Origin of the sequence: Dapis hubbardiae BLCC-M172 (assembly GCF_050016015.1) — a bacterium.
Lineage (GTDB): Bacteria > Cyanobacteriota > Cyanobacteriia > Cyanobacteriales > Microcoleaceae > Trichodesmium.
On record NZ_JBNHEQ010000224.1, the window covers coordinates 21,088 to 67,159 of the forward strand.

The 46,072-nt window shown below is 37.4% G+C and carries 30 protein-coding genes; 16 read left to right on the forward strand and 14 right to left on the reverse strand.

What is annotated here, in order from left to right; all coding sequences use genetic code 11:
- Window positions 1-381: 381 nt before the first annotated feature.
- Window positions 382-1,008 (reverse strand): FeoA family protein, encoded by a 627-nt coding sequence (locus ACP6PK_RS20640; protein WP_426562211.1) that lies wholly within the window; start codon window positions 1,006-1,008, stop codon window positions 382-384.
- Window positions 1,009-1,727: 719 nt separating this feature from the next.
- Here ACP6PK_RS20640 and ACP6PK_RS20645 point away from each other — a divergent pair.
- Both ACP6PK_RS20645 and ACP6PK_RS20650 read left to right on the forward strand, forming a co-directional pair.
- On the forward strand, window positions 1,728-3,653 hold the full coding sequence (locus tag ACP6PK_RS20645) for a heavy metal translocating P-type ATPase (RefSeq protein ID WP_426562213.1): 1,926 nt from the start codon (window positions 1,728-1,730) through the stop codon (window positions 3,651-3,653).
- Between the two features lie 737 nt (window positions 3,654-4,390).
- Window positions 4,391-6,046, forward strand: a complete 1,656-nt coding sequence (locus tag ACP6PK_RS20650; protein WP_426562215.1) for an iron uptake porin — start codon at window positions 4,391-4,393, stop codon at window positions 6,044-6,046.
- A gap of 405 nt (window positions 6,047-6,451) precedes the next feature.
- Here the strand turns inward: ACP6PK_RS20650 and ACP6PK_RS20655 are convergent, their stop codons facing one another.
- The 6 genes from ACP6PK_RS20655 to ACP6PK_RS20680 all read right to left on the reverse strand — a co-directional run bounded on the left by ACP6PK_RS20655 (window position 6,452) and on the right by ACP6PK_RS20680 (window position 10,908).
- The gene (locus tag ACP6PK_RS20655) at window positions 6,452-6,631 is read right to left on the reverse strand and encodes a hypothetical protein (RefSeq protein ID WP_094671955.1); all 180 of its coding nucleotides are present in this window, start codon (window positions 6,629-6,631) and stop codon (window positions 6,452-6,454) included.
- Between the two features lie 684 nt (window positions 6,632-7,315).
- A complete protein-coding gene (locus tag ACP6PK_RS20660) occupies window positions 7,316-7,447 on the reverse strand; it encodes a hypothetical protein (protein WP_426562217.1) in 132 nt (43 codons plus the stop codon).
- Window positions 7,448-7,543: 96 nt separating this feature from the next.
- The gene (locus ACP6PK_RS20665; RefSeq protein WP_426562219.1) at window positions 7,544-8,857 is read right to left on the reverse strand and encodes a diguanylate cyclase domain-containing protein; all 1,314 of its coding nucleotides are present in this window, start codon (window positions 8,855-8,857) and stop codon (window positions 7,544-7,546) included.
- Between the two features lie 3 nt (window positions 8,858-8,860).
- Window positions 8,861-9,253 (reverse strand): response regulator, encoded by a 393-nt coding sequence (locus ACP6PK_RS20670; RefSeq protein ID WP_094673200.1) that lies wholly within the window; start codon window positions 9,251-9,253, stop codon window positions 8,861-8,863.
- A gap of 35 nt (window positions 9,254-9,288) precedes the next feature.
- Window positions 9,289-10,545, reverse strand: coding sequence for a sensor histidine kinase (locus ACP6PK_RS20675; RefSeq protein WP_426562222.1), 1,257 nt, complete (start codon window positions 10,543-10,545; stop codon window positions 9,289-9,291).
- A gap of 102 nt (window positions 10,546-10,647) precedes the next feature.
- The gene (locus ACP6PK_RS20680) at window positions 10,648-10,908 is read right to left on the reverse strand and encodes a hypothetical protein (RefSeq protein ID WP_426562224.1); all 261 of its coding nucleotides are present in this window, start codon (window positions 10,906-10,908) and stop codon (window positions 10,648-10,650) included.
- Window positions 10,909-11,852: 944 nt separating this feature from the next.
- On the opposite strand from ACP6PK_RS20680, the gene ACP6PK_RS20685 reads away from it, so the two are divergent.
- Window positions 11,853-13,064 (forward strand): hypothetical protein, encoded by a 1,212-nt coding sequence (locus ACP6PK_RS20685; RefSeq protein ID WP_426562226.1) that lies wholly within the window; start codon window positions 11,853-11,855, stop codon window positions 13,062-13,064.
- A gap of 528 nt (window positions 13,065-13,592) precedes the next feature.
- Here the strand turns inward: ACP6PK_RS20685 and ppc are convergent.
- The gene (gene ppc / locus ACP6PK_RS20690) at window positions 13,593-16,676 is read right to left on the reverse strand and encodes a phosphoenolpyruvate carboxylase (protein ID WP_426562228.1); all 3,084 of its coding nucleotides are present in this window, start codon (window positions 16,674-16,676) and stop codon (window positions 13,593-13,595) included.
- 1,190 nt (window positions 16,677-17,866) lie between these two features.
- Window positions 17,867-18,097 (reverse strand): hypothetical protein, encoded by a 231-nt coding sequence (locus ACP6PK_RS20695; RefSeq protein ID WP_094672357.1) that lies wholly within the window; start codon window positions 18,095-18,097, stop codon window positions 17,867-17,869.
- A gap of 406 nt (window positions 18,098-18,503) precedes the next feature.
- On the opposite strand from ACP6PK_RS20695, the gene ACP6PK_RS20700 reads away from it, so the two are divergent.
- From ACP6PK_RS20700 to ACP6PK_RS20735, 8 genes are all read left to right on the forward strand, one after another.
- Complete coding sequence (locus ACP6PK_RS20700) at window positions 18,504-19,631, forward strand: RNA-guided endonuclease TnpB family protein (protein WP_426562230.1); 1,128 nt, start codon at window positions 18,504-18,506, stop codon at window positions 19,629-19,631.
- A gap of 201 nt (window positions 19,632-19,832) precedes the next feature.
- Window positions 19,833-23,048, forward strand: coding sequence for a DUF1574 family protein (locus ACP6PK_RS20705; RefSeq protein WP_426562232.1), 3,216 nt, complete (start codon window positions 19,833-19,835; stop codon window positions 23,046-23,048).
- 30 nt (window positions 23,049-23,078) lie between these two features.
- Window positions 23,079-23,252, forward strand: a complete 174-nt coding sequence (locus tag ACP6PK_RS20710) for a hypothetical protein (RefSeq protein ID WP_426562234.1) — start codon at window positions 23,079-23,081, stop codon at window positions 23,250-23,252.
- A gap of 943 nt (window positions 23,253-24,195) precedes the next feature.
- Window positions 24,196-27,006 carry a zinc-dependent metalloprotease gene (locus ACP6PK_RS20715; protein WP_426562236.1) on the forward strand — a complete coding sequence of 937 codons (2,811 nt, stop codon included), beginning with the start codon at window positions 24,196-24,198 and terminating at the stop codon, window positions 27,004-27,006.
- 454 nt (window positions 27,007-27,460) lie between these two features.
- Window positions 27,461-29,062: an amidohydrolase family protein gene (locus ACP6PK_RS20720; protein WP_426562238.1), complete on the forward strand. Its 1,602-nt coding sequence runs from the start codon at window positions 27,461-27,463 to the stop codon at window positions 29,060-29,062.
- A 33-nt stretch (window positions 29,063-29,095) separates the two neighbouring features.
- The gene (locus tag ACP6PK_RS20725; protein WP_426562240.1) at window positions 29,096-30,082 is read left to right on the forward strand and encodes a CobW family GTP-binding protein; all 987 of its coding nucleotides are present in this window, start codon (window positions 29,096-29,098) and stop codon (window positions 30,080-30,082) included.
- Between the two features lie 677 nt (window positions 30,083-30,759).
- Window positions 30,760-31,893 (forward strand): agmatine deiminase family protein, encoded by a 1,134-nt coding sequence (locus tag ACP6PK_RS20730; protein WP_426562242.1) that lies wholly within the window; start codon window positions 30,760-30,762, stop codon window positions 31,891-31,893.
- Complete coding sequence (locus tag ACP6PK_RS20735) at window positions 31,856-32,326, forward strand: hypothetical protein (protein WP_426562244.1); 471 nt, start codon at window positions 31,856-31,858, stop codon at window positions 32,324-32,326. Before ACP6PK_RS20730 ends, ACP6PK_RS20735 begins: the two co-directional genes overlap by 38 nt.
- Window positions 32,327-33,109: 783 nt before the next feature.
- Here ACP6PK_RS20735 and ACP6PK_RS20740 read toward each other — a convergent pair.
- Together ACP6PK_RS20740 and ACP6PK_RS20745 are read right to left on the reverse strand one after the other, a co-directional pair.
- Window positions 33,110-34,552 carry a polysaccharide deacetylase family protein gene (locus ACP6PK_RS20740; RefSeq protein ID WP_426562246.1) on the reverse strand — a complete coding sequence of 481 codons (1,443 nt, stop codon included), beginning with the start codon at window positions 34,550-34,552 and terminating at the stop codon, window positions 33,110-33,112.
- Between the two features lie 318 nt (window positions 34,553-34,870).
- Entirely contained in the window at window positions 34,871-35,245 is a 375-nt protein-coding gene (locus ACP6PK_RS20745; RefSeq protein ID WP_426562248.1) for a DUF29 family protein, read from the reverse strand.
- Window positions 35,246-35,439: 194 nt separating this feature from the next.
- Between ACP6PK_RS20745 and ACP6PK_RS20750 the strand changes: the two genes are divergently transcribed.
- Window positions 35,440-38,271 carry a phospholipid carrier-dependent glycosyltransferase gene (locus ACP6PK_RS20750; RefSeq protein WP_426562250.1) on the forward strand — a complete coding sequence of 944 codons (2,832 nt, stop codon included), beginning with the start codon at window positions 35,440-35,442 and terminating at the stop codon, window positions 38,269-38,271.
- Between the two features lie 666 nt (window positions 38,272-38,937).
- Window positions 38,938-39,165 carry a photosystem II protein, Psb35-related gene (locus tag ACP6PK_RS20755; RefSeq protein ID WP_094673644.1) on the forward strand — a complete coding sequence of 76 codons (228 nt, stop codon included), beginning with the start codon at window positions 38,938-38,940 and terminating at the stop codon, window positions 39,163-39,165.
- A gap of 383 nt (window positions 39,166-39,548) precedes the next feature.
- Here ACP6PK_RS20755 and ACP6PK_RS20760 read toward each other — a convergent pair whose 3' ends face one another.
- Window positions 39,549-40,271 (reverse strand): pentapeptide repeat-containing protein, encoded by a 723-nt coding sequence (locus tag ACP6PK_RS20760; RefSeq protein WP_426562252.1) that lies wholly within the window; start codon window positions 40,269-40,271, stop codon window positions 39,549-39,551.
- Between the two features lie 125 nt (window positions 40,272-40,396).
- Here ACP6PK_RS20760 and ACP6PK_RS20765 point away from each other — a divergent pair, with 125 nt between their 5' ends.
- Complete coding sequence (locus ACP6PK_RS20765; protein ID WP_426562254.1) at window positions 40,397-41,332, forward strand: cobalamin-binding protein; 936 nt, start codon at window positions 40,397-40,399, stop codon at window positions 41,330-41,332.
- 474 nt (window positions 41,333-41,806) lie between these two features.
- On the opposite strand, the gene ACP6PK_RS20770 is transcribed toward ACP6PK_RS20765, so the two are convergent.
- Together ACP6PK_RS20770 and ACP6PK_RS20775 are read right to left on the reverse strand one after the other, a co-directional pair.
- Window positions 41,807-41,929, reverse strand: a complete 123-nt coding sequence (locus ACP6PK_RS20770; protein WP_426562256.1) for a hypothetical protein — start codon at window positions 41,927-41,929, stop codon at window positions 41,807-41,809.
- 14 nt (window positions 41,930-41,943) lie between these two features.
- The gene (locus tag ACP6PK_RS20775) at window positions 41,944-42,318 is read right to left on the reverse strand and encodes a hypothetical protein (RefSeq protein ID WP_426562258.1); all 375 of its coding nucleotides are present in this window, start codon (window positions 42,316-42,318) and stop codon (window positions 41,944-41,946) included.
- A 666-nt stretch (window positions 42,319-42,984) separates the two neighbouring features.
- Here ACP6PK_RS20775 and ACP6PK_RS20780 point away from each other — a divergent pair.
- Window positions 42,985-44,031, forward strand: coding sequence for a glycoside hydrolase family 24 protein (locus ACP6PK_RS20780; RefSeq protein WP_426562260.1), 1,047 nt, complete (start codon window positions 42,985-42,987; stop codon window positions 44,029-44,031).
- A gap of 641 nt (window positions 44,032-44,672) precedes the next feature.
- Window positions 44,673-45,584 (forward strand): GUN4 domain-containing protein, encoded by a 912-nt coding sequence (locus tag ACP6PK_RS20785; protein ID WP_426562262.1) that lies wholly within the window; start codon window positions 44,673-44,675, stop codon window positions 45,582-45,584.
- Window positions 45,585-46,072: the final 488 nt, after the last annotated feature.

Below are 46,072 nucleotides of genomic sequence, written 5' to 3' on the forward strand. Positions count from 1 at the left end.
GTGCATCTGCGGAGCCAGTCCGGGAACTATTTCATCTATTGGACAATAGTTACAGTAGTTTGCGCACGTTATCAAGTGCATCTGCGGAGCAACTCCGAGAACTATATTGCTACTTTCAGACAACAAAGCCCTATCAAATCTTATTTTTGACTTTTAATTTTTAACTTCCGCGTAGTAGGGGGCGAATGCCATTCGCCCCTACAAGGTGGAATCCCACAATTTACAAGACCTAAGCAAATTCTTAGACAATACCCTATCGGTAGGGGGCGAATGCCATTCGCCCCTACAAGATAGCGGTGGAGGGATGCTGAGGAAACCTAACCATATCCAATCGACCAAGAGATGGCGCTTGGTGCGTAAGTCCTGAATTTAGCTACCCATCTAAACAAGCTCAACTATTAAAGCATCTGACTCTTCTTTGCGTAAGCTCAGATGAAAATCTCTGACTAAAATTTCTACTGGGTCTCCGAAAGGTGCTACCCGAATCACCTTAAATTTTATATCAGGAGTCATCCCCATCGACAACAGTTTTTTCTTATAGCCTCGTTTGACTTCGTTGTAACCCACAACTCGGCCTTCAGTTCCCTCTGGCATTTCTCGCAACAATATTGTCTTTGTTTGATTTTTTATGTTTTCTCCTTTAGTTAAAGACTGGTTACTCACTAAAATTTTGTTAGCCATTCCCGCACCCACACCGATCCGGTTATCTTCTATGGCGACTAAAACTGAACCACTAGGTTGGGCGCTGATAATTTGCAATTGAACTCCTGGAGTTAGCCCCATCCCTAAGAGGCGATTAATTCCTCCTTTTCCCTGAAAACCAACTAACCAAACCTTTTGTCCAACTGTTGTTTCTGATAAAGGATAGGAGCTATTATCATTAACTGTTGGCCTAACTTCATCCATATTAATTAGACCGTTACTCGACTCATTGAAAAAGTCAAATTTCCAATCTATGCGATTAGGAGAGATAATTTTTTCATCAGTGTCATTCACTTTCCAATCCATCTCAACCTCCTTAAATACTAAAAATTTTCAATAATTTTAATAATGACAACTTGATTCGATACTTCAAAAACCATTTAAAAAAGCTAGTGCCACTGTACCTCATCAACCACCGAATGCACTGTAAGTCAGCAATTGATTAGGGGAAATTGTGGCCATTAATTTAATATGAACCTTTATTAATTAAAAAGAATTCTTTATAATTAATTAATTAATGACTTATTTTTTCATTAATCGTTGTTATTATATTATCAAAATTCATTGAAGATTTTCGCTGATTAGGTTAAAAAATGATTAAGAAATGGGTCTGAGAATATTAACCTATCCCGCGAATAAAATGGGATTAATCCTACTTTGGTTTGTCACAACCTATTTAGGATTGCTAAGTAGTCGGCGCTAATAAACTTCACTATGTAATGGAATGTTAAAGCACCTAAAACCCTTGAGATTGCTATCCGTTCCGGAATTCTCCGCAAACCTTCCAATGGGTTCCAGTCGCAATGACATACTTTTCATTAATTGATAATTGACAATTACCTCTCCCTAAAAGGGAGAGGATTGACGCTAATCAGGAAAAAATTTATTTTTTTTCCCTTTAAAAGGGGAGGCTTTTAACCTCAATTATTTAATTAATAATTATTAATTATTAATTACCCGGTAAATTCTTTCACATACCTACTTATATGTTGAAAAAAATCTAATCAAAACCATCTTGAATTCCTATGAATCAGAAAAACTTTTCTCTATCTCAATACTTACAAATTGCTCAATATTATCCAGAAGCATTTGCTGCGGGAACCTGTGCTGTACTAATTTTTTTTAGTTGCTTTTGTTTACAAATTAATTGGGTTGGTTTAGCACTATTAATTCTAGCAACAGCTTATGTAATTGGGGGTTATGAAAGTGCTAAAGAAGGTATAACAACTCTCTGGTCAGAAAAAGAATTAGATGTTGATTTATTGATGATTGTTGCTGCTTTGGGAGCTGCTGCTTTAGGCTTATGGCAACAAGAATATCACTTAATAATTGATGGGGGAGTGCTAATTTTAATTTTTGCTATTAGTGGCGCTCTCGAAACTTTTGCTATGGAACGAACTGAACGTAATATTCAAAAATTAATGGCTATTACTCCTGATACTGCCAGATTAATAGTCGATAATCAAGAAACAGAAATTCCGGTTAATCAATTAAAAGTGGGAGATTTTGTCTTAGTTAAACCTGGAGAACTTATCCCGACTGATAGTATTATTATTGAAGGCAGTAGTACCATTAATCAAGCTCCAATTACAGGAGAATCTATACCCGTTGATAAGACTGTAGGAGATGAAGTTTTTGCAGGGACATTAAATGGTAATGGTGTTTTAAGACTACAAGTAAATAAATTTCCAGAAAGTAGTTTAATTCAGCGTGTAATTCGTTTAGTTGAACAAGCAAAAACTGAAACTCCACCATCTCAGAGATTTGTGGAAAAATTTGAGAAAATTTACGCCAAAGTTATAGTTATCTCAGGTTTATTGCTCGGAATTTTACCACCATTTTTATTAAATTGGAGTTGGGAAACGACAATTTATCGAGCCTTAATATTTTTAGTAGTTGCTTCTCCTTGTGCTTTAATGGCATCAATTATGCCTACTTTACTATCTGGCATTGCTAATGGAGCTAGACAAGGAATTTTATTTAAAAATGGTGCTCAATTAGAAATGATGGGAGAAGTCAAAGCGATCGCCTTTGACAAAACAGGAACTCTCACTACTGGTAAACTACAAGTTGTTGATATTATCCCTAAAAAAGGTAAGTCAGAAAATGAAGTTTTACAGTTAGCTGCTGCCCTAGAATCTTGTTCTGAACATCCTATTGGAAAAGCTATTACTCAAGCAGCAATTATAAAAAATATTCAGTGGCAACAAGCAACTAATATCAAAGCAAAAACTGGGGAAGGAATTACAGGTATTGTTGATAATGAAATTATTAAAGTGGGCAAAGAAAATTTGATTAAGTCAGAAGTAAATAACTTTAGTTCCTACTTTTTAGATGAAAGTAATCGCCTCCAAAAAGAGGGGAAAACAATTATTTTTCTCGCACAATCACAAGAAATTATTGGCTTAATATCTGTTGCTGATACTGTCCGTTTAGAAGCTGGTCAAATGATAAATCAACTCAAGTCTATGAATATTAAATCTATAGCTATGCTGACAGGAGATAATCAAAAAACTGCTCATAGTGTTGCTCAAAATCTCGGTATAAATATGGTTTATTCTGAATTATTACCCGAAGATAAATTAACAGTAATTAAGCGCCTGCAACAACAAAATAGAAATGTAGCAATGGTAGGAGATGGTATTAATGATGCTCCCGCTTTATCCCTAGCTACAGTTGGTATTGCTATGGGTAATGCAGGTAGTGATGTTACCTTAGAATCAGCAGATATTGTGTTAATGGCAGATCGGTTAGAAAAATTAGTAGAAGCTATCAATTTAGGTCGTCGCGCTAATCGTATTATTAAGCAAAATATTACTTTTGCTATTAGCTTTATTTTCCTATTATTAGTCGCTAACTTTACTGGAAATATCAATATGCCTCTTGGGGTACTCGGTCATGAAGGGTCTACAGTTTTAGTAACATTAAGTGGTTTACGTTTACTAAAATGATAATTATATAACTAGGGCTTCCTGAAAAAGTCTTATGGGTGAGGGTAGGAGTCAGGAGTCAGGAGTCAGGAGTCAGAATGAATAGGAAATTTAGAGCTGGTAAGAGGAAGAATTATCCCTTGATTTTTCAGCCAATAGTCAACCCAAAATCCTAACTTTTAAGCTCGCTAGAACGAAAACCTTGTACTTTTTCAAGACCTAAAAATGCTGAAACATTTATCTATAGTAGGGGTGGCTTCCGCGTTAAATTAATTAGGCTTAATATTAAATTTAGATTAACCCGCCCCACCCTGCACCTAAATGACCTAATCCACTATTTTAGCTGTGTCAGTTAAATAGTTATTGCTCTGCTGATTAACTATAAAAGCATTTACAGATAAAGGTGTTAGACTTTTTAGGTCTGCAAAAAGTACCCAGTTTTCAGCTCTTTATGCACGGTTCCCGAAAAATCAAAAAGTTAGCATTTTAGGCGCATAGTTGAGCAAAAAAAATTACTCCTGTACGGACGCCCTTATGCAACGTCCCTACCCCCGCTCCCCTACTCTGCTGTAAATTCCGAGGCCATTAATTTTTTAAACTTGACAATTCCAAATTAAGAGTTAATAATAAACAAACTCAATCAGTAAATATCTTCTGACGAGCCTTGTAAAGCAGTCAGCTAGGATTTTATTTGCTTTTTATCCTTTACTTAAGTAGGGATACCACGAACAATTAATTAATAGGTGTGAGAAAACTTAATGAAAATTTTTTTAAATAAAGTTAGAAAATATACCCCTAGTATTCTCAGTGCCACATTATTTATAGCCAATCCTGCCCAGGCTAACCCCCCAATACAAATCGCCCAGGCATTTCGTCCCCTACCAATGGATGACCCCTCATTAGCAATGCCCAGTGTATCTGAGCTAGAAGCAGAAGAAACAATAGATCAAGTAACTTCTGTTTCCCAATTATCAGACGTGCAGCCTACAGACTGGGCATTCCAAGCATTACAATCATTAGTCGAACGTTATGGTTGTATCGCAGGTTATCCCGACGGCACCTACAAAGGCAACCGCGCCATGACTCGCTTTGAATTTGCTGCCGGATTAAATGCTTGCTTAGACAGAATTACAGAATTAATTGCAGCAGCAACTACTAACCTCGTTACCAGGGAAGACTTAGCTGTATTGCAACGCTTACAAGAAGAATTTGCTGCCGAACTAGCAGCATTGCGCGGTCGTGTAGATTCATTAGAAGCACGCACCGCCGAACTAGAAAGCAACCAATTTTCCACTACCACCAAACTCAATGGAGAAGTTCTGTTTTGGTTAAATGATACCTTTGGAGAAAGAGCATCAGGCCGTGGAGAATCTTCTGGCAATGACAAAACCGAGACCTCTCTTTCTTATCGTGTTAGGCTAGAGTTTGAGACTAGCTTTACTGGAGAAGATTTGCTCTTCACTCGTCTACAAGCTAATAATCTTAATGAGTTGAGCGAACCAGAACTCACTAATACCTTAATGACTCTTGCCTCTATTGATGAAGGTGATGGTAGTGATGATTTTGGTATTGATTTGATGTTCTATCAGTTTCCCATTGGCGAACGCGCCCAAGCTCTCATCGGTCCTATTGGAGTTGACCTAGATGACGTTTCTGTAGTTTTAACACCCTTTGCAGATGAAGGGGATGGCACTATCTCTCGATTTGGACGACGCGACCCTACCATGTTCCGAGGTCCAGCTAATGCAGGTGTTGGTTTTAGCTACGCATTTAATGACAAGTTTCAAGTAAATGTAGCTTACTTAGCAGACGATCCGGCGAATCCTCAAGAAGGTGCGGGTGCATTCAATGGTGCTTATAGTGCATTAGGTCAACTTGTGATTGAACCATCAGATAGCTTGGCATTTACTCTAGGTTATGTGCGTAAGTATTGGGGTGACGATGGGGTTGATATTACTAATGGTACTGGTAGTTTTAAAGCTCAAGACCCGTTTGATGGAATAGCTACGACTGCTGATAACGTTGGTTTCCAAGCTCATTGGAGAGTGAATGAAAAGATTGAAGTGGGAGGTTGGTTTGGTTCCACCTGGGCGCGACCTGAAACTGGCAATGATAATGATGATGATGATGTGACTATTATTAATGGAATGTTGTATTTTGCCTTCCCAGACTTATTTAGAGAAGGAAATATGGGTGGTCTAATGGTTGGGGTGCCTCCTATTGTGACTGATGGGGGTGATGATGATGCCTTGAAGGATGATGATACATCTATACATATAGAGGCAATTTATCGTTTTCAAGTTAATGACTTTATTTCTCTGACTCCTGGTTTATTTGTGATTACTAATCCGAATCACGATGATGTTAATGATACTATTTGGGTTAGTACATTCCGGACTCAGTTTAGGTTTTAACTAAAATCGGCGATCGCTAAGATAATTAGGAGCGATCGCCAATTATTGTGATATTATGGTCATCTCAAAAAAAGGACAGGACTTACGCAAATTATTAAATAATACGCTATCTGTAGCGGCGAATGGCTATCTGTAGGTGCGTTTTGCTGCGCGACATATAAAGCAGACCTTTGCGTTAGCACATGGCCATTTCCGTTCCGGAATGCTCCGCAAACGCCCCTACTAGACATGGCGGTTATGCGTAATATCATGTCCGGATGATTAGGTATAAATAAAATATTTCGCGATCGAGAGGATATATTTTAATTTTTCCCCTACTCCCCTACTCCCCTACTCCCCTACTATCTTAAATTATAAGCGTTCAATCGGACATGGTATAAGTCCTGAAGGATTAATTAACATATTTTAATCTTGAGTTGTCCAATGTGCGGTTAAATTTCCATTTTCATCTTTTAACCAAATCATATGTAAACAACTCTTGGACTGTTTTTTAGATGAATTAGCTGGATTTTCTGCTCTTTTTGCTACTGACTCGGAATTAATGGGATGATTTTCAGTAGTTCTTATATTTTTGTTAAATAGCATGATTCTATATCCTTTTACTATAGAGACTAGGAGCTGAGGGAAAATTAATTAGTATTTCTTTCGACTCCCTATATTTTTATATTGACACTCTCCTTCAGTTATGTATGTGATTTGTGCATCTTTTTTCGGTGTTTAAACGGAGATTAAGTAGTGAGTTAAATTTCTATGTTTTAGTGATTTAAGTCATTAAACCAGTTGGAGCAATAATATTTAGTATAGCAATCCTAAATAGGTTGTGATATAGAATCCGGGTAATTAGTTATCGTATCGCTCTAGGAGTCAGAAGTCTAGGGGCGTTTCATGTCGCGCAGCGAAACGGCCGTTAGCTTCGCATAACTATCGTTAACGCCCGTACAGGAGTCAGGAGAAAGAAAAGATTTGAATAGCATGAGTTTTTCAATTCCTATTCATGCTTAACATCTGTATTATAGCAGGGAACAGGGAACAGGGAACAGTTGGAAAAGTGTTTCCGTGGTCTTTGATTCATCATCAGTCTATGTCCTAATCGCCCTGGCTGTTGCTATAAGAGAAAGTAATTTTGCGATTACTGTATAACCGGATTTTATATGACATATCAAAAAGTAAATAAAAAAACTTTCTCTTTCTTCTCCTCCTAACATCAAATCCGGTTAATTGCAGATAGAATCTGTTTATACGATATATGTTTATAATTCTATAATTACTTCAATCTCCCCATCTCTCCATCTCCCCATCTCCGAATCTCCCCATCTCTCCATCTCCCAATCTCCCCATCTCCCCATCTCCCCATCTCCGAATCTCCCCATCTCCCAATCTCCCAATCTCCCAATCTCCCAATCTCCCCATCTCCCAATCTCCCTCCTGACTCCTGACTCCTGACTCCTGACTCCTCCCTAATTATTTATAATTGTTCATCGAGACATGATATTAGCCTCAACAATAATTGTTACGCCCAGCTCTCTTGACTTGGTACAAGGCCGTATCAGCACTCTGAAGTAATGTGCTACTATCTAAACCATCGTGAGGATACAAGGCAATTCCAATGCTCGTTGTGACATTAAAGTGATGACCTTCCAAGATAAATTCTGGCTGCATAGCTTTCATCAATCTATCAGCAATCTCGATCACGTCTTCTCGAAAGTGAATTTGTGGTAAAATAATGCCAAATTCATCTCCTCCCCAACGGGCAATCAAATCAACTTCTCTCAAACAAACGGCAAGACGCTGAGAAACTGTCTGTAACAATAAGTCTCCTACTGAGTGACCGAATGTATCATTAACCTGCTTAAACCGATCTAAATCTAGAAACATTACCCCCATAATTTCTGAACGTTTAGCAGCATGGGCGATCGCTTCAGAAAGTTTCCGATCGAATAAAGCTCTATTTGGCAGGTTAGTTAGAGAATCATGCAATGCTTGATACTCAATTGTTGCTTGCTTTTGCTTTTCTCTAGTCACATCTCGAAAAGTCAAGACCTGACCAACAATTTTCCCTGATAATTTTTGATGCTGGGAATAATATTCAATAACTCTACCATTTTTTAATATTAATAAATCCCGTAGTTTCATATTCTTTTGCATCAGTAATGCTTGAAAGCTGTCCGCATCTGCTTTGATCAAAGCTGCTAAAATCAAATCAATTAGCTTGTGGCTATCACTTATTGCAGTTGAGGCATCTAGCTCCCAAATTTCAGCACACTTTTGATTAAAAATGACCTCTTTTCCGCAACTATCTAGGACAAGGATGCCATTCGCTGTTGCTTCCAGGGTCGATAATAGCAGTGATAAAGAGCTTTCTAACCTAGCATTCATTTCCTTAAGCAGAGCATTTTGTTCAGCAAGTTTTTGTTCTTGAGCAAAGCTTCGTAAAGCTTCAGTAACCGTGAGTATTAGATCATCTTTATCCCAAGGTTTACTGATGTAGCGGTATAAAGCACCAGCATTAACAACATTCCCTACCGAATGAGCATCAGCTTGACCAGTCAGCATAATTTTTAACATTTTGGGATAAAGCTTGTGAAGTTCAATCAACAAAGTATCCCCATCCATCTCCTCCATATTATGATCGGAAATTACCACAGGAATTGGTAAGCTTTCTGCTGTCAATTCTGCACAAAGAGAAAGAGCTTCTGCACCACTTTTAGCTAACTCAATATCATATTCTTTGCCAAAATTGCGCTTGAGTTGCCTCCCTAAAATCTGGAGAATTTCCAACTCATCATCAACACAAATAATGACTCCTTTCATATTCTACTTATTTAAAGCTTGACTAATAATTTGCTGTAATTCGTCCTCTGACCAGGGTTTATAGAGGCAAGCATAAAGATTTGCTTTTTTTTTTGCCCGCTCAATAGCCTCCTCGTCAGCTTGCCCAGTTAGCATCACGGTGACAATTTCTGGAAACCGTTGATGAACTTGAGTTAAAAATACATCGCCTTTGGTATTAGGCATTAGCCAATCAGAAACAATGGCCAAAATTTTCACGCCTTCCTCTTCCAACTCATCAATCACATCCCACGCTTCTTCAGCACTTTGGGCCATCTCATAAATATATTTGTTGCCAAACCCACGTTGGAGTTGTTCTTTAAGAGCTTTGAGAATAGGCATTTCATCATCAACACAAATAATTGCTATTTCAGACATACTTCACCTTTCTAGATACTTTATAATTAGAAAGTTTAAGAGTTACCAAGGGGCAACCCTATATAAAATACAGTATCTCCGGGTTGGCTGTCCACTTTTATATATCCCTGATGTTTGTCAATAATTTTCTGGCAAATATGGAGTCCCAAACCACTCCCTTCACCTGCTGACTTGGTGGTAAAAAAGGGGTCAAAGATTTTGGGCAGTACATCCGGGGGAATTCCTAATCCGGTATCTTTGATAATCACCTGAACGCCATTTTCCTGTTGATGGGTGCTAATAGTCAGTGTCCCTCCTGATTCCATAGCATGAATTGCGTTATGAATTAGATTTGTCCAGACCTGAATTAGTTCGTCTGGATATACCCAGATTTTAGGAATATCCTGATAATCTCGAATCACATTAATACTCCGTTTCAGTTGATTGTGATAAATTTCTAGTACAGTTTCTAGCCCATTAACAACGTTTATCAATTCCTTTTGGCCATTGGGTTGAAAACGAGCATAGCTTTTGAGGGCAAAAATTGTCTTAGAGGAGCGTTCAACGGCGCGGAGAATAATCTGATTATTAGAAAAGGAGGAAGCCAAATTGTAGGCGAACTCGATCGCCCATTCTCCATATTCACCTTTAAGCAAGGGCAACCACAAATTAGATATTTCGGGAACCCCTATGTCTGCTAAGAGATTCCCAATATATCTAGCATTTTCAATGTCATGCTCTTTAAGTTGGGTAATAATTCTACGCTTGAGGGCGCGAGCTTCGGAAGAGTCAATTGAAGGTTGGCTTTCGAGTGCTTGAGTGATGAGGAGAAAAAGGCTATCTTTTTCTTTAGGACTAAGACGTTGATGTAAATGGGGGAGTTCATTCAGGAATTCTTTTAAAGCCTTATCAGTATTATTTGCTGAGGCTTGAATTGCCCCAAGAGGGTTATTAATTTCATGGGCAACCCCTGCAATTAGTTGTCCTAAAGCAGCCATTTTTTCCCGTTGAATTAATTGGTCTTGTGCTTGTTCAAGATCGATTAAGGCAGTTTTTAACTGTTGATTTTTATTCAACAATCTTTGACTATATTTATAGGATAAAATACCAATTACAAAGGCTGCCATAGTTAAAGCAAAGCTTGTGCCTACATCGGCAAATTGTCTTGCCTGCTTATGTTTGTTTGCATACCTTTTTTCTAGTATGTTAATTTCAGCGTATAGCTCATCGAAAATTTCATCAATTTGAAAAGCATTAATTTGTTTAACCTCGGCAATTTTTTTCTGAGCAATTAGTTCCCAAGAATGGTTCATTATATTGTCATAAATGATATATAAATCCCAGAGTTTCTTGAGATTATCCTGTTCTTTAAGTTGCCTAATTTCTGCAATAATAATGTCAGTGCTTTCTCTATTTTATGCAAGTTCTTCTGTTAAATTTTCGTCAATTTCACCTTTGGAAATTCCCTCCCATTCTAGAGAATTAAGTCTGCTGACTTGTTCCTTTAATTTAGTCAAGAGTAGTCTAGCATTGCCACTCTCTTCTGTCAGATTATTCAGTTGATAAATTACAGTTGCACTGGCGATCGCTAGTATCATTGCCCAGCCAAATATAAATCCTGCTGAGTATTTGGACTTAAGCAGGGGTAAAGAGGAAATCTGTGGTAAATTGAGCATACTTTAAAGTTTTGTCAAATTATCTATACATACTAATCCTATTTCAGTTTTAACATTTCGATAGTGGCTAAGAGTTATAATTCAGGTAAGCTAACCATTATATTTACTAAGTTAGGAGTAATAATTTTAAAAATTTTCTGCGAATATTTACTCTGCTTAAATTATCAAAAAAAATCAGCGATTAATCAAGTTATATCATGTCCGTTCAATAATTGATAATTGATAATTACCTCTCCCTAAAAGGGATAGGATTGACGAATCAGGAAAAGATTTATTTTTCTTGGTCGATTAGATATGGCGTTTCGGCTGTCGCCGACATATAAAGCGGAGCGGCTCTGCAAGAGCGGGTTTCCTCGCCATCTCATCCTGACTGACTGCTCCGCAAACGACCGCTTTTTTCCCTTGAAAGGGGAGGCTTCAAGGCGTGAATTATCTAATTATTTAATTGTTTAATTATTAATTATTTCGGTAAGGGCGAAGGTCAGGAAGAAAGAATACCAAAGTTTGAAGAAGCTTTAAGAGAAGCTAAAATTAAATATGGTAGATATTTCCCCGTATTTTACACCAACAATACCAACGGACATGGTATTAATTTAAAATATTTTTCAATACACTATAATAATTTTCATTACTTAAAATAATCAGGAAAAACTAGAGGTAATTTTAATATATAGTAGTTTGGTTTTAAATGTAATAAAACGTCTCATTTCTCTAAGGCTACAAAAAACTATCAAATTGTTGCCTATTTCCAGTTGATTTGTTGCCTTTTTGCAGCCGAAATGTATTATTTTCGCAAAAATGAAAAATGTTATAGTTATAGTAGGAATATTACTTAAGAAAGTTAACTAGGGATTAGCTTTTAGCAGCTCTGGGTTTAAATCCCCGGTCTTACGTTTACTGCTGACTGCTGACCGCTGACCGCTGACCGCTTTTTAAATCAAATTATGGAAGATATCAACGACCAAATTCTCAATATGGTGGCAGACTTTTTTGGCAATTTTGGTCAAAAAGAAGCCTTGACTCTACTACTAGCAATGGACAGAGAAAAAGTCTACAACGACTTCTTAAAAGCTGAAGCTGGTTTTAATGGTTATAAACTAGCTATTCTAGATAAAGGTATTAAAAATTCTCCCTATCAAAACCAGGTAGAAAATTATCCAGAACATTTAAAAATTCTGCCTAGTTTAGCTATCCCAGGAGCAAAAGCTTTTCCCCATGTTGGTGAACTACCTAACATTGATGAACAGAGTCTTAGCTTTATTCATTCTGATATTAAAGAAGCCTGTATTTCTCTAGCTGGTACTGCAGGGGGACCCTTTAAATCTCGTTGGTTAGGTAGAAATTCTCTGGATAAATGTCAATATTGGAGTTCAACTAAAATTATTCCAGTTTTAAATGTAATTTGTTCCCTTAATAGCGATATTAATACTTGCAAAGTTCGAGGTGATGGGAAAAATTTAGAGTTTAATCAAGTTGTAGAAGACATAGTTACTTACGCAGAAAAAGTCGGTAGTTCTAATGCTTTATCAGCAATGTTGAAATGTTTCCAAACCTATGTAGGTTTAGAATCATGGATGAAAGAAATTACAGGTAATAATCATACAGAATTTCAAGGTTTATATGGTGAAGAACCATTTATTATGTCTCCCGAAATTGTGCAAGACAATCAAGTTTTATTAAGTGCAGCATCAGAAAGTAAAAAGCGAGAAGACCAAACAGGAGAAAATACTGTTACTGCTTATGACTTAACTAGAATTATGTCAATGATAGGGTGGTATTATCATTTGCCAGAGCCAGCAAAACTACCAGGAATGTCTTGGAAAAATTTGCAACCTTTTATTAGGAATGCTGGCAAAGATAGCGCTCGTTATGTGGATGTTGCTCTAGAAAAATTGGGGATTCAAAGTAGTATTAAATCTCCTGTTATTTTATCTAAATTAGGTTTTGGATATAGCAGCAGTCGTCAACGTACAGAACTGACTTATACTTGTTTTACTCAGTTTGAATATCAGGGAAAAGTTAAGTCTATAGCTATGACTTTGCGGGGTGCAAGAGCGTTAGGAGATTTTGATAAAGAAGCAGTAGAAATAGATGCTCGGATGGCAGCAGAAGTAACAGAAATTCTCAGACGTTTAGTAGTAGATGAACTGGGATAAGGAAGTTAGAATTTAGAATTTAGAATTTAGAATTTAGAATTCAGAAGTCATATAAAATCCGGATAATTACTATATCTAAGTCATTGCGACTGGAACGGAGTGGAAGGAAGCAATCTCCGCGCACCCCTGAGATTGCTTCCGCTTCGTCGCTGCGGACGACTCTTCTACCAGATTCTATATCAGAAGTCATATAAAATCAGGTTATACAGTAATTGCAAAATTACTTTCTCAACTGACAGATGTTGTATTGAATACGGATTTAAAAATTCAATAGTTCAAATACTTTCTTTCTCGTGACTCCTTACTCCTGACTCCTCCTAACTTAAGCAATATATAACTGTTTAGCACCGGATTTGATATAAGTGCTATTCATTAAAGTCGAGAGGAAATTGATAATGGATAATTATTTATAGTTGGAAATTATTGTACTAAATTGAAAACTTTTTATTTACAAAAAGCTTACTTTTTGTTCAGAGTTCAGCCAACTCTTTCATTATCCATTATCAATTATCCATTATCCATTACCTATCAACCTGTATTCCGCATACCAGCAGCAATACCATTAAGAGTCAACAAAGCACCACGCAATAACTCACTCTTACTATAACGAGAATGAATTACACCAGGGGTACCCGTATCATGCTGGCGCAGACGTTTCAACAACGCCACTTGCAACATACCCAGAGGAATAATAGTCGCATTCCGTAATTGTACAGAACGCTGTAAGTCTGGTTCTCCATCCAAAGGTCGCTCATGACCAGAAATTTGTAGCACTAAATCCCGTGTTAAACGATATTCAGTCGCAATTTGCTCAAACAACTGCTCAAACCGTTCTTTGTCTTCTGGTTTAGATAACTCTCGCACATAATAATGAGCAATTTGCAAATCTACCTTAGCCAAAGTCATCTCTACCTTAGAAATAACAGTAGTGAAAAACGGCCACTTCAGATAAAAATATTGCAAAAGTTTCAGGTGTTCTTCTGGTGCTTGTTCCACAAACTCTTGTAAAGCAGTTCCCACCCCATACCAAGCAGGTAAGAGGAAGCGACTTTGAGTCCAACTAAATACCCAAGGAATTGCCCGTAAACCAGAAATTGTCTTCTTCTTATCATTCTTCCGACGAGCTGGACGGGAACTAATTTGTAGTTGACTAATTTCCTGAACTGGTGTAACTTGATAGAAAAATTCAACTAAATCCTCTTGTTCATAAATCAGATTTCGGTAATGAGTTCGCGATCGCACGGCAAACTCTTCCATAATCTCATTCCAGCTTTCAATTTCATCAAACCCCGTATGTAGCAAACTAGCTTGAATCACCGCAGTAGTAACATTTTCCAAATTAGACATTGCTAACTGAGGCAGAGAATATTTAGAAGCTAGCACCTCACCCTGTTCAGTAATCTTAATCCGACCACTAATACTCTTACCAGGTTGAGCCAAAATCGCTTTATAAGCAGGACCGCCACCGCGTCCTACAGAACCACCACGACCATGAAATATCCGTAAGGCAATACCATATTCCTCACCTATCTTATATAAAGCTTTTTGAGCCTTATGAATTTCCCAGTTACTACTCAAGAACCCAGAATCCTTATTACTATCAGAGTAACCCAACATCACCTCTTGCAAATAAGGAGTTTCTAAGTCAGACTTTGGTTCTTCTGGCAATTTATCATACCCACCAGCAAGTGCAGCTCGATATAGAGGCAACTTAAATAAATCGTTCATTACCCTGGGAGCATTTCTCAAGTCTTCCACTGTTTCAAACAGAGGCACTACCTGAATACTACTTGCACCAGTCGCCGGATCGTAAAGTCCTGCTTCTTGAGCTAACAACAATACTTCCAATAGATCGCTAACATCGCGACTCATACTAATAATATAAGTTTGGCAAATTTCTTGACCAAACTCTACCTGTAGTTGTCGCAGCATTCGGAAAGTATTAATAATTTCACAAGTTCTCTCCGAAAAAGGTAACTCTGTAGGAATTAAAGGGCGACGAGTAGGTAACTCTGTTGATAACCACTCAGTCCGCTCTGCTTCCGACATTTCTATATAAGGTTTAGGCAAAATTTGTAAATATTCAGTAACTTCCTGAATTACAGCCTCATGTACAGAAGATTCCTGACGGATATCAAGTCGCGCCAAATTAAAACCAAAAATTTCTACCTGGCAAATCAGATTTTCTAAGTCACTAGAGTTTAAGCTAGTTTCTTCCAGGTTACGCTGAATTAGTTGCAACTCCGCTAGAAACTCTGAACTAGAATGATAAATACCTGTTGTTTCTTGACGTTGAGAGAGAACTTCCTTTTCTCTTTGAACTTCATCACCATTATATAAACGCAAGTTGCGATCGCGAGTATTTTCTAAACGCTTTTTCACATAAGACAACTTCAAGCGATAAGGTTCTTGGCGATAGCGAATTGCCCATTTCTCATATACTTCTGACATTTGCAAATGGTCGCGATCTAACGAGTCCAGCAATTCTGGTAAAACATCACTCCAATGCAAAGACAAACTCAAAAGTTCTATCAGGCGATCGACAGACTGGATATATTTATCCAAGACTATCTGACGTTGATAGCAGGCAGTTTGCCAAGTAACCGGTGGTGTACAAAAAGGATTTCCATCACGGTCTGCTCCCACCCAGGAACCAAACTTACAAAAATTGTAACTTGGTGGTTTCAGGTAAGGGAAAGAACTATGTAATGCTTGCTTAAACCTACGATGCAGTTGGGGAGTAGCATCAAACAAAACTTCGTTAAAATAATGAAGAGTAGTTTCTACCTCATCTAGAACAGTAGGTTTAAATTGGTGTAGTTCATCTGTGCGCCACCACAAAAGAATTTCTTCTGTTAACTGTTCTTTGAGAGATTCTGTTTCCCAAGATGAAACCCAAGAACTTTCCTCTTCTCCATTTACCTGTAGTTCAGAAAAGCTTTCATCTACCCGATCTAATTCTTGGAGAATTTTGGCAATGCGTCGTTGTTTTGTTCTAATTGTACGACGAACAATTTCTGTAGGGTGTGCTGTAAATACTAAACGGATATCTAAGTTATCGATTAATCGTTGAATTAATTGATATGGTACATTGAGAGTTTGTAGTAGAGGAAATAGATAATGAAATGTACCCTCTCCTTCTGGTTTAGTTCTGTTATCGTTCCATATTGGTATACTTCCAACCCGCAGCGAACAACTCTCACCATCCTTAGCTACATCGTCTTTAAAGATTAGTTTTCCTGAACTGTTGTTGTGAGAATAAGCTAGTTGTTGAATTCTTTGCTCATAATGTTGTTCTACAATATTGATCAGCTGAAAATATATAGCAAAAGCCCGGGCAGCTCTAATTGCATCTTTGAGTTCTAGTTGTTCAATCAGTTGTTCAATTTCTGAACCTATAAAATTAGGAGCTTGTCCTTCTGGAGAATGAGCCGAGCGCATCTTCTGGAGTGTATCCACCAATTCTTGGCCACATTCTTGCCTTAACACCAACTCCCACAAATCTTCAACTATTTTAATTCGATTACGCAGAAACCGATCCGAAGCTGTCATCGGGTCATTTTTCAACCCTGATTCTAGCATTGTCTGTTCTGAGTGTAATAGTGAATTCATATTACCTGTTCCTCTGTAACTACTAACATCAAAAATAAATGTATTTTTTGATACTGTTTCCCCATTAGACGGGATTTAACAGTACCAATGTCTCAAAATAGCCTGTAGTAATATTTTTTTTGTTTAATCTATAGTTAATATCTCCCTAATTGCTAATTAGATTTTCCTATCCAACTTTTTAATAAAAAAGAAATTTACTTCCTGGTTCCACTTATTGCAGGAGAGGAGCAAATAAGGGAAAGCATAGGCTCAAGAGTAGTTAGTCTTTATTTATAAATATTCTCTCAAATTTCCCTTAAACATCGAGAGATTAGTGTTTTTTTTATACTGCCCAAAAATTTGTTACATTACTTTTAAGAATATTTCAATTATAGACTTACCTATTTTTGTAGTATAGTTAAAATTTAGTCTTCTAAAAGCCCACATTAAACTGTCAAAACACTTGTAATTACTACATCACTACACCAGTACGATACTAATTTTATTAATGTTTTCCTAATATTTGAGACTATTCTTTAGTTATAGTTTTTTCCCAATATTATAAATTTTCGGTCATTGAGAGACTCCAGAATTATGTACTTGCTTTTAACAACTGGATGGAAAGGAAAGGAGCAATGTTTAACCTATTGGATTTTTTCATTTAAAATGGTGCAATAGTAGGGGCGGGTTTCAACGGAAACTTTCATGCTTACTCTAAGATTTACATAAACCCGCCCCTAGGACGGTGCGTGATATCATTGGGGGCGGGTTGATCTGACTCAATGTGAAAACTCGTTGTACGGACGCCCTTATGCAACGTCCCTATGGTGAAACCCGCCCCTGCCGAAGCTGATTCCCTAATCAACTATTTTAGTTGAAACGGTCCACTATAGTCAAAAATTTGTGATAATTTAAGACCTTGTATGCGACTAGGGAGTGAATCAACTAATCAATACTAAAAGTAGCCTCAATGGTATGCCTGATGGGAGACAGTAGTGATAATTGATACCAGAAGGCTTCTTCATTCCAATTATTTTGATAAATTGAACTTCTGACTTCTTCAAAGCTTCTTGATTAAAATAAACAGGACTTACCCAAGAGAACTAAGAAACCTTGTTTTTTTGTAGATATCTATATGTTCAAACCAAGGATTTATCTTAGCAACCGGGTTTTGTGTTTGTAAGTCCTAATAAAAATAAAATCAAATAAAATTATGACTCAGATGGATTTTGGGGAAAATTAAGCATTGGTAGGCGATCGCCCCGGAATATTTCCTCACTATACATTCCAACTTCTGATAATAACTCATTAATGGCTTTATTGCCCAACAAACCCAGCACAACAGGACCAGTGGCCAAGCTAAGGACAATATCTGAGGAAATTTTCCAACTAGGGGTTGTAAGTGTAGGATTTTCAGAAGAATTTTCTCGAAAAGATTGCATTTGTATTACCTCATTGATATACTTTCAGACTTCAAGGCGCGGATATTTTCCGAATAATATTTTTTGTTAACTGAGTCCACTAATTATATTTGACTATACTTGCCTATAAAGTTTGTAATACTAGGTAGATTACCTAGTTTTTAAGGTAATAGATTAGCCAAATAAGAAAGACTGATGACTCAATGCTAATTGGTCTATATTTTATAGTATAATAGTTAACCTATAATTTTTAGCAATATTCTACTGATTTGAGCAAAAAGCTTTTCTTTATCTCTATTGATACGCTACAAAAGTTAGCTAAGAAGATGAGAGCTAGGCGGTTTTAACCCCTCGATGAAATATGAGCCAAGGGATTCCCATTCGTAGTATCCTACACAAGTGTGTAGGGTTATCTTATCATTATCCTATGAGTAAATTAACTTTGACACTCAAACTACCTTTTTATCGGCTTAATGCTTGTAAGGCTGCTGAATTCGAGCGATTAACTTTGCTCAATACTGAAGTGGCTAACACATTGCTCAGGGTCGAGAAATCAGAGCGTCGCAAGTATACAAGCAAAGATTTTCATCATGTGGAAATAGGTTCAATGTGGATTAACCAAACTATTCGTAATACCTGCGCTCAGACTAAGGTAAAAAAATTTAAACGCTTACCAATAGAACTCAATAACCAAGGATATAGGGTTAGTCGTCAAGGTAATTTATTTACTGTTTCTCTGAGTCTATACCGTGGCCAGAAAAAACGAATACCTCTGGCAGTTCATTCAGCTTCACACCAAGAAACTTTAGCTCATATTATTAATGGAGAGGCGCTCTTAGGGTCTCTGAAAATCTCAAAATCTAGAAAAGGTATTTGGTATGCTCTAATTTCGGTATCTATGGATGTTCCGGATGCAGAATTAGTTAATGGCTGGATTGGAGTTGATAGAGGACAAAATAATATTGCAGTAGCAGGATTACCCAATAGTTTTGGCAAGTTTTGGAGTGGTAAACAAGTAAAAAGTTTGAGGCGTAAATATCAAAAGTTACGCTCCTTACTCCAAGAATCTAAAAAGCTTAGGAAAGTCAAAGAGATAGAAAGACGTGAGCGTAGAATTATGACTCATATAAATCATGTAATTTCCAAGCAATTAGTACAATTTGCCCAAGATTATAATATGGGATTACGGTTTGAGGATTTGTCGGGCATTAGACAATCGTCACTTCAGCGCCAGAAAATCAAGTCTGATGCTAGTCAAAACCGAGACTATTGGGCCTTCTATCAGTTAGAGTTATTTACTAGCTACAAAGCTGTTAGAGCAGGTGTACCAGTAGAGTCTGTACCCGCTCCATATACCAGTAAGTCAGACCATCGTAACGGTGTAATAGGTAAACGGGTAAAGCATACTTTCACAGGTGTTGATGGTTATACTTGTAATGCCGATTGGAATGCCTCTCAAAATATTGGTCAATGGTTAGGTTTTTCATGTCCTATAAATCTATGCCTCCGGCAGGCTTCGCCAACAGAAAGCTGTATCTGTAATGGATGGGGTTGATTTTCAGGTAGGGGTCAATGACAGTCCCTAAACTGATGAGAAGTTAAAACAGGCGGATTTATCCCCTGTTTTAACAACCTTTGCTCCGCAATGCTGACGCAAACAGAATCCACGCGGATTTATCCCGTGGAGTGTCAAATTCCAAAATGTCACCAATGAATAGTTAGGCCAATCAAGGGAGTCTCCCAAACTAAGGAGAAGATGAAAGGGAATAAAATAATATCGACCGAAAATAGATCCCCCCTAGGAATTTGGGCACAGAAAGCCTTGGGACTTCCAGAAGTACAGGTACAAGTAAGATTGCGGGGCAATCATTTACATATCCTCTGTGAAGCCGAAAAATGTCCCGAAATGAACTTTGCCCTAAGTCAGTTTTCCCAGGCACTGAGTCAGATCGATATAGAGTCTCTATTACCTCCTAATCAACCTCGGATTTACCAGATGTTTCTGTGTGGCCGTACTTTAGGAAGGAGGCGACCTGACTGGACGGTAAAACTTGATGGTAATAAGGTAGCAACTCAGAGTCAGAGGGTAAATACTCCTGCCAATTCCGATGATTCAGGAACTAATTCCGACCTAATATCTAATTATGTTTCTCCTCAAAATTACTCACCAAACGATCCTAGTAGTCAAACTTTACCTGAAGAAGAATTAACCAAAGTTGGTGCTGGGCAATCTTCTAAATTGGATATCCAGGATAATATTGCCTCTGAACTGCTGTTAACTCCTCCAAAGGATTCTATCTGGACAAATGACACATTAAACCATCTCAACTTTTCATCACCACAGTTAGATTCAGAGAGCTTTTCTCCCACTGAACCACAAAATTCTAAATTAGAAACACAGCTAGATAAGGTCAAAGAATCTGAGCAATATCTACTAGATTCTCCTCTCACAGTTTCTTCTCAAAAATTAGCTGAATATGGCCATCCAGATGCAATTGCCAGTTATTTGAGTGAAATTTTAGGGGAGTTAGGGGTCTCTGTAAATGTCAATATTCGAGAAAGACAACTTAAGGAAAAATTAACAGAAACTACCCCAAAATCAGAGGATGCTGGTAAAAATTCTAAATTGAAAACCCAAAAAATATTATGGGTATCCTGTGAAGCAGCTTATAGTCCAGATCCATCTCTTTTGGCGGAACCAATTACCCAAAAGTTACGAGACCTCAAGCTTAAAGATTTCCATGAAGCTTTAATTTCTCTACTCGTTCAGGGTGAAACGACACCTGACTGGATGTTGCGGGTGGATCTAACTCCACCTAATTTAATGCTACAGGAATGGGCGAGTTGGGGGGATGTAGCAGCCATTGAACGGTTGCTTAAACAAAAGTTGGCTACCCTGGGAGTGGATATTCGAGCTACTTTAAAAGAATCAACCTTACATTTATTCTGCACTAATACTGATAATTCTAGCCAACAAGCTCCAGAAAAAGAGAAAATCAAAGAGGCGATCGCTAATAAATTAGCAAAAATTCTACCAAGAGGTATCCAAGCAGCTACCATCTATGGTTGTATTCTTGATGAAACCAACCATAAAAAATCAGAGTCACCTCAATGGATAGACTGGTTGAATTTACCAGCATCGGAAAATCCCGATCTATCTGCTAGTCCTAAAGTTTTGGCAAGTCAGGGAAACCATGAAGCAATTAGTTTTCTGTTAAATAGATTACTTAATCCCAACCTCGACCAAAGATTGCAAACAGGAGGTATCCGGGTATTAATATTACCCAAGCAAGAATTATTGCACGTTATGAGCGAAGCTCCTACCTGTCCTTCTCAATCTTTAGTAGGACCTATTATCGTCAATTTCTTGCGTCAACTTGAAATTCCTGGAGTTAATGGGGTTAGAGTATACGGTCGTCGTGCTGGTCAAAAATTGCCTTTGTGGCGCTACGGGATTAATTTTACTGGGAGAAGTCGCCAGCATTCTGAACAAACTCCAGAGTTTGCTGCTTCTACAGAAATGGATTTTTTATTGGGCAAAACAGCAGATCGTGTTTTCCTCAAGTTAAAACCACAAACGACTGAAAAAACTGACTCAAAACTGTTACTTCCTGAGAGGTATACACTTACAAAACAACTTTGTACAGGTATCCAACAATTACTTATTGGTTCTCGTTTATTTATTCCTAATGAAGAAGAATCTACAAAAATCACTAATTCATTAACATATAATACTCGTAGTTATGGTAAATGGGTTGCTGCTATTGCTTATGCTGCTCTGGGTATTTTCTTGACAGTTCAAACTGATTTAAAAGTAGGTGGAATATTAGAAAGAATTCCAGATGTTTCTCTGTCTGGAAATTTTTGTCAAGGTCCGAATTGTCAAACTCCTACAGAAGAAATTTTAGATAAAAATGCAACTTCCGAATTAACGACTTATCCTACTTTTAATAGCCCACAATTAGATGAACAATTAGTTCGTTATCAACAATATTTACAAGTAGAAAAAAAACCACCAGATATTTTAATTGTTGGTAGTTCTAGAGCATTAAGAGGAGTTAATCCGACAGTGCTTGAGGAAAGTTTAGCAAATTCAGGATATTCAAATTTAAGAATTTATAATTTTGGGGTAAATGGAGCAACTTCTCAAGTAGTAGATTTGATTGTACGTCAAGTTTTACCACCAGAACAATTGCCAAAATTAATTATTTTTGCTGATGGAGTTCGCGCTCTGAATAGTGGTAGAGTCGATAGAACTTTTGATATTATTGCTAGTTCTGAAGGTTATGAACAAGTGGATGCTGGCACATTTGCAATTGGGAATAATATATCACACGTTTCGGTTAATTTTGGCTTGAATAAATTTAAACAAATATTCAAAAATATTGAAGAAAAAACTGAGGAAATATCAGTTACTTATCAGCAGCGCGATCGCCTCAAAAGTTTAATTATGTCAATTATCAATAATCCGACAAATTGGGATTTTTTGCATCAGCAAGAAAACCAGGCATTAGCAGCAGAAGAACCTCAAGAGTTAGACCAGTTTCAACCCAATGGTTTTCTGCCAATTTCCATTAAGTTTGAACCAGAAAATTACTATCAAAATTATGCTAAAGTTGCTGGTGACTACGATGCTGATTATGCAGACTTTCAATTAACAGGAAAACAAACAAAAGCACTGAAAAATTTACTAGAGTATACTGAGTCAATAGGGATTAATTTTGTCTTTGTAAATATGCCTTTAACTACAGCATATTTAGACGAAGTACGAACTGCTTATGAACAAAAATTTCAGGAATATATGCAGCAGTTATCTTGGGAGTATTCTAATTTTGTTTTTCGAGATTTAGGTAGTGCATGGCCAGAAACTTATAGTAACTTTTCTGACCCTAGTCATCTGAATCTTTACGGAGCGATCGCCGTTTCTCAAACATTAGCTGAAGATGATATTATTCCTTGGCAAAAACCTTAAATTTCAAGAATTAAGAATTTAGAATTAAGAATGCGCGAATTACCTCTTATTGAAAAGAAGAGGATTGACGAACAGGAAAATTTTTATTTATTATCCCTTATCCAAGGGGAGGCTTTAAACCACAATATTTCGGTAAAAATCATTCAGCCCTCACCTATTAACTTACAGCGCTACATGATTGATAAACCACATCGTCACAACTAAAACCTTGTAGGGAGGTTCCATGGAACCTCCCTACGGGAGTGTGGGAGGTGGGGGGAGAGGAAAAGTAGCGATAATCTATACTAACTAACTAATAATTGTTAAAAACAGACTTTAAATTTTGGTAAATACTGAAGTGTTGAAGTATAGCTAAAGTATAGCATTAATGCATGGTAATTGGTATTACACAGTACAATGTATTTCTGTCATTGCGACCGACAGGGAAGCAATCTCGTGAAATCTCTGAGATTGCTATCCGTTCCGGAATTCTCCGCAAACCTTCCACTTCGTTCCAGTCGCAATTACTTGGCTATATTCAATAATTAATAATTAATAATTAACTCAAAATCAATTAATATTTTATGGCCATCAAATGTTGGCACTTGATGATTTTTTGAATTATTATAGAAAACAGGAAACCTAATTTTATTAACTTAAGTAAAATGGGAAAAGATTCAAAGATTTAACAAGAGTATTAATAACTCAATATTTAATTATAATATTGGACGGAAACAGCTAATTTTGTACAATTAGATTATCGGGTAGGTAGATCGGATTCTTTCAATTGAATCGCGATCTTATTAATTTTAAGGAAAACCTGACTTGACTATATTCAATAATTAATAATTAACAATTAATAATTAATAATTAATAATTAGCTCAAAATAAATTAATCTTTTTTGACTACTAAGATATTGGCAATTGATAAATTTTTGAATTATTATAGAAAACAGGAAACCTAAGTTAAGAAAATCAGGTAGGGTAATTAATAATTAACAATTAATAATTATTAATTACCAAAAAAAAACGTCTAAAACCTCCCCCTTTTAAGGAGATAAAAAAAGAGAATATTCCTTATTTCAAGCCTCTGGGTTAAACCAGAGGTAATGTTTCGCTAAAGCAAAATAAAACTCATAAACAGACAAAACAACTAGAGAAAATAATTATGCTAAAAATTACTAAGGTTATCAGCATATTACTGCTATTTTGTCTATCATTGATACTGGTAATATTTATCATTCCTACAACCAGAGCTTCAACAGTAAATATTTTACAAAAACCACAACTAATTAGTAATGCGGAAATAACAGATGATACTGATGAAGAATTGCCTGATGGGTATGAAAAACTAGAAGGAATATTTACCCTTTATCGAGACCAAGAAACAGGTCAAACATTAATGGAAGTTAAACAAGAACAACTGAATAAAAATTTCCTCTGTGTGATTACTTTAGAATCAGGTATTGGTGAAGCAGGTTTAATTAGTGGCATACCAATGAAAGATTTTGTATTCCAGTTACGGAAACAACAAGATAATATTCAATTTGTACTGCCAAATCTCAATTTTAGAACTAACGAATTAGACCCACAAGCTCGTTCAATAAAACGTTCTTTTAGTGATTCAGTTTTATATTCTCTACCCATCGAAGAAACTCATCCTGAAAGGCAAACCATGCTAATTGATTTAGAAAATTTATTGCTAGGGGATTTAAACTTACCATCATTAGAAGAATACTTACCTTATGATTACTCAATAGATGAGAAAAAATCTTATATTAGTGATGCTAAAGTATTTCCTTTAAATATAGAATTAGAGTCAGTTTATGGTATCCTAAATGAAGACTACCCAGAATATTTAGAATCTGTACCAGATAGTCGTGCTTTTAATCTCAGAGTTCGCTACAGTTTTTCAGAATTACCAATAAATAATGGTTATATTCCTCGACTTGCAGATGAAAGAGTAGGTTATGATATTAGTGCTTATCAAGATATTTCTGACAATAATCATCGCCAACCCTTTGTCCGTTATATTCAGAGATGGAATCTAGAAAAACAAATTCCCAGCGCACCTTTATCACCACCCCTAGAACCGATAACTTTCTGGATAGAAAATACAGTTCCAATCGAATATCGAGATGCCATTCGAGAAGGAATATTAATGTGGAATAAAGCATTTGAAAAAGCCGGATTTGTTAATGCTATTCAAGCCAAACAAATGCCAGATAATGCTAGTTGGGACCCAGCAGATGTTCGTTACAATACAATTCGTTGGTCTACTACTTTTGAATCTTGGTTTGAAGGCTTTGGACCTTCTCGTTTTAATCCATTAACAGGGCAAATTTTAGATGCAGATATTATCCTAGATGCAGGAATTATTAGAAATATTAAATATGGAGAAATAGGTAGTCTGGTTTTACAAAATCAATCTTTAGGTCAGGCTTTTAAAACTAAAGATGGCAAAAGTTATAATCCCTGTGTTTTAGATATGTATTCTCGTTATTTAGATAATCTAGAAACTGAGGCAGAAGCAAATATTTCCAACAAAAATAACGATATAGAATCTATAATTCCTCAATCCCTACAAGCAAAATATTTATATTCTCGGAAGTCATTATTATCAAACTCCCACTCATCAGAACATCTTTGTTTTGGTTGGAACTCATCTCAACAGTTAGCAGTGGGAGCAATAGGGATGGATGTTTTGCAAAACGTCAGACCTTACAGTACAGAAATGGAAAAGTATGTCAATCAATACTTAAAATATCTTACTGCTCATGAAGTCGGACATACTCTTGGTCTCAGACATAACTTTCATGGTAGCACTATGTTGGAACCAGAGCAGTTGAATGATATTAGCATTACTCGCACAAAAGGGTTAGTTGCATCTATCATGGATTATGTACCAGTCAACCTCGCGCCACAGGGAACAACACAAGGAGATTATTTTCCAGTTGTAGTCGGTCCTTATGATGAGTGGGCGATTGAATATGGTTACAAACCTAGTGGAATAGCTAGTTATATTGGTGAAAAAGCATTTTTACAAGACATTGCGAGTCGAGCAGTACAACCAGAACTATCTTATGCAACGGATGAAGATTCTTATGATATTCTCGATCCAGCAGCAAACACTTATGACCTCAGTAGCAACACATTAATTTATGCTCAATGGCAGTTAGATAACGCTCGGACAATTTGGAAAAGTTTAGAAAAGCGCGTTCCCAGAAGTGATGAAAGTTATAGCGATATCAGAGTAATGTTTAATACGGTATTCTCTTATTATTTCTGGCAAATATATGATGCTGCTTTGTATGTGGGGGGTCAGTCGTTTAACCGAGAAAGTATAAAATACGCTAATGGTAAATTGCCGTTTGAAGCAATACCTGTAGAAAAACAACGTCAAGCATTAGAAATACTAGACAAATATGTTTTTAGTGAGGAGGCATTTCAGTTCTCACCAGATTTGCTGAATAAGTTGGCACCGTCTCGTTGGTTACATTGGGGGAGTCCAGTTGTAGTGTTTCCTTTAGATTATCCAATTCAAGATCGGATTTTATTACGGCAACGGCGAATTTTACGATCGCTCCTTTCTGATACTCGTTTGACTCGTCTACGAGATTTGGAATTGAAAACAACGCCAGATAATGTTTTGAAGTTACCAGAACTTTTTGATAATCTGCAAAATACTATTTGGAGTGAAGTTGTACAACCAACTGGGGGTGCAGTTGAGATTTCTGGTATGCGTCGTTCCCTCCAACGAGAACATCTGAAGCTGTTAATTTCAATGGTATTGCGCAATCGTAGGGTGCCTGAAGATGCTAGAAGTTTGGCTTGGTATGAACTGCGACAACTGGATAAAGATTTGCAGAAGATGATTAAAAAACGGGGTAAGAAAATGGATGATTATACTAGGGCGCATTTAGAAGAAACACGCGATCGGATTCTGAAAACTTTGAATGCACAGTTGGAGTCGAATTAGAAATTCAAAAGTCAAAAGTCATATAAAATCCGGTTATACAGTAATCGCAAAATTACTTTCTCTTAATACAGATTTTCGGCGTTGCTGATTTTGGGTATGATTTGTATTTTTTTGTAATTGCTAAACTATTGAATAATAACTATTTCAGATTGTTCAATTTTTATTTTCATACCTTGATTCAGCAACGCCAGATTTTTTACTGAGAAGCCAAAGGATGGTTAGGGTTAAAAGTTGTGTAAGTCTCACTAGAAAAATATCAAGATTGTATAAAGAGTAAGTGACTTATGTCTTTAACGTTAGACTAGAAAAAGAGAAAAATTGACCCATCAAATTTTTCCTTCTAAATGGAATTATTCTATACTATTTTGAGAGAAATTGGCTTAACATTGTAGCCATAATTTCCGGAAACCACACTTGAGCTGGGTTGCTCTCGAAACACACTTAAAGCAAAGCTATGAAACAATTATCCAATAGCCGTCGTAACTTTCTCAAGCTTGCCACTGCTAGCGCAATGGCCACATCTGTTGTTCCGGCGATCGCCCAAAAAGCTAAGTCGGTTGACCTTAAGCCGAATCAGTCTGGCCCTTATGACTTAGTGATTGAAGGGGGCAGGGTAATAGACCCCGAAACTAGACTGGATGGGTTACTCTATGTAGGTATCAAGGGCAATCGCATCGCGGCTATCTCCGAAGAGCCTTTAGAAGGGGACAAAACTCTGAATGCCGAAGGATACATTGTTGCGCCTGGCTTTATTGACCTACACGCTCACGGACAGACCCCAACCGGTGCATGGATGCAAGCCTTTGATGGGGTGACGACTGCCTTGGAGTTGGAGTCAGGACTGCTACCCATCGGCCAGTTCTATGCTGAAACTGAGAGAGAAGGACGCCCAATTAACTTTGGGGCTGCTGCAGCTTGGACATATGCTCGGGCAGCCGCCTTTCACGGTCTAGACCCCAGACCTAACTTGGGCTTCTTCCAAGAGTCTTTTTCCTATACCGAATGGCAGAATAATTTGGCAACTCCAGAGCAGCTAGAAAAAATTCTGGATATGGTTGAAAGTGGCCTCAAGGAGGGCAGCATTGGTATTGGCATTAATGCAGGCTATGTTCCAGCATATGGTCGTAAAGAGTATTATGCCTTGGCCGAATTAGCTGCAAAATATAATGTTCCCACCTTTACCCATGTGCGTTACGCAAGTGTAATTGAGCCGAATAGTTCCTTTGAAGCGATGGGGGAGTTGATTGGTCTGTCAGCAATCACTGGGGCGCACATGCACATCTGCCACCTTAATAGCAGTGGTGGGCGAGATGCCCTGGCAATTGTAGACCTGATTAAACAAGCCCAGACTCAAGGGCTGCCCGTTACAACGGAAGCTTACCCCTACGGTGCAGCGTCCACGGCAATTGGAGCCGCATTATTCCAGGGTGAAGGTTGGGAAGCCCGTTGGGGCGGTGACATTCGCTTCGAGTTGGAGGGCAAAGAGCTGAGTTCAGCAGAAGTGGAGCAGCTCCAAGAAAGTGAGCCAGGTACGGTGATTGTGTTCCATTTTCTAGATCCGGATCAGTCGGCAGAAGATCTACAGAATATGGATGCTGCTGTCCTTTTCCCTGGTGGAGCCATTGCCTCTGATGGGGTTCCCTGGACTAATGCCACTGGCCAGTTTATTACTGAAGACATTTGGCCGTTGCCAGATGATGCGTTTTCCCATCCCCGGGCTGCTGGTGCCTACGCACGATTTATTTCTAAATATGTGCGCGAGCGTCGGGTCATCTCGTTAATGAAAGCGTTAGCCAAGACGAGCCTTTTCCCAGCGCAGATATTAGAAAAATCTGTCCCGCAAATGCTGAAAAAAGGGCGTCTCCAGGTTGGAGGCGACGCCGACATTGTAGTGTTTGACTTGGGAACAATTCAAGATCGAGCCACCTTTGTTGAACCGGTTCAAACCTCGGCAGGCTTTCGCCATGTTATTGTGAATGGTGTCCCTATCATTGAGAACGAGCAACGCATCGGCACAGCCCGTCCAGGGCGTAGTGTCCGTCGTCCTACTACTTAGAACATCAGCTTAGACCCTCAAATTGCATAGACCATGACCAGTCAAACTATTCTACCTACCAATGCTCCTAGAGTTCCTGTGACGATCGTCACGGGTTTTTTAGGAGCGGGCAAAACAAGCCTCATTAATCATCTGCTCACGAGTAATCATGGTCGTCGCCTGGCCATTTTGGTTAATGACTTTGGCACAGTCAATATTGATGCCACTCTGATTCGCCAACACGATGGCGACGTAGTGAGTTTAGAAAATGGCTGTATCTGCTGTAGTCTTAGCGAAGGCTTATTAGCATCTGCGGTGCGCTTGATTAGACAAGCCAACCCGCCTGAACAAATTGTCATTGAAACCTCTGGCGTTGCTGACCCGATTGATGTCGCCCGCACCTTCAATGATCCAGAGCTACAGCCCTATGCCCCATTAGATGGAGTGATTACCCTCGTCGATTCTGAACAAGCTCTCCAACTAGAGGAAACTGCACTAAACCTGGCTAAACGTCAGGTGATGGCCGCTGACGTCGCGCTGCTCAACAAAATGGATTTGGTTGATGCAAAACAACGCCAACTAACCCAAGCCTGGGTGCAACAGCTTGCGCCCCAGGCTCGCCTGCTCGCAGTCACCCACGGCAAAGCCCCCCTGGATTTTATCCTCCGTTGTGGGGGCACAGCGTTACAAGTTGCGCCAACACTTAACCAAGCGTATCCGTTCAATAGGATTAGTGGTGGCGATCGAAGCGACTTTGACACTTTCACTTATGAGAGCCAAGATCCTCTACCGATACAACGACTGCACGGGTTGCTTAGTCAATTACCCAAAACCGTCTTTCGGGTTAAAGGCATCTTGAACCTCCAAGAGAAACCCAAGCATCGCTGTGTATTACAAGCAACAGGACGACAAGCAGAAATCGAAGTTGGTCAGCCCTGGGGTGACGAAACGCCTCTGACGCAAATTGTGTTCATTGGTACTCAAGGTGGGGTAGATGGAATTCGGTTTCAAATGATGCTCTCAGGAAAACATAAGGATTAAATAGCGCTTCTGCATAAGGTGTCAGTGCCTCAAGGTACAATTCAAGTGGCGTTGGTGAATCAAGCTATGAATTGAGGTATTATACCAATTTAATAAATGTTTGCTACAAATATGAACTGTTTCTAGTAGTCAATAGTCAGTAGTCACGCTAAAAGAGTTATTATTCCCATTTTTGACATTGAAACAATTCAATTCGAGCAAATATACATCTGACTTCAACTATTTTAGTTAACTAAACTATACTGTAACATTCTTTTTTCAAGACGGTATTAGAGACCTCAAAAAAATAAAATGTACAAGAATTGATAATGATAATTATTATTAGTGAGAGTCAGGGGGCAGCTATCAACTGTTCTTTTTGTACTAAATTTCAAACTGGTATTGATTTGAGAATATTGAGGTAGTTGGAATGTCCATAGAATTAACTGAGGAGCTGAAAATCTTGTTATCTGAAACCGTAGCTCGACTGCCTCTTGTGTTCAAAATTTCCGTCTAACTGAAGTTATATCATGTTCGGATAATCACTTATAATAAAGTTTTTGTTTGTAGTAGGGCTGAAGCCCTATCTATAGTTCGGGCTGAAGCCCTACTACGAGCTTTAATTATAGTAACTATTTAGCCGAACATGATATTATTTGATATTTTGCGTAAGTCTTGTTCAATTTAAAATCTGCTCTATGAATAGACGCTCTTTTCTTCAATTAATGGCAACAACATCAGGTTTGATTTTGTCAGGAAAAAGTTGTGCTACCTTTTCTACAGCTAATTCTCAATTATCAAATAACATCTCATCTTCTATGCTATCGAATTATTCATTTTTTATGCCCGATGAAGCTGAACCCCATTTATGTACTTGGATGGCTTTTAGTGCAAGTGCAGATATTTGGGGTCGCAAATATAGTTCTGGAGTACAAGATAATCTTGCCAGAATTGCTAAAGCTATTGTCAAATATGAACCTGTGAAAATGTTAGTTCGGGAGGAAGACTATAAGGTAGCTGTAGCTAAATGTGGTACTGATGTAGAATTGATTGTTTGCCCAATAGATGACCTATGGATGAGGGATACAGGTTGCGTTTTTGTTGTCAATGATGCTGGAGAGAAAGCAGCTATCGATTTTAACTTTAATGGTTGGGGAAACAAGCAATATCACGATCGCGATGCAAAAGTAGCTCGGTTTGTGGCAAAACAGTCTGGAGTACCATTGATTAATACAGACCTTGTATTTGAGGGTGGTGGTATTGAAGTTGATGGTAATGGTACGGCGATCGTGACTGAAAGTTGTATTATTAATGATAATCGTAATCCTGGTTGGAGTAAAGCTGACTGTAAAGATGAATTGAAGTATTTATTGGGGTTGCGGAAAATTATTTGGTTACCAGGTATCAGAGGTTATGATATTACGGATGGTCATACAGATTTTTATGCGCGTTTTGCTCGCCCCGGTGTTGTTGTTGCTGGATACGATCCAGACCCAAACTCTTTTGACCATGCTGTTACGAAAAAACATCTAGAAATTCTGCGATCTGCAACGGACGCGGATGGGAATAAATTAGAAGTTGTGGTACTTGAGGGTCCGAAAAAGATACGACCGGGATACGAAACCGATGACTTTGCAGCAGGATATATTAACTTTTACGTTATTAATGGAGCGGTCATTGCTCCAGAATTTGGCGATCGCCAGGCAGATAAACGTGCAAAGGAAACTTTAGCGGAACTTTTTCCGGGTCGAGATATTGTGCAAATTAATATTGATGAAATTGCTGCCGGAGGTGGTGGAATACATTGTACGACTCAGCAGGAAGCAAAGTAATTTCAGTTATCAGTTATCAGCGAACCCAGAAACCCGGTTTCTTGAAGAAACCGGGTTTCTTTGCGTAAACACCATTCGTTATATTCATGCCAACCCCAAGACAGCAGGAATGAAACACGGCTTTTTCTATGACTTTTCTAACTACGGCAGTTATGAACAATTAACCACGGATGGTATTACTCAATGGCATCCCGCCTTCTTTGAGTTAGGTTCATCCCTGGAAGAATGCACCGACAAATACAAATGGTTCTGTCGGCGTTACAAACCCAGGAAAAAACTAGCAACAGTCAGTGATTGGGGTAAGAGGATATTGAGAGGGATATTAAGTATAGTTCCCAAAACAAAGGTATCCCCCGGACAAATTCCTTTGCCTTTTTTGGTGGAAAAAATAGTCTTGATAGTGGTACTTAGACAACTTAACTGCCAAAAATAAGCTCAAATATAGATAGGGAAGCGGTTTTACGTCGAAAAGGTATAAATCCTTTATTACCAAGGGTTTTAGCCATTTTTAAGGAGTTGACGTAATTCCCTTGTCTAGACTGGCTTTCAAGCAGTTTTTCTGCCAAAAAATGTCTAAGTACCAATAGAAATTCCACAGATAGCACAGACAGCGATGGAATTTATTAAAGCGAATCGTTTTCCGTGTTATTCTGTGAGTTGGTAGAGGCATTTCAGTTATCAGTTATCAGTGACTACTGCCTGAAGTCGGTTTAATGAAATCAGAAAGTAGGGGTGGGTTCTGAAACTGTGTGCAAAATATTGACATTAAACCGATAAATAAAATCAACCCGCCCCCAAACAACCACCGAAACCAGTAGGGGCGGGTTCATCCCAAAACATTGATATTAACCAATAAATTCAATCAACCCGCCCCCAACAACCACCGAAACCAGTAGGGGCGGGTTCATCTCAAAACATTGATATTAACCAATAAATTCAATTAACCCGCCCTACTCAAAGCTTTTGGTTAAACCCGCCCCTACAAACTTCCCCTGTGACTCCTGACTCCTGGGGGCGGGTTTAGTTAACTTAATTGCTGCTCTCAAAGCTTTTGGTTGAACCCGCCCCTACAAACTTCCCCTGTGACTCCTGACTCCTGGGGGCGGGTTTAGTTAACTTAATTGCTGCTCTCAAAGCTTTTGGTTGAACCCGCCCCTACAAACTTCCCCTGTGACTCCTGACTCCTTATTCCGGTACTTATGAACAATTGATAATATCATAGAGAAAAATCACCCTGTTGATACACATTAATTTCCTCCTCACTCAACAACTCCATAAAATCTGCTAACTCGCTATAAGTCACGCACTGAACTTCGGGCAAACCGCAGACAGACTCAGCAAATCTAAACATGGCATTCCAGTACGCGCCGTTATTCCAAGCAGAAAAATGATGCCCGATATGTATGGGAGCGCGGTTGCCATTATAGTTTTTCTGAAAATACCTCATGTAAGTTTTATAAGTATCTTCCTCATAACGTTTGGCATTGCGAGGATTAGGTTTGGCGCGAGAATGCAGATAATAAAAATTGTAATCCATTGATAACACGCTCTTACCACTGGAGTTAGTCAAACTAGCTAGGGGAAAATTCCAAATACCGTTTTCCTGACGCGGCCAATAATTAGAAGATGCCACTTTGCTAGTGTCATAGCGAAACTCATTCTTGGCGAGAACTTTATACATACCTTGACTTCTAGCTAATAAGGGAGCGCGAAAACCTTCTATGGCATTGCGATCGAATACGAGTGAGCCTGGTAATTCGTTAATTTTATGCGCTTCAAACAGAAACTTATCAAAATATTCAAACTCCTCACCCCAGTCTTGCTCACTCCATTTACTACCGTTGAAATGCCCCACTGCATGAGACCCGATCTCGTGACCTTCCTGGTAAGCGAGGTTAACCTGTTCGAGTCGCAGATCAATATCTTGAGCTGTTCCTCCCCAACCAATATCCGAACGACCTTTACCTTTGCCACCGGGAGGGTTGTAGAGTTTCCGTTTATCCTTGCTGACAAAATATACACCACTAACAAAATAAGTGAAGCGAACGTTAACGCCTTTTTCTTCCATTTCTTTAGCAAAATTGCGCGACTTCTTCCAAGCATCTAGGGAACGGGAACCATCAAATGCTAACATGACAAACTGGGGCGGTGTTTTGCTTGCCATCTCTGTCTTTTGCATCAGTTTGTAGAGAAAGCGAGCATTCCAAAGGTTTAACTGACAGCTCTTGCCACCATTAGCTTTGATACAAGCAGAAATTAATTCTGGAGTAAAAGGACCCATAACTTGATTATTTTCGACGCAATAACCGATAATTTTGTTGAGGGTAGCTCCCTCCGGACATCTTCTGTTTCCGTAAGCTTGGAGAAATAATTTTTCTGACCATTGGTTACTATTGCAACTGCCTCCACCTCCCCATTCTCGACATTTTTTAATCATTGTTTTGGTGAATGGTCCAAGAGCATATTCGCCGTTAGTATAGAAGTATCCACCTTTGTCGTTAATGGGCTTTTTTTCAAATTTTAATGTCTCTAATTTGGCAGTTTTATTGTTAGTAGGTGTAGGGTTGTCAGAAATATTTGATGTGTTGCTACAGGCAGATATTAAGATTAAAATACTATAGATAAAAAGGGTATGGTATAATTTTATTTTTATGAGCACTTTAATATTTTTCACTCCTATAGTTATTAACTCATCAGATTATAATCTAAGTGATGGCTTTTTTAATAGACATATCTAGAAAAGAGGGAGTAGGGATTCATTAATGGATAATTATCAATTATCCATTATCAATTATCAATTAATGAAAGATGTCTAATATATCCCCTATTTATTCCTACTACCAAATTTCCAATCTTCCCCACCGGGTAGCAATACTAAATTATCGTCAATAATTGCAGGTAAAACCTCTGGTTAATGTTCGTAAATTAAAGACAATAAACTCAAAGTATTTTCGGTAACTTGAGTTGTTTATACCATTTATTTTAGTTGAAACGGACTGCAATTAACATCTAATGTTTCCACGCTGGCATCTCGAATGGCTGCTTCTATAACTTGCGCGATTACCTCTCCCCATTCATCTTTTTTGAAGTAATAAGAGGTTTTATTTGGCCTCAAATTCAAGTCTTGAATTTCTCGAACTGAATTGCGGATAGATGCTGCCCAGGAATTAGTTAAACGTCCTTCTACCTGATTTTTGATTAAGTGAATTAACATCACAGTTAAATAGGATTTTATTTTTCTAATTATGTCTTTTTTACTCAGAGCATCCAGTTCGTCAATAATTTCTAAGGCATCATGATTTATACCTTCAATAATGGAAGTTCTTAAGTCTATTAATTCTTCAGTTGTCATTAGTTATTTTCCTCTAAATTATTGGTGTTTAAAAGGGGAGTATTTGCTATATGAGTATTTCCTTTAGTTATTAACTCATCATATCATAAAGGTGTAGTAAAATTAAGCAGGTAAATGTGTTTCTGTCTACTGGACTGACTTTGTTGGGTTGAGGAATGAAACCCAACCTACGCTTATTAGTGATAACTTAAATTATGATTGCCCAAGAAAAAAAACAACCCAAAATTAATCATATTCTTACCTTAACTATTTTATGGTTATTTGTGACGGTGAGCGATCGCCTCTGGTTTGCTTTTGATAATTCTGTTCCTGCTTGGGATCAGGCAGACTATCTGACTGGTTCCCTAACTTACTGGCGTGCTTTGCAAAATGTACAATTGTTTTCTGGGGAATGGTGGAAACATTTTTGGGAGCTTTCGCCGAAGGTACCGCCTTTAACTTACATTCTTACTGTTCCGTTTCAAAATATTTTTGGTAGGGGTGCTGACGAAGCAACTTTAGTACATCTATTTTTTAGTGGTATTTTACTTACTTCAGTTTACAGTTTAGGCAGCAAATTATTTAATCAAAAAGTTGGTTTCTGGGCAGCAGTTTTATGTATATTATTTCCGGGATTATATAGATATCGTTTACAATTTTTACTCGACTATCCCCTCACGGCAATGGTAACTTTAAATTTCTGTTGTTTGACATTTTGGTATGGGAAGAAGGAAGAAGGAAGAAGGAAGAAGGAAGAAGGAAGAAAGAAAGTTTTATTGTTTTTAGATAGGGAAGAGGGAACAGGGAAGAGGGAACAGGGAGGAAAAAAAGTTCTATTGTTTTTGGAAAATTTTATAGGATTAGTATCTGCTAAAATAGATAAATTATTTCCAGATCAATCTCTCAAAGATTGGCTTTGGGTAACTGCTTTTGGTTTAACTTTTGGTCTAGCAATTTTAGTTAAGCAAACTACAATATTTTTTCTGTTTACGCCGTTGCTTTGGATAGGAATAAATATTCTCAAAAAACGACAATGGTACAAATTAATTCAACTAATTTATTCTCTGTGCTTATCCGTCGCAATTTTTTATCCTTGGGCAAGAACAAATTGGCTGTTAATGTTAACTGCTGGTAAACGAGCAACGGTAGATTCTGCTATTGCTGAAGGCGACCCTAATCTCTTAAGTTTAGATGCTTGGATTTATTATGGAAAATTACTCCCTTATCATATTTCTCTACCTCTATTAATTATTCCCATCGGTGGATTAATTTTTTACTTTATCCGACTGAACAAAAAACAACAAAATTTTTCAAGTCAGCTTCATTCTTTTCAATGGATAGCCATATTTTTAATCGGCGGATATCTAATTTGTTCTCTCAATATCAACAAAGATTTTCGTTACACTTTGCCATTATTGCCAGTTTTATCAATTTTATTAGCCTTTGGTTTAATGCAGTTTCCTGGAAAAGTAGGAAAACAAATTCGCTACTTTACTGTCGGTTTAGCAATTATTTTAATGCTATTAAATCTCTGGCCTGTAGGTGGAATTTTCCTCAGAAAAATTACTACTTGGTTAAGTCCTGGCGCTACTTATTATGCTCATTTTGGCAAAGAATTTCCGCATAGAAAAGTAATTGCTGAAATTGTCAAAACTGACCCCTATTTACAATCAACTTTAGGCGTTTTACCTTCCACTCCAGAAATTAATCAACATAACTTAAATTATTACGGCGCTCTACAAAATTTACAGGTCTATGGTCGCCAAGTCGGAACTAACTTTAAACAAGTAGAACAAGATGCGCGATCGCTTTCTTGGTTTGTCACAAAAACTGATGAACAAGGTTCTGTTAAAAGAATTAAAAAAGCTCAAGCTGCTATTGTTAATCTTATCGAACAACACCCGAATTTTAAATTACAAAAAAGTTGGCAGTTGCCAGATAATAGCAACTTAAATCTCTATCATAATCAATTTTTACCTATAGAAGTTAATCCTCTGAATAAACCACAGGAAAAAGTTAAACTAGACTATATAATTTTATCGCCAAAAATTCGACCAGGAACCTCAATACCTATTACCTATAAATGGTCTGGTTCGTGGCAAGAATTACAGTCAGGTTTAGTCTTATTAACTTATCGCCGAGAAAATATTAATCAACCACAAACCGAACTCAGAAACCCGGTTTTTCCAAAAAACCAAGTTTCTTTGGCAGGACTTACGCAGAAACCGGGTTTATCAGGGAACTTTCCTGGTTTGAACAACAATAACCAGGGCAATAAACCCGGTTTCTTGGTTGAAAAACCTATCACCCAATTCATTCACGATCGCGCGATAGGAATGGGAAGTTTGCACCCTGGTATGTTTCAAGCGAATGAGTCTGAGGTGGGGTTTGAAGTTATTGAACGAATAGGAATGTTACCCCCATCTAATATCGTACCTGGAACTTATCTATTAGAGGCGACTTATCTTAACCGAGAAACTGGAGCAAGTTATCCTATTGCTGTACAACCTCCCGTGCGGGTAGAAGTTGACCCCCAGGCGCAAATATTACCAGCACCAGAATTAGATTTAGTGACACAGTTGCGCATGTGGGGTCAAAAGTTACCTCTGGGAATAAAGGGGTTGGAAACTGTGTTTGCGGAGGTGGCGCGAGTTAACCAATACGATCCAGTTCAAGATTATACTGAACAAGCAGAACAAACTTTAACTTATCGTTTGCAACAGGAACCAGATAATTTAGAGTGGCTCTATAGTTTGGCTTTGGCACAAGTTTTACAAAAAGATGCAGAGGGAGCGATCGCTACTTTGACTAGGATAACTGAGTTAGATTCCCAGAACCCCTTTGCTTATGCTTATTTGGCTTTTGTCTATTTATATGAGCTTAATCCTGGGGCGGCGGAAATAGCTTTAAAGTCTGCTTTGGAAATTGACCCCGATCAACCAGAGATTAGGTCATTAAATGGTATTGCTGCTTTAATGCAAGGAAATTTAGTCCAAGCATGGCGAGAGTTGATAAGTCAAAAGTCAGAAGTCAAAAGTCAGAAGTAATTTTATAAGAGCGTAGTGGGCCGACACAGCTAAAACTGTGCATTAGGGAGTAGGGGAGTAGGGGAGTAGGGGAGTAGGGGAGTAGGGGAGAAAGATTTTTGTTGGGTTTCACAAGTCAGAAGTCAAAAGTCAGAAGTAATTTTATAAGAGCGTAGGTTGGGTTGAGGAACTCCGAAACCCAACCCAAGAAAAATAAGGTTTTGTTGGGTTTCACTTCGTTCTACCCAACCTACTGGATTGTTTCATCTTAAATGTTGCAATAGATTTTTGTTGGGTTTCACAACTCAAAAGTCAGAAGTAATTTTATAAGAGCGTAGGTTGGGTTGAGGGACTCGAAACCCAACCCAAGAACAATAAAGTTGTGTTGGGTTTCACTTCGTTCTACCCAACCTACATTTTGAGGCGTGTCAGTCCAGTAGGGTGTGTTAGAAAGCTAAAATTTAGACTGTAAAAGGGATTCAGCATTGAATATGTGTTAGTCCACTACTGACTTGATTTTAAAACTTTTAATTATATCATAATTTGAAATTTATGTCGATTCCTAACAGGTGTGGATTTCTATGGCTTTTTATTCAGCTTGCCGAATATCATTAACTTGACAGTTAAAGCAATAAATTGTTACATTTATTTACAGTAAGGTTAAAAAATGTAAAGGAAAAACAAATTATGGTTATCTTAATCTCATTATTCGTAATCGCTTGGGTAGCTGCTGCAGTAATCGGAAGTCAAGCTTACTTCTTAGGTGAGCAAACAAAGCCTATCCATGAGCGCAACTGGAATTCTAAGTCTTTTGAAAACTTATCTGAATCTTTGACTGGCAATAGATTGGACTACAACAAGAGAGTTCCGTCGTATAGTATGGATGCCTATGCTAGTCAGTCTATTAATGGTTGAAATGCTTAGGTAATAGTCAAAGGTATAGCGGTGTGCGTAGGGAACAGGGAACATAAAACAAGCAATAGTAAGAATAAATTGCCGATAATATAAGGCTTTGAGCTGCTTGGACACCTCCTGCAATTTGTAAAGCGTGCCAGCGCACATTGCTATTGCAAAAAGCAAAAAGTATATATAGCAATCAGGAATGAGATGTGAGAATTTTTATGATAGTTAGTTTGAGGTGAAAAGCTTAAAAATTCTGACTCCTGACTCCTGACTCCTGACTCCTACAGCAGTTTTGTGGTTTACTCAACGAAAAGCGCTGTAATCGAATAGACACTATATTCAAAAATAAGAAATATATTTGCCACTAAAGTAAATCTCTGAAACGGAATAACTTTTTAACTTTGACAAAGAGCTTGGTAGTCAATACCATCTGGTAGAATCACATCAACTAATTTAGCATTCTTTAAATCAACCAGATTCAAATTAGCATCAACTAACTTAGCACTACTCAAATCAGTACCATTAAAATTGGCTTTTGTCAAGTCAGCACCAGACAGATTAGAACTATTGAGATCGACCAGACTCAAATTAGCATGAGAAAGATTAGCACTACTCAAATTAGTAACAATTAAATAAGAACCAGTTAAGTCCGCATGACTTAAATCAGCACCAACCAGATTAGCACCAATCAAACTCGCATACTTAATACTAGCCTGCATCAAACAAGCATAACTGAGACTGGCACTAAAAAGAAAAGCATGATTTAGATTAGCTTGGGAAAGATTAGCACAAAACAAAAAAGCACGATTTGCATCAATTTGCGAGAGATTAGCACCACTCAAGTTAGCGTTACTCAGGTTAGCTTCACACAATTTAGCACCTGTTAAGTTAGCTTCACTTAAATTCGCCCCTACCAAATTTGCCCCAGTCAAGTTAGCATTACTCAGATTCACACCACAGAGATTAGTATTCATCAGGTCAGCATCACTAAAATCAGAATTACTAAAGTCAGCACCACTGAGATTAATACCTTCAAGGCCAACTTCTTGGAGTTTTGTAGCCATAAAATTTCTGTTACCATTAGTATAATCTTCTAGTAATTGCTTAGTATTATTCATTATGAGTGTCTACATTATATTTTTTTCTCTAGTTACTATTTTCTCAAAATACCAATACTAATAGATGCTGATAAAGCTTAAATTTTTATTAAGAAAACCATACGCTATATACTTAGAAAAAGATAATGATAAATTACCCATTAAAAATTGTTTCCCTCATTCCCAGTGCGACAGAAATTATTGCTACATTGGGGTTAACGAAAGTTATTGTTGGTAGAAGTCACGAATGTGACTATCCTCCAGAAATTCAAAATTTGCCTGTTTGTACTCAACCTAAATTTAATCCTGATGGTAGTAGTCGGGAAATTCACGACCGCGCTACGGAGTTATTAGAGTCTGCTTTAAGTGTATACCGTGTGGAACTAGAAACATTAGAAAAATTACAGCCTACTCATATTATTACTCAAGCTCAATGTGATGTTTGTGCTGTTAGTTTGGCGGATGTAGAAACGGCAGTTCAAAGTTTAACAAAAAGTCATCCTCAAGTTATTTCTTTAGAGCCTAATTTATTGGCAGAAGTTTGGGTTGATATGGAACGAGTAGCAAATAGTTTAGGAGTGGATGGAAATGAGGTAATTTCTCTGTTGAAAAAAAGGGTAGTAGCTTGTGAAGAAAAAACTCAAAATTTACCAGTTAATAATATTCCTAAAGTAGCGTGTATTGAGTGGAGTAATCCACTAATGGCTGCTGGAAATTGGATACCAGAATTAGTTAAACTTGCGGGTGGAAATTCATTATTTGGAGAGATAGGAAAGCATTCTCCTTGGTTAAAATGGGAGGAGTTATTAAATGCTAATCCAGATGTAATAATTTTTATGCCTTGTGGTTTTGATTTAGAACGTACTCGCCAAGATACTTTAGAGTTAATTAAAAGCTCAGAATGGCAAGATTTATCTGTAGTTAAGTCAGGAAAAGTTTATATTACTGATGGTAATTCTTATTTTAATCGTCCGGGACCAAGGTTAGTAGATTCATTGGAAATTTTAGCGGAAATTTTACATCCTGAATTATTTAATTTTGGTTATCAAGGAATAGGTTGGGTGGAACTAATTAATAATTAATAATTAATAATTAACAATTAGATATCTATACCCAGAAACAGGGTTTATATTAGCCATATATTAATATCTACTTCCCATAAACCCGGTTTCTTCTAACTCGCTGCGGTTACTAATTAATAATTAGATATCTATACCCAGAAACAGGGTTTGATATAAGACAGTTATCTCTATCATTGTAAGCATTTCCTGCGGAATGCTGCGCAAACAGCTATTAGCGGTCAGCTCATCCTAGGTCATGCTACGCAAACAGCTTTTTTAATCAATTAAGCAATAATTCGTTTAAGTTATACTATATTTTAAACCCATAAATTGAAGTAAAAGAACGAAGATTTTGAGTTTTCAACCCATATAATTCAAGCGGTTGAAAGCTGAAAGCTGAATGCTGACGGCTGAATGCTTACCTATCATTTCTCCCTTTTTTTCAAAATTTACTTCTTCTCCCTTCTCCCTTCTTCCTTCTTCCTTCTTCCTTCTTCAATCCCACCAATAAGACACAACAATAGCATCTTGTTGATAGGGTTTATTTTCACTCATCAATTCTTCTATTAATCGAGCTTTAAGACACCGTTGAAGTCGGAAAGCATATTGTTCATTCATACCATCAATAATATCTACAGCATCAGTACGCCATTTTTTCCTAAGTCTAAAAGTGACGATACTATTGTTACTTCATTTTCAGTAAGAATATAAAGTGTATCAGCAGGATAATTTATAAAGTTAATTATACTTTCATGTGGCATAGGACGATAATTAGCCATTGCTAAAAGTGTATCGATTAAACCACTAAAACTCAAGCCATTTTCATCGGGAGCAAAAATCGGTTTTGTGAATAAAAAACTTGCCCATAAAGTAGAATTTTCTATCAAATCTCTAATTACTTCTTCTCCATCAAATTGATTAAATTGACGTTGCCAAACAAGTGGAGCAAAAAGTTCTTGTGGGGAATAAGATTTGGCAATGGATTGGATTTTTTCGATTTCTAGCATAAATTTTATAGTGCTACGCGCTAGGGAATAAGGAATAGGGAATAGGGAATAGTACACTTTCAATTCAAAGAGTTTTCCTACGGAATGCTCCGCAAACAGAATTTATAAATGTCAAACACCTTAATGCGTAATACTATTTATCAAAAATATTCCTATATTTGATTAGGTGGGGGAATGTGGGAGGTGGGGGAAAGGGACGTTGTATGCAAAGTCCGTATACATAAGAATAATTAACATTAACTGGCTAATAATTAGGTATGAGAGCTATTTTGTCTGTGTTAATTACTTAATAACTGAAGTGTCACCAAAGTATAACATTACTTTGGGGAATTTGTAGAACGCTATGCTGAGTTAAATTCCTTGGTTGAATAACTTGATTTTTTTGTTTTATTTAATATATAAATCCTCAATTGGTTGTGAAAATTTTGCTCTTTTATAACAGTTAATATTAATTGTAGCAATTATTGTTTTCAGATGGTATTATTCCAATTCCTACAACCCCTGTTTTCTTTTGGCTTTTTAATTATGACTTTTGCCTAAGAAAACTTGCTAAAAACTAAGAAATATATTAAATTTAATCTCAAATAATACTGTTTATAGTAAAATAATCCATACTTCCTATAATTTAGTCTGATGTCTTAATCTGAAATATTCAAGTGGTGTGTCATGTATAATCAACAAGCACAACAAAGAAGTCAACAAAACAAAAATTCAGACTTTGAGTTAATAAATATCTGGTTACAACAAATTCCTCCTATACAGCAATCTTCTCATTTATATATAGCCCAAATGTTTCTGAAATTTGTCAGAAAACCACTAGAAAAAGTAACTTCAGCAGATGTTATAGCATTTGCAAATGTACAAAGTATTAATTCTCACAATCGGGAATCTCATCAACACAAACGAGTAGATACTATTAATTCTCTGCTAAAATTTGGTCAGCAAACTGGGATACTCCCTACTACTCAAAAAAAAATATTGTCTCCTAATACTACAAACTTCAAAAAATCAGTTTCCTCTCAAGATAAAATTAAAAATTACCGCACTACTCGGAAAGTGCAGAAAAAAACCTTAAACTTGTCTAAACTATTTAACCTCCAATTAGCTTCTTCCCTATTAATTATTTTAGGATTATTCATAGCAATCTCACAACTATTTCGAGCAGTAGGTGGGGGTGCAAATGCTGAGAAAAAAGGGTCAGTAACATCAGTAGTTATGCCTAAGATAGATCCAACTAAGAACTGGGCTTATCCAGTAAATGTTCCCAGAATTAGAGCTTTTCTAGATACAATCTCTGTGACAGAAGGTACAACAGGGCCTCAAGGTTATTATCGTCAATATACAGGCAGTCATTTCTCTAGCTTTAAAGACCATCCGAGAGAACTGAAATGTGCCCTTAGTAATGGTAAGGAACTTTGTTCTGATGCTGCTGGTAGATATCAGTTTTTGAGTACCTCCTGGGATAGATTTGCTCCTATAGTCAAGGCTAAGAATTTTAGTCCTACTTATCAAGACCGTGTAGCAATAGAATTGATTCGAGAAAAAAATGCTCTGAAAGATATTGAAGAAGGCAGAATAGAAGAAGCTTTTAGAAAGTTATATATGGTGTGGCCATCATTTGGGGAAACTACAGCAGATGTGGAACGACTCATGCCTAAACTTATAGGAACTTATGAACAGAAATTGGCTCTTTATCAACCAAAGAGCGAATAGGGAATGTGGTGAGTGTGGGGAGTCTAGATAGAATTAGACCTCTCCAAAAATCAAAAATAAAATCAATTATTTATCGTGCAGAAATCATCAATTATTTTCCCCTACTCCGTACTCCCTCTTTTCTGGAGAAGCCTAATTTCAGCAATTAAGAATTTTCATGTGACGAGGTGTCGATACAATTAATAATTAATAATTACCCAGACCGAATAATTAACAATTATAATTTTCATGTGACGAGATGCCGTTTGCGCAGCATGACCTAGGAATACAATTAATAATTATCTAGAGTGGAAAATTCATAATTTATAACAGACTATCTCATGCTTCTTTATGGCCTATAAATCATTGATTATTCATTATTAATTATTAATTACAATGGGAGGCTTTAAGGCGTGAATTGTTGAATGAATAATTAATTGACTATCAACTATTAATGATTAATTATTACAGCAGTTTCCGAAGCTATGAGGTAAAGTTGTTTTTATTTTTTTCTATTCCCTATTCCCTATTCCCTGTTCCCTGTTCCCTGTTCCCTCAAACCTAAAATTTTGTACCTCATAACAACGGTAAGCGCTGTAACTATTAATTATTAATTATTCAGTAATATTGGTTTTCAATGATTTTGATTAACAAAAAAAATTATGTTATGTCCTATTTGCGGTGCAGAATATGTTGAAACAGTGCCAGAGTATTGCTCTATTTGTGACTGGAATTTAAAATCAGATACTGCTTTCTTTGCTACAGCAGAAATTTACCAACAGAAAGAACAAGCAAAGTTGAACTGGGCTAGAAAAATGTGGCAAATTGTACAAGCTAGGGAAAATCCTAGTCATCATAATAGCAATTCTGGTTTACCAACTGTACCAGCAGATGGAGTAAATGACAACCAAAATTATAGGGATATAAAAAAGCAACTAGATGAAATACAAGCTCAGTTACATCAGGCAGCAATAGAACGCTTCCAATTACATTCTCAGTTAGAGTGGGTGCTTTATCGTCTCGAACAACTTAACCCAGAGACTTTGGCAGAAACCCTATATAGTATTGAAGAAAAGTTGAATGCTATACCAACTCCAGAACCACCAATGTCAGAAGTAGGGATAGATTATAACCCACTAATAAATCTTTTGGCTGCTCGAAAATGGCGAAAAGCAGATGAACTTACTTGGGAGTTGTTGCTGCAAGTAACTCTGAGGGAAGAAGAAGGTTGGCTCCAGTTGGTAGATATTGAGAATTTTCCTTGTACAGACCTTTGCACTATTGATTGGCTTTGGGAATATTATAGTCATGGGTTGTTTGGCTTAAATACACAACAACGTATATGGGAAAGTGTGAGTGGGGAATATGGATATTTTTGCGATCGCTTGGGATGGCGAGATGGAGAAAATTGGAAATATTATGATGAACTTTCTTTTAACTTGGAAGCTCCAGAAGGTCACTTACCGATAATTATATGGCGACGACGTGCTTGTTATGGGGTTGGCCAAATGATGGCTCCTGAAACTTTTGTTGCTTTAATATCGCGACTAACAACTTGTGGTGGTAATAGATAATTGACACTCTTACTGTTAACTGGACTTTAGCAAAAAGTAGCTGAAAAATAGCATCAAATCCTTACACACTAATGAATTAAGTTAAATTTAGCCTGCGCAGCTAATATATCTAGCTTTGAGCAATTTTTAGCCAGTTGAGGTATTTACCTTGCCCCTATTGGGTTTGAACCCATTTTTCCTATCAAAAATCTTAAAGTCCAGTTAAGTCTAAAGATTATAATGGAAGATTATTGTTTTGGTGAGGCAATCCTAGTCATATCGTTTCACGGAAGTCAAAAGTCAAAAGTAAGATTTTGTGAACTAAAAACTTTGACACTATGGTAATTTCAAGCAATTATTTCACATTTTGAAATCTTCCCGACGCTACTCTCAGGAGACAGCGCCGGATTCCCTAGCATCACTGTTAGGGGCTTTCTGCTGCCTCTTGCCTCCTGCCTCCTGCGGAGGAGCTGCGCTTTTTCGTATAGGGAATGCTCCGCTTTCCATGT

Bases quoted from the DNA above. Each gene is read 5' to 3' on its own strand.
- ACP6PK_RS20770 (WP_426562256.1), bottom strand. From the start codon at position 41,929: ATGAATGAACAATATGCTTTCCGACTTCAACGGTGTCTTAAAGCTCGA.
- ACP6PK_RS20685 (WP_426562226.1), top strand. From the start codon at position 11,853: ATGGAAGATATCAACGACCAAATTCTCAATATGGTGGCAGACTTTTTT.
- ACP6PK_RS20760 (WP_426562252.1), bottom strand. From the start codon at position 40,271: ATGAATAATACTAAGCAATTACTAGAAGATTATACTAATGGTAACAGA.
- ACP6PK_RS20705 (WP_426562232.1), top strand. From the start codon at position 19,833: ATGAAAGGGAATAAAATAATATCGACCGAAAATAGATCCCCCCTAGGA.
- ACP6PK_RS20675 (WP_426562222.1), bottom strand. From the start codon at position 10,545: ATGAACCATTCTTGGGAACTAATTGCTCAGAAAAAAATTGCCGAGGTT.
- ACP6PK_RS20680 (WP_426562224.1), bottom strand. From the start codon at position 10,908: ATGCTCAATTTACCACAGATTTCCTCTTTACCCCTGCTTAAGTCCAAA.
- ACP6PK_RS20695 (WP_094672357.1), bottom strand. From the start codon at position 18,097: ATGCAATCTTTTCGAGAAAATTCTTCTGAAAATCCTACACTTACAACC.
- ACP6PK_RS20710 (WP_426562234.1), top strand. From the start codon at position 23,079: ATGCGCGAATTACCTCTTATTGAAAAGAAGAGGATTGACGAACAGGAA.
- ACP6PK_RS20775 (WP_426562258.1), bottom strand. From the start codon at position 42,318: ATGCTAGAAATCGAAAAAATCCAATCCATTGCCAAATCTTATTCCCCA.
- ACP6PK_RS20720 (WP_426562238.1), top strand. From the start codon at position 27,461: ATGAAACAATTATCCAATAGCCGTCGTAACTTTCTCAAGCTTGCCACT.
- ACP6PK_RS20655 (WP_094671955.1), bottom strand. From the start codon at position 6,631: ATGCTATTTAACAAAAATATAAGAACTACTGAAAATCATCCCATTAAT.
- ACP6PK_RS20665 (WP_426562219.1), bottom strand. From the start codon at position 8,857: ATGAAAGGAGTCATTATTTGTGTTGATGATGAGTTGGAAATTCTCCAG.
- ACP6PK_RS20640 (WP_426562211.1), bottom strand. From the start codon at position 1,008: ATGGATTGGAAAGTGAATGACACTGATGAAAAAATTATCTCTCCTAAT.
- ACP6PK_RS20650 (WP_426562215.1), top strand. From the start codon at position 4,391: ATGAAAATTTTTTTAAATAAAGTTAGAAAATATACCCCTAGTATTCTC.
- ACP6PK_RS20700 (WP_426562230.1), top strand. From the start codon at position 18,504: ATGAGTAAATTAACTTTGACACTCAAACTACCTTTTTATCGGCTTAAT.
- ACP6PK_RS20715 (WP_426562236.1), top strand. From the start codon at position 24,196: ATGCTAAAAATTACTAAGGTTATCAGCATATTACTGCTATTTTGTCTA.
- ACP6PK_RS20730 (WP_426562242.1), top strand. From the start codon at position 30,760: ATGAATAGACGCTCTTTTCTTCAATTAATGGCAACAACATCAGGTTTG.
- ACP6PK_RS20780 (WP_426562260.1), top strand. From the start codon at position 42,985: ATGTATAATCAACAAGCACAACAAAGAAGTCAACAAAACAAAAATTCA.
- ppc (WP_426562228.1), bottom strand. From the start codon at position 16,676: ATGAATTCACTATTACACTCAGAACAGACAATGCTAGAATCAGGGTTG.
- ACP6PK_RS20670 (WP_094673200.1), bottom strand. From the start codon at position 9,253: ATGTCTGAAATAGCAATTATTTGTGTTGATGATGAAATGCCTATTCTC.
- ACP6PK_RS20785 (WP_426562262.1), top strand. From the start codon at position 44,673: ATGTTATGTCCTATTTGCGGTGCAGAATATGTTGAAACAGTGCCAGAG.
- ACP6PK_RS20645 (WP_426562213.1), top strand. From the start codon at position 1,728: ATGAATCAGAAAAACTTTTCTCTATCTCAATACTTACAAATTGCTCAA.
- ACP6PK_RS20750 (WP_426562250.1), top strand. From the start codon at position 35,440: ATGATTGCCCAAGAAAAAAAACAACCCAAAATTAATCATATTCTTACC.
- ACP6PK_RS20725 (WP_426562240.1), top strand. From the start codon at position 29,096: ATGACCAGTCAAACTATTCTACCTACCAATGCTCCTAGAGTTCCTGTG.
- ACP6PK_RS20755 (WP_094673644.1), top strand. From the start codon at position 38,938: ATGGTTATCTTAATCTCATTATTCGTAATCGCTTGGGTAGCTGCTGCA.
- ACP6PK_RS20765 (WP_426562254.1), top strand. From the start codon at position 40,397: ATGATAAATTACCCATTAAAAATTGTTTCCCTCATTCCCAGTGCGACA.
- ACP6PK_RS20745 (WP_426562248.1), bottom strand. From the start codon at position 35,245: ATGACAACTGAAGAATTAATAGACTTAAGAACTTCCATTATTGAAGGT.